At 60.4% G+C, this 47120-nt stretch carries 40 protein-coding genes, 4 tRNA genes and 2 pseudogenes; 29 read left to right on the forward strand and 17 right to left on the reverse strand.

Annotation, left to right across the window (positions count from 1 at the left end; all coding sequences use genetic code 11):
- The first annotated feature begins 140 nt into the window (after window positions 1-140).
- Window positions 141-881, forward strand: coding sequence for a DUF599 domain-containing protein (locus CER19_RS18845; protein ID WP_116667535.1), 741 nt, complete (start codon window positions 141-143; stop codon window positions 879-881).
- An 85-nt stretch (window positions 882-966) separates the two neighbouring features.
- On the opposite strand, the gene CER19_RS18850 is transcribed toward CER19_RS18845, so the two are convergent.
- The gene (locus tag CER19_RS18850; protein ID WP_116667536.1) at window positions 967-1233 is read right to left on the reverse strand and encodes a hypothetical protein; all 267 of its coding nucleotides are present in this window, start codon (window positions 1231-1233) and stop codon (window positions 967-969) included.
- A gap of 156 nt (window positions 1234-1389) precedes the next feature.
- On the opposite strand from CER19_RS18850, the gene CER19_RS18855 reads away from it, so the two are divergent.
- The 4 genes from CER19_RS18855 (at window position 1390) to CER19_RS18870 (ending at window position 5238) form a co-directional block, all read left to right on the forward strand.
- Window positions 1390-1866: a PaaI family thioesterase gene (locus CER19_RS18855; protein ID WP_116667537.1), complete on the forward strand. Its 477-nt coding sequence runs from the start codon at window positions 1390-1392 to the stop codon at window positions 1864-1866.
- Window positions 1863-2315 (forward strand): PaaI family thioesterase, encoded by a 453-nt coding sequence (locus CER19_RS18860; RefSeq protein WP_116667538.1) that lies wholly within the window; start codon window positions 1863-1865, stop codon window positions 2313-2315. The genes CER19_RS18855 and CER19_RS18860 overlap by 4 nt, the downstream gene beginning before the upstream one ends.
- Window positions 2316-2404: 89 nt before the next feature.
- The gene (htpG, locus tag CER19_RS18865; RefSeq protein ID WP_014717738.1) at window positions 2405-4309 is read left to right on the forward strand and encodes a molecular chaperone HtpG; all 1905 of its coding nucleotides are present in this window, start codon (window positions 2405-2407) and stop codon (window positions 4307-4309) included.
- Between the two features lie 200 nt (window positions 4310-4509).
- Window positions 4510-5238, forward strand: coding sequence for a dienelactone hydrolase family protein (locus CER19_RS18870; protein WP_057711597.1), 729 nt, complete (start codon window positions 4510-4512; stop codon window positions 5236-5238).
- A 99-nt stretch (window positions 5239-5337) separates the two neighbouring features.
- On the opposite strand, the gene CER19_RS18875 is transcribed toward CER19_RS18870, so the two are convergent.
- Both CER19_RS18875 and CER19_RS18880 read right to left on the reverse strand, forming a co-directional pair.
- Window positions 5338-6204, reverse strand: coding sequence for a pirin family protein (locus CER19_RS18875; protein WP_116667539.1), 867 nt, complete (start codon window positions 6202-6204; stop codon window positions 5338-5340).
- Window positions 6205-6266: 62 nt separating this feature from the next.
- Window positions 6267-6683 carry an OsmC family protein gene (locus CER19_RS18880; RefSeq protein WP_116667540.1) on the reverse strand — a complete coding sequence of 139 codons (417 nt, stop codon included), beginning with the start codon at window positions 6681-6683 and terminating at the stop codon, window positions 6267-6269.
- 139 nt (window positions 6684-6822) lie between these two features.
- Between CER19_RS18880 and CER19_RS18885 the strand changes: the two genes are divergently transcribed.
- Both CER19_RS18885 and CER19_RS18890 read left to right on the forward strand, forming a co-directional pair.
- Entirely contained in the window at window positions 6823-7845 is a 1023-nt protein-coding gene (locus CER19_RS18885) for an amidohydrolase family protein (RefSeq protein ID WP_116667541.1), read from the forward strand.
- A 96-nt stretch (window positions 7846-7941) separates the two neighbouring features.
- Window positions 7942-9567: a methyl-accepting chemotaxis protein gene (locus CER19_RS18890; RefSeq protein ID WP_116667542.1), complete on the forward strand. Its 1626-nt coding sequence runs from the start codon at window positions 7942-7944 to the stop codon at window positions 9565-9567.
- 175 nt (window positions 9568-9742) lie between these two features.
- Here CER19_RS18890 and fabB read toward each other — a convergent pair whose 3' ends face one another.
- From fabB to CER19_RS18915, 5 genes are all read right to left on the reverse strand, one after another.
- Window positions 9743-10963 (reverse strand): beta-ketoacyl-ACP synthase I, encoded by a 1221-nt coding sequence (fabB, locus tag CER19_RS18895; protein WP_003190033.1) that lies wholly within the window; start codon window positions 10961-10963, stop codon window positions 9743-9745.
- Between the two features lie 11 nt (window positions 10964-10974).
- Window positions 10975-11490 (reverse strand): 3-hydroxyacyl-[acyl-carrier-protein] dehydratase FabA, encoded by a 516-nt coding sequence (gene fabA / locus CER19_RS18900; protein WP_003210552.1) that lies wholly within the window; start codon window positions 11488-11490, stop codon window positions 10975-10977.
- 249 nt (window positions 11491-11739) lie between these two features.
- Window positions 11740-13641 carry an ATP-binding protein gene (locus tag CER19_RS18905; protein WP_116667543.1) on the reverse strand — a complete coding sequence of 634 codons (1902 nt, stop codon included), beginning with the start codon at window positions 13639-13641 and terminating at the stop codon, window positions 11740-11742.
- A complete protein-coding gene (locus tag CER19_RS18910) occupies window positions 13638-14567 on the reverse strand; it encodes an ABC transporter substrate-binding protein (protein ID WP_116667544.1) in 930 nt (309 codons plus the stop codon). The genes CER19_RS18905 and CER19_RS18910 overlap by 4 nt, the downstream gene beginning before the upstream one ends.
- Before the next feature lies 1 nt (window position 14568).
- Entirely contained in the window at window positions 14569-16689 is a 2121-nt protein-coding gene (locus tag CER19_RS18915; RefSeq protein WP_371921553.1) for a TonB-dependent receptor plug domain-containing protein, read from the reverse strand.
- A gap of 195 nt (window positions 16690-16884) precedes the next feature.
- On the opposite strand from CER19_RS18915, the gene CER19_RS18920 reads away from it, so the two are divergent.
- The 9 genes from CER19_RS18920 to CER19_RS18965 all read left to right on the forward strand — a co-directional run bounded on the left by CER19_RS18920 (window position 16885) and on the right by CER19_RS18965 (window position 25049).
- Window positions 16885-17910 carry an NAD(P)H-dependent glycerol-3-phosphate dehydrogenase gene (locus CER19_RS18920; protein WP_116667546.1) on the forward strand — a complete coding sequence of 342 codons (1026 nt, stop codon included), beginning with the start codon at window positions 16885-16887 and terminating at the stop codon, window positions 17908-17910.
- A gap of 10 nt (window positions 17911-17920) precedes the next feature.
- Window positions 17921-18268, forward strand: coding sequence for a DUF4389 domain-containing protein (locus CER19_RS18925; RefSeq protein ID WP_116667547.1), 348 nt, complete (start codon window positions 17921-17923; stop codon window positions 18266-18268).
- Window positions 18265-18714, forward strand: a complete 450-nt coding sequence (gene sixA, locus CER19_RS18930; protein ID WP_116667548.1) for a phosphohistidine phosphatase SixA — start codon at window positions 18265-18267, stop codon at window positions 18712-18714. The genes CER19_RS18925 and sixA overlap by 4 nt, the downstream gene beginning before the upstream one ends.
- 401 nt (window positions 18715-19115) lie before the next feature.
- Entirely contained in the window at window positions 19116-20765 is a 1650-nt protein-coding gene (locus tag CER19_RS18940) for an AMP-binding protein (protein ID WP_116667550.1), read from the forward strand.
- 30 nt (window positions 20766-20795) lie between these two features.
- Window positions 20796-21239 (forward strand): hotdog fold thioesterase, encoded by a 444-nt coding sequence (locus CER19_RS18945; protein WP_116667551.1) that lies wholly within the window; start codon window positions 20796-20798, stop codon window positions 21237-21239.
- A gap of 97 nt (window positions 21240-21336) precedes the next feature.
- Window positions 21337-22140 (forward strand): alpha/beta fold hydrolase, encoded by an 804-nt coding sequence (locus CER19_RS18950; protein WP_116667552.1) that lies wholly within the window; start codon window positions 21337-21339, stop codon window positions 22138-22140.
- A complete protein-coding gene (locus CER19_RS18955; RefSeq protein ID WP_116667553.1) occupies window positions 22137-22991 on the forward strand; it encodes an alpha/beta hydrolase in 855 nt (284 codons plus the stop codon). Before CER19_RS18950 ends, CER19_RS18955 begins: the two co-directional genes overlap by 4 nt.
- Window positions 22992-23093: 102 nt before the next feature.
- Window positions 23094-23912, forward strand: a complete 819-nt coding sequence (locus CER19_RS18960; protein ID WP_116667554.1) for a DUF4892 domain-containing protein — start codon at window positions 23094-23096, stop codon at window positions 23910-23912.
- Between the two features lie 72 nt (window positions 23913-23984).
- Window positions 23985-25049, forward strand: coding sequence for an AI-2E family transporter (locus tag CER19_RS18965; RefSeq protein ID WP_003190063.1), 1065 nt, complete (start codon window positions 23985-23987; stop codon window positions 25047-25049).
- A gap of 155 nt (window positions 25050-25204) precedes the next feature.
- Here the strand turns inward: CER19_RS18965 and CER19_RS18970 are convergent, their stop codons facing one another.
- Window positions 25205-26236 carry a HAMP domain-containing sensor histidine kinase gene (locus CER19_RS18970; protein ID WP_116667555.1) on the reverse strand — a complete coding sequence of 344 codons (1032 nt, stop codon included), beginning with the start codon at window positions 26234-26236 and terminating at the stop codon, window positions 25205-25207.
- On the reverse strand, window positions 26236-27000 hold the full coding sequence (locus CER19_RS18975; RefSeq protein ID WP_034127268.1) for a response regulator: 765 nt from the start codon (window positions 26998-27000) through the stop codon (window positions 26236-26238). The genes CER19_RS18970 and CER19_RS18975 overlap by 1 nt, the downstream gene beginning before the upstream one ends.
- Before the next feature lie 259 nt (window positions 27001-27259).
- Between CER19_RS18975 and pyrF the strand changes: the two genes are divergently transcribed.
- Window positions 27260-27958 (forward strand): orotidine-5'-phosphate decarboxylase, encoded by a 699-nt coding sequence (pyrF, locus tag CER19_RS18980; RefSeq protein WP_116667556.1) that lies wholly within the window; start codon window positions 27260-27262, stop codon window positions 27956-27958.
- 294 nt (window positions 27959-28252) lie between these two features.
- Here pyrF and CER19_RS18985 read toward each other — a convergent pair whose 3' ends face one another.
- Complete coding sequence (locus CER19_RS18985; protein WP_032892611.1) at window positions 28253-29260, reverse strand: NADP-dependent oxidoreductase; 1008 nt, start codon at window positions 29258-29260, stop codon at window positions 28253-28255.
- 228 nt (window positions 29261-29488) lie between these two features.
- On the opposite strand from CER19_RS18985, the gene CER19_RS18990 reads away from it, so the two are divergent.
- The 4 genes and pseudogenes from CER19_RS18990 to CER19_RS29465 all read left to right on the forward strand — a co-directional run bounded on the left by CER19_RS18990 (window position 29489) and on the right by CER19_RS29465 (window position 33899).
- Window positions 29489-30250, forward strand: a complete 762-nt coding sequence (locus CER19_RS18990) for an SDR family oxidoreductase (protein WP_116667557.1) — start codon at window positions 29489-29491, stop codon at window positions 30248-30250.
- 200 nt (window positions 30251-30450) lie between these two features.
- The gene (locus tag CER19_RS18995; RefSeq protein WP_116667558.1) at window positions 30451-31863 is read left to right on the forward strand and encodes a PLP-dependent aminotransferase family protein; all 1413 of its coding nucleotides are present in this window, start codon (window positions 30451-30453) and stop codon (window positions 31861-31863) included.
- A gap of 995 nt (window positions 31864-32858) precedes the next feature.
- Window positions 32859-33086 (forward strand): annotated as a pseudogene (locus tag CER19_RS29460) (HAMP domain-containing protein); the annotation flags it as partial.
- Window positions 33087-33101: 15 nt separating this feature from the next.
- On the forward strand, window positions 33102-33899 hold the full coding sequence (locus CER19_RS29465) for a methyl-accepting chemotaxis protein (RefSeq protein ID WP_371921554.1): 798 nt from the start codon (window positions 33102-33104) through the stop codon (window positions 33897-33899).
- An 81-nt stretch (window positions 33900-33980) separates the two neighbouring features.
- Here the strand turns inward: CER19_RS29465 and CER19_RS19005 are convergent, their stop codons facing one another.
- Both CER19_RS19005 and CER19_RS19010 read right to left on the reverse strand, forming a co-directional pair.
- Complete coding sequence (locus tag CER19_RS19005; protein ID WP_116667560.1) at window positions 33981-34793, reverse strand: alpha/beta fold hydrolase; 813 nt, start codon at window positions 34791-34793, stop codon at window positions 33981-33983.
- Window positions 34794-35163: 370 nt separating this feature from the next.
- A complete protein-coding gene (locus CER19_RS19010; RefSeq protein ID WP_073521738.1) occupies window positions 35164-35934 on the reverse strand; it encodes a hypothetical protein in 771 nt (256 codons plus the stop codon).
- A gap of 359 nt (window positions 35935-36293) precedes the next feature.
- On the opposite strand from CER19_RS19010, the gene CER19_RS19015 reads away from it, so the two are divergent.
- The 4 genes from CER19_RS19015 (at window position 36294) to CER19_RS19030 (ending at window position 36708) form a co-directional block, all read left to right on the forward strand.
- Window positions 36294-36369, forward strand: a tRNA-Glu gene (locus CER19_RS19015).
- Between the two features lie 3 nt (window positions 36370-36372).
- Window positions 36373-36448: transfer RNA gene (locus tag CER19_RS19020), tRNA-Gly, on the forward strand.
- 105 nt (window positions 36449-36553) lie between these two features.
- A tRNA-Glu gene (locus CER19_RS19025) sits at window positions 36554-36629 on the forward strand.
- A 3-nt stretch (window positions 36630-36632) separates the two neighbouring features.
- Window positions 36633-36708: transfer RNA gene (locus tag CER19_RS19030), tRNA-Gly, on the forward strand.
- 79 nt (window positions 36709-36787) lie between these two features.
- On the opposite strand, the gene CER19_RS19035 is transcribed toward CER19_RS19030, so the two are convergent.
- Window positions 36788-37579, reverse strand: coding sequence for a LuxR C-terminal-related transcriptional regulator (locus tag CER19_RS19035; protein WP_116667561.1), 792 nt, complete (start codon window positions 37577-37579; stop codon window positions 36788-36790).
- Window positions 37580-37716: 137 nt separating this feature from the next.
- Between CER19_RS19035 and CER19_RS19040 the strand changes: the two genes are divergently transcribed.
- From CER19_RS19040 to gltS, 3 genes and pseudogenes are all read left to right on the forward strand, one after another.
- Window positions 37717-38820 (forward strand): polyamine ABC transporter substrate-binding protein, encoded by a 1104-nt coding sequence (locus tag CER19_RS19040; RefSeq protein ID WP_116667562.1) that lies wholly within the window; start codon window positions 37717-37719, stop codon window positions 38818-38820.
- A gap of 28 nt (window positions 38821-38848) precedes the next feature.
- Window positions 38849-39136, forward strand: a complete 288-nt coding sequence (locus CER19_RS19045) for a hypothetical protein (protein ID WP_014717765.1) — start codon at window positions 38849-38851, stop codon at window positions 39134-39136.
- 164 nt (window positions 39137-39300) lie between these two features.
- Window positions 39301-40174: pseudogene (gltS, locus tag CER19_RS19050) on the forward strand (sodium/glutamate symporter).
- 6 nt (window positions 40175-40180) lie between these two features.
- Here gltS and CER19_RS19055 read toward each other — a convergent pair.
- The 3 genes from CER19_RS19055 to CER19_RS19065 all read right to left on the reverse strand — a co-directional run bounded on the left by CER19_RS19055 (window position 40181) and on the right by CER19_RS19065 (window position 44956).
- Window positions 40181-41185, reverse strand: a complete 1005-nt coding sequence (locus CER19_RS19055) for an NAD(P)/FAD-dependent oxidoreductase (RefSeq protein ID WP_116667563.1) — start codon at window positions 41183-41185, stop codon at window positions 40181-40183.
- Window positions 41172-43352, reverse strand: a complete 2181-nt coding sequence (locus CER19_RS19060) for a hypothetical protein (protein ID WP_116667564.1) — start codon at window positions 43350-43352, stop codon at window positions 41172-41174. Before CER19_RS19060 ends, CER19_RS19055 begins: the two co-directional genes overlap by 14 nt.
- A 113-nt stretch (window positions 43353-43465) precedes the next feature.
- Window positions 43466-44956 carry a PLP-dependent aminotransferase family protein gene (locus CER19_RS19065; protein WP_116667565.1) on the reverse strand — a complete coding sequence of 497 codons (1491 nt, stop codon included), beginning with the start codon at window positions 44954-44956 and terminating at the stop codon, window positions 43466-43468.
- Window positions 44957-45033: 77 nt separating this feature from the next.
- On the opposite strand from CER19_RS19065, the gene CER19_RS19070 reads away from it, so the two are divergent.
- A complete protein-coding gene (locus CER19_RS19070; protein ID WP_116667566.1) occupies window positions 45034-46695 on the forward strand; it encodes a M24 family metallopeptidase in 1662 nt (553 codons plus the stop codon).
- Window positions 46696-47120: the final 425 nt, after the last annotated feature.

Genomic DNA, 47120 nt, shown 5'->3' on the forward strand with positions numbered 1-47120 from the left:
AGTTAGCGCGTATCGCCTTTTCGCTCATGAAAAATCAAAGCGAGTACCAATCAAAAGCGTTTTTTGGGGCTTCCCCCCAACCATAGAATCTCCCACATTTGGACCGTGTCGGCCTTATCATCCTGTGTACAAGGACCCGCATGTCGTTCGTTGAAGCCAATTGGATCCACCTGCTTGCCGCACTCTGGTTTGTTATCTGCTGGGGCGGCTACACCCGTTACGCAACGTGGAAAGCCCGGGACACGGCGTGCCTGGCCAGCGTATTGCACCTGTACCGTGAAGACTGGATGCGCCGCATGCTGTTGCGCGACAACCGTATCGCCGACGCCAGTGTGATCGGTAACCTGGAGCGCAATGCCTCGTTCTTTGCCTCCAGCACCTTGATCATCCTCGCCGGTATTCTCACCGTGCTGGGGGCTTCGGAACGCGCAGTGTCACTGCTGGCGGACATTCCCATGGTGCAGCAGGCATCCCAGGGCATGTCGGAGATCAAATTACTGTGCCTGGCACTGGTGTTCGTCTACGCCTTTTTTACCTTCAGTTGGTGCATGCGCCAGTACAACTTCGCGGCGGTGCTGGTGGGCTCGGCGCCCATGATCGGTGAGCGGCATGTGTCGGAGCAGGAGCGCAAGGCATTTGCTTTGCGGGCGGCACGAGTGATTTCGATGGCGGCCAACCAGTTCAACTTTGGCCTGCGCGCGTATTACTTCGGCATGACCATGCTGGCCTGGTTTGTCAGCCCCTGGTTGTTCATGTTGATGAGCAGCGGGGTGGTGTTGGTGCTGTACCGCCGCGAGTTCCATTCCGATGTATTGCAGGTGATGGTGTACACCCCGACCGATATGCCGGCAGTCGACGTTGTAAAAGAGGGCGCACAGTAGCGCTGCAAGCAAATCGCAGACAAAGAAAAGCCCGCTTTAATCAGCGGGCTTTCTTTTTGCTGCAATCCAGCTTTAAACCCTGCGATTACTGCTTGGCAGGGTCTGCAGGTGCGGCAGGTGCAGCAGGTGCAGCTTCTTTTACAGCAGCTTCGTTCGATTCGGTCTGAGCTTTGGCAGCTTCGGCGTTTTCTTTCGCAGCGTCGTTCACTTTATCCTGTGCTTTAGCCATATCTTGCTGAGCTTGCTCAGCATGTGCAGCAGCGTCTTGGGCTTTGTCTTCGGATTTCTTGTCGCAGGCAGCCAGACCGAGAGCAGCGGCCAGCATCATGGAAATAGCTAATGTCTTACGCATGGGGTGTTTCTCCTTATTGAAGATATCTACTGGCCTTTCGAACCCAAGGGGCCAGCATTAGTTCCTTATGTCTCACAGATATATAGCATGTTTCGTACAGGAACTTTACCCAGTCATTCCAATCCGCCGAATTCACACTAATAAGAGTCTAAAACAATGACCGAAAACCCGTTGTTAGAGCGTGCCATGCGCTTCGTTTCGGCCCTGCGCCATTGCCAGGTGCTGGGTGTGACGGTGCATGAAGCCAGCGAGGAGGGCATGACCCTCGTACTGCCTTATGGGCCGCATATCGTCGGTGACCCCCTGAGCGAGGTGATCCACGGCGGCGCGCTGACCTCATTGATGGACACCGCGTGCGGCATGGCGACCCTGTGCGTACTGCCCGAGTTCGAAGTGTGCCCCACCCTGGACCTGCGTATCGACTACATGCATCCCGCCGAACCCCATAAGCCGGTGTATGGCTTCGCGCAATGCTACCGGGTGACCACTGATGTGATCTTTACCCGTGGCGTTGCCTATCAGGATGACCCGCAACAACCTATCGCCCATGTGGTGGGCACGTTCATGCGCATGGGCAAGCGCCTCAAAGGCACGCAAGGGCTGGGCACTGTCATCAAGGGAGAGCAGGCATGACGCATCGGTTCAAGACCCGCCTGGAGCAAGCCCTTGATTGCGGCAACTACGACGCGCTGCTCGACCTTGTGCCCTATGCCAAGCTGATCGGCATCGAATGCACCCGCCTGGGGGATGAGTTGCTGTTTCGGCTGCCGGCCAACAAGGACAACATTGGTAACCCCATATTGCCGGCGCTGCATGGCGGAGTGATCGCCGGCTTCATGGAGCTGGCAGCCGCCATGCACCTGCTGGTGTTCACTGGCGCTCCGGGCCTGCCGAAAATCATCGACTTTTCCCTGGATTACCTGCGCGCCGGCCAGTTTCGGGACACCTATGCCAAGTGCCAGGTATGGCGCCAGGGCCGGCGCGTGGCCAACGTGGCGATTACCGCCTGGCAGAGCACCCCGGCCGAACCGATTGCCACTGGCCGGGCACATTTCAAAATTGAGGAATTGGCCTGCCCTTGAAATCCTGGTCTGAGCCCCCAACTTTGATGACAACCCGCCGCCAACCCTCAAGGGCGCGGCCACTGCCATCCAATTGGAGTTTGATGACCATGAGTGTGGAAACTCAAAAGGAAACCCTGGGCTTCCAGACCGAGGTGAAGCAACTGCTGCACCTCATGATCCATTCGCTGTATTCCAACAAGGAAATTTTCCTTCGCGAATTGATCTCGAACGCCTCTGACGCTGTCGATAAATTACGTTTCGAAGCCCTGTCCAAGCCTGAGTTGCTGGAAGGCGGCGCGGAACTGAAGATCCGTGTGAGCTACGACAAAGACGCCAAGACCGTCACCCTCGAAGACAACGGTATCGGCATGAGCCGTGACGATGCGATCACCCACCTGGGGACCATCGCCAAATCCGGCACCGCAGATTTCATGAAGAACCTGTCGGGCGACCAGAAAAAAGACTCTCACCTGATCGGCCAATTCGGCGTGGGCTTCTATTCGGCCTTCATCGTCGCCGACAAGGTTGAAGTATTCAGCCGCCGCGCCGGCCTTGACGCCAGCGAAGGCGTGCACTGGGCTTCCAAGGGCGAGGGCGAATTTGAAATCGCCACTATCGACAAGGCTGACCGTGGCACGCGCATCGTGCTGCACCTGAAAGCCGGTGAAGACGAATTCGCCGATGGCTGGCGCCTGCGCAACATCATCAAGAAGTACTCCGACCACATCGCGTTGCCGATCGAGTTGCCCAAGGAACAGACCGTTGCCGAAGGCGAAGAAGCCCCGGCGGTGGAGTGGGAAACCGTCAACCGCGCAAGCGCCCTGTGGACCCGTCCGCGTACCGAGATCAAGGACGAGGAATACCAGGAGTTCTACAAGCACATCGGCCACGACTACGAGAACCCGCTGAGCTGGAGCCACAACAAGGTTGAAGGCAAGCTCGAATACAGCTCGCTGCTCTACGTACCGGCCCGTGCTCCGTTCGACCTGTACCAGCGTGAAGCGCCAAAAGGCCTGAAGCTGTACGTGCAGCGTGTGTTCGTGATGGACCAGGCGGAATCCTTCCTGCCGCTGTACCTGCGCTTTATCAAAGGTGTGGTCGACTCCAACGACCTGTCGCTGAACGTGTCGCGGGAAATCCTGCAGAAAGATCCGATCATCGACTCCATGAAGTCGGCGCTGACCAAGCGCGTGCTCGACATGCTGGAAAAACTGGCGAAGAACGAGCCTGAGCAATACAAGAGCTTCTGGAAAAACTTCGGCCAGGTCATGAAAGAAGGCCCGGCAGAAGATTTTGCCAACAAGGAAAAAATCGCCGGTTTGCTGCGTTTTGCCTCGACTCAAGGCGAAGACGGCGAGCAGGTTGTATCCCTGGCTGACTACCTGGCACGTGCCAAGGAAGGTCAGGACAAGATCTACTACCTGACCGGCGAAACCTACGCTCAGGTCAAGAACAGCCCGCACCTGGAAGTCTTCCGCAAGAAAGGCATCGAAGTGCTGCTGCTGACCGACCGTATCGATGAGTGGCTGATGAGCTACCTCACCGAGTTCGACGGCAAAACCTTTGTCGACGTGGCCCGTGGTGACCTGGACCTGGGGAACCTGGACTCCGAAGAAGAGAAGAAAGAAGCCGAAGAAGTCGCCAAGTCCAAAGAGGGCCTGGTTGAGCGCATCAAGGCTTCCTTGGGCGAAGCGGTCAGTGAGGTGCGGGTATCCCATCGCCTGACCGATTCCCCGGCGATCCTGGCCATCGGCGAGCAAGACCTGGGCATGCAGATGCGCCAGATCCTCGAAGCCAGCGGCCAGAAAGTGCCGGATTCCAAGCCGATCTTCGAATTCAACCCGTCTCACCCGCTGATCGAGAAACTCGATGGCGAGCAGAGCGAAGAGCGGTTTGGCGACCTGTCGCACATCCTCTTCGACCAGGCCGCCCTGGCAGCCGGCGACAGCTTGAAGGACCCGGCCGCGTATGTGCGCCGACTGAACAAGCTGTTGGTTGAATTGTCGGTTTAACACCGTTGTAGAAAAACCCGCTTCGGCGGGTTTTTTCGTTCTGGCTCTATTGTAGGAGCGAGCTTGCTCGCGAAGAACGTCAACGATAACGCGCAAATGCTGAATGAACGCGGTGATCTCACGTTTTTCGCGAGCAAGAACTAGGCGTCCCCCTCGCTCCTACAGGGAGCATCGTCAATCCATCTAAATTGGGGAAAATGATGAGCCAAGTCACTGTACGTTCCGTGGTCTATCAGATTGATGGCCAGTCTTATGAAAGCCGTCTGGCGTTCGATGCCAGCCACAAGGGCCCGTTGCCGGGACTGCTGATGGCGCCGAACTGGATGGGCGTGAGTGCGGGGGCTGAAGAGATCGCGAAGGCCGTTGCCGGCAAAGGCTACGTGGTGTTGATTGCCGACCTCTACGGGCAAAACGTACGTCCTTCAAATGGCGATGAAGCGGGCGCGGCGATGATGCCGTTGAAGAATGATCGCCCACTGCTGAACAAGCGTATGCAAGCCGCCTTCGAGCAACTGCAAGGCCAGACTGAAGCAGCTGTGGACACGTCGAAACTGGCCACCTTTGGCTTCTGCTTTGGCGGTTGCTGTTCCCTGGAACTGGCCCGTACCGGCGCGCCGCTGAAGGCTGCCGTGTCGTTCCACGGCACCCTGGATACGCCGAACCCTGCAGACGCGAAGAACATCAAGGGGTCAGTGCTGGTGCTGCATGGCGCCTCTGACCCGTTGGTGCCCAAAGAGCAACTGCCGGCATTCGAAGATGAAATGAACGCGGCGGGTGTGGATTGGCAGTTGCTCAGCTACGGCGGCGCGGTGCATTCCTTCACCGACCCCCATGCCAATGTGCCAGGCAAGATGATGTACGACGCCAAGACCGCTGCACGGGCTTTCCAGTCGATGCATAACTTGTTGGATGAAGTGTTCAAGGGCTGATTTCTCAGCGCCTGATCGGACGCCATCGCAGGCAAGCCAGCTCCTACATTCTAAAATGTGTATACCCATCAAATGTGGGAGCTGGCTTGCCTGCGATAGCTATTTCACCGGCAACTCGATTCTTTCTGACTCCCCCGGCACAGTGGGCCAATCCCCAGCCGCCCAACGCTGTCTCGCCTGCTCGATCACCGCCGGATCGCTCGCCACAAAATTCCAGTTGATCCGCCGTGGCCCATCCAGCGGCGCCCCGCCAAACACCATCAGGTGGCAATCACTCTCGGCATACAGGGTCAGCTCCTGCCCAGTCGGCAATACCACCAAGCTGTTGACCTCCAGGGCTTCACCGTCCAATTGCGCCTCACCCTCCAGCACATACACCGCACGTTCCTCATGTTCATCCGGAATCAGCAGGGTAGTGGCGGTTTGCATCTGTACCTCGGCATACAGCGTCGGCGATAGCACCGGCACCGGTGATCTGAGGCAAAAACCATCACCGGCGATCAAACGCACCTGCACGCCGAGGTTATCGCTTATCGGCAAGCTCGCCGCGGGGTGATGGCTGTAGTGTCCCGGCCCGGTCTCGTGGTCCTTGGGCGAGGCCAGCCACACCTGCAGGCCATGCAGGTTGAAACCCCTGGCCTTGACCGCTTCAGGTGTGCGCTCGACGTGGGCAATCGCACTGCCGGCGGTCATCCAGCTGACATCGCCGGCTTGCACAACCTGGTCCGAGCCAAGGCTGTCCTTATGCTGCAAGACGCCTTCAAACAGGTAGGTGAGGGTGGAGAGGCCGATGTGGGGATGCTGGCGGATATTCATGCCGGTACCCGGTGCGTAGCGGGTCGCCAACATATGGTCGAAAAACACAAAGGGCCCGACGCTGCGGCATTCACGCGAGGGCAGGGGCCGCAGGATAGGCTGGCCTTCTACATCTTCGGGGCGAGGGCGAATCACGGTGAGAGTGGTCATGGGCATCCCAGTCTGAGCGGGTTAGATGCTATGAAGCATAACCCGCTCGATGGGAGGTTGGGCTATTGGCTGAAGGCGCCTTCCGACAATTTCGTTTCGATAGTGACTTCGGCGGTGGTCATCAGCTTGTGTACCGGGCACTTATCAGCGACGCGGTGCAGTTCATCGCGCTGGGCGTCGGTGAGCACGCCCTTGAGGGTCAGCTCGACATTGAGCTTGTATTTACCCTTTTGCTCCTCGGCGCTGTCGTGGGTGACCTCCACGGTCACGCCGGTCAGCGGGATATCTTTTTTCTGCGCGTAGAGCCTCACGGTCAAGGCTTTGCAAGACGCCAGCGCAGCATCGAAATAATCGTGGGGGGAGGGCGCTGAATCGTCACCGCCCAGGCTCTTGGGCAGGTCGGTAAACAGCTCGTGATTATTGATATTCACACTGTGACGGAAGTTTTCAGCGTTCAGCGTATTAACGGTAACAGGCATGGCAAACCTCGTAAGGGCGCAGGATGAAGGTCATGCAGTTATAGAGCATGCTGGCACTCCAGTGTTCCGGTTTTTTCCGTGCTGAACCCTGAAGGCTGGCGCAAGGTCTACCCGTATCAGTCCTTATTGAGGTTTTACCGTGTCTGGAGCCCGCCTGAGTCTTGCCTTGTTGCTCGCCGCCAGCAGCCTTGCCGTGCAGGCTCGTGACTATGCCTACAGCGACGCGCACCTGCATTACGTGGATTTTTTCCAGGAAACCGCCGGCATGGACAAGCTGCTCAAGGCCATGGCGGACAACCGTATTGAGCACGTCATGATTTCCGGGATTCCCGTGGCCAAGAAATGGCACGAAGACGAGCCCAAGCGCCCGCGCTATTACGCCGGTGACGACGCTGATGCCTATTGGTACAGCGCCACGGATGTGATCGTCGCGGCGGCGGTCAATAAACTGTCCCCCGAGCAACGCCAGCACTTTCATCCGTTCCTCGCCGGTTTCAATCCCAACGACAAGAACTCCGCCGCCCACATCCAGCGCATGCTCGACCTCAACCCAGGGCTGTGGCAGGGCATCGGTGAAGTGTTTACCCGCCACGATGACCTCACCGCCCTGACCTCCGGCGACACGCCCCGTGCCAATAACGAAGCCATGACGCGCATCTACCACCTGGCGGCCGAAAACGACCTGCCGGTGATGCTGCATTCCAACATCACCTCTAAACGTGAGCGCAACCCACTGTACCTGGCGGAAGTCGAGCAGCCGTTACGCAACCACCCGCACACGCGTTTTATCTGGGCCCATGCCGGTACCAGTAAGGAAATCCACCGTCATCAGGTGCAAATGGATTTTTTGCTGCCCACCTTGGCGCGCCTGCTTGAGGCTTACCCCAACCTGTATATCGACCTGTCCTGGAGCATGCTCACGCCGTATCTGCTGGACGACGCCGGCAAGCCACGGCCGCAATGGGTGGCGTTGGTGGAGCGCTTCCCGGATCGCTTCATGCTGGGTTCCGATGTTGTGGGACGCTTTAATAAGTTGGGCAAAGAGATGCGCCGTTTCGATCCTTTCCTCGATGCGTTGCCCGAAGACGTTGCCCACAAGGTCGCGCGCGACAATTTCCTGGCCATCCTGCCCAAGCCGCCTCGCGATGGCGACGCGCGTTGATATCGCGTTTTGGTCTTATGCCAATGACCTGAGGTGCCGATAACGTCCAAGAGACCCGCTGCAGGTGGATGCAGTACTTTTGGAAGGAACCCTGGCATGAATATCCGCAGTTTGAATATCGCCCCTCGCGCCGGTCTGGGCTTTGGTGTGCTGGCGTTGATGGTGTTCGTCTTGGGCGGCTTTGCCCTGTTGCAGATGGCCAATATGCGCCAGCAGTCGGACCAGGTGGAGACCAACTGGCTGCCCAGCGTGATGGCGGTGGGAGAGATGAACCAGGACGTGTTGCGTATTCGGGCGCTGACGTTGCGCTTGCTGGTCAATCGCGACCCCCAGGCGGTGGCGCAGAACGAGCAGAAAATCGCCGAGATCAAAACCGGTTTGCACCACGCTGAAGGCGTGTACGAGGCGTTGATCGTCTTGCCTGAAGAGCGCGTGCTGTTTGATCGCTTCAAGGTCGAGGAGCAACAGTACCTGCAACGCCAGGAGCAGGTGGTGGGCTTATCCAAGGCCAATCGGCTGGAGGAGGCCATTGCGGTGGTCAATGGCGAAATGAATCAGATGGCCGACCAGATGGCCGTGACGTTGCGTGAGTTGGTCAATCTGAACAAGTCCAGCGCCAACGAGGCCGCCCGGCTGGCACAACACGTGTTCAGCCAGTCGCGGGTCTGGGTGATGGTCATGATTGGCGTCACGGCGTTGATCACGATCGGCCTGGCCGTGTGGCTGACGCGTAGCATCGTGCTACCGCTGGCGCAATCGTTGAAAGTAGCCCAGGGCGTTGCCAGCGGCGATTTAACTGGCGAGATCAAGCTCAGTGGCAGCGACGAGCCGGCGCGCTTGCAGCAGGCGCTCAAGCGCATGCAGGAGAGCTTGCGCGACACTATCCGGCGCATATCAGAATCGTCGAACCAATTGGCGTCGGCTTCCGAAGAGCTCAGTTGCGTCACCGAGGATGCGACCCGTGGTTTGCACCAGCAGAACCAGGAAATCGAACAGGCGGCCACGGCGGTCAATCAAATGACGGTGGCGGTGGAGGAGGTGGCGAGCAATGCTGTGGCCACTTCCCAGGCGTCTCGCGAATCCGACCGCATTGCCCAGCAAGGGCGTGAACAGGTGCAGCAGACGGTGCTGTCGATTGAAGCCCTGGCACCCGATGTGACCGCCAATGCGACCCAGGTCGAGGAGCTGGCGCAAAAGGTCTATGGCATCAGCACGGTGCTGGATGTGATTCGCTCGATTGCCGAGCAAACCAACCTGCTGGCACTGAACGCGGCGATTGAGGCGGCGCGAGCGGGGGATGCCGGGCGCGGGTTTGCGGTGGTAGCCGATGAGGTGCGGGCCTTGGCCCATCGCACGCAACAGTCCACCCAGGAAATCGAGCAGATGATCAGCGGGATTCAACAGGGCACCGACCAGGCTGTCAGTTCGATGCAGCAGAGCAATACGCGGGCGCGCTCCACACTGGATATCGCCAAATCGGCGGGCATGGCCCTGGAAGAGATTGCCTCGGCATTCACCTTGATCAACGAACGCAATTTGGTCATTGCCAGTGCCTCGGAGCAGCAGGCGGCGGTGGCTCGGGAGGTGGATCGTAACCTGATGAATATCCGCGACCTGGCGCACCAGACATCGACCGGGGCCAACCAGACCAGTGCAGCGAGCCAGGAGTTGTCGCGGTTGGCGGTGGATTTGAATTCGATGGTGGCGCGGTTTTCGGTGTAGGGCGGGGGGCCGAGTTGGCCCATTCGCAGGCAAGCCAGCTCCCACCTTTGACTGTATTCACAATTCAAAGGTGGGAGCTGGCTTGCCTGCGATGAAGGCGGCGCGGTTTCAAATCAAAGCGCAAAAAAAAGCCCCGAACCAGTCGGGGCTTTTTCATGTGATCAACCTGCGGGGCTTACTTGCCCTGCCAGCGCTTCAGTACCAGGGTGGCATTGGTGCCACCGAAGCCAAAGCTGTTGCTCATCACGGTATCGATCTTGGCGTTTTCAACGGTCTTGGTCAGGATCGGCATATCAGCCACAACCGGATCAATCTCGTCGATGTTGGCCGAGCCGGCCATGAAGTTGCCTTCCATCATCAGCAGGCAGTAGATCGCTTCGTGAACGCCAGCGGCGCCCAGGGAGTGACCCGACAGGCTCTTGGTGGAGCTGATCTTCGGAGCCTTGTCGCCGAATACCGCACGCACACCTTCCATTTCCTTGGCATCGCCGACCGGGGTCGAGGTGCCGTGGGTGTTCAGGTAGTCGATTGGGGTGTCGACGGTGGACATTGCCATCTGCATGCAGCGGATGGCGCCTTCACCGCTTGGCGCAACCATGTCGTAGCCGTCGGACGTGGCGCCGTAGCCAACGATTTCCGCGTAGATCTTGGCGCCACGGGCCAGAGCGTGTTCCAGCTCTTCAACCACGACCATGCCGCCACCGCCGGCGATGACGAAACCGTCACGCTTGGCGTCGTAGGCGCGGGAGGCTTTTTCCGGGGTTTCGTTGTACTGGGTGGACAACGCACCCATGGCGTCGAACAGGAACGACTGGCTCCAATGCTCTTCTTCACCGCCGCCGGCGAATACGATGTCCTGCTTGCCCAGCTGGATCTGCTCAACGGCAGTCCCGATGCAGTGGGCGCTGGTGGCGCACGCGGAGGAGATCGAGTAGTTCACGCCCTTGATCTGGAATGGCGTAGCCAGGCAGGCGGAAACGGTGCTGCCCATGGTCCGCGTGACACGGTACGGGCCAACGCGCTTCACGCCTTTTTCGCGCAGGATGTCCAGCGCTTCCATCTGGTTGAGGGTCGATGCGCCGCCGGAGCCGGCGATCAGGCCGGTGCGTACGTTCGAAACCTGGTCTTCGCTCAGGCCGGAGTCGGCGATCGCGTCTTTCATGGCCAGGTAGGCGTAGGCAGCAGCGTGGCCGACGAAGCGATAGATCTTGCGATCGATCAGTTCTTCGAGGGGCAGGTCAATGGAGCCGGAAACCTGGCTACGCAGACCCATTTCGGCATATTCCGGGTTGAAGCGGATGCCAGGGCGACTTGCACGCAGGTTAGCGGTGACGGTCTCTTTGTCATTGCCCAGGCAAGAAACGATGCCCAGACCAGTGATAACGACGCGGCGCATGCGGATAACCCTTAAAAGTTGTCAGTGGAAGTGAATACGCCGACCCGAAGGCCTTCGGCAGTATAGATCTCGCGACCGTCGACAGTCACCGAACCGTCGGCGATGGCCAGGTTCAGCTTGCCCTTGAGGACGCGCTTGATTTGAATGTTGTAGGTGACTTTCTTGGCGGTCGGCAGGACTTGGCCAAAAAACTTCACTTCGCCCGAACCCAGAGCGCGACCGCGGCCCGGCAGGCCTTGCCAGCCCAGGTAGAAACCGACCAACTGCCACATGGCATCAAGGCCCAGGCAGCCTGGCATCACAGGGTCACCTTCGAAGTGGCAAGCGAAGAACCACAGGTCAGGGGTGATATCCAGCTCGGCGACCAATTCACCTTTGCCGTACTTGCCACCTTCTTCGCTGATATGGGTGATGCGATCCACCATCAGCATGTTCGGGGCGGGCAGTTGCGCGTTACCTGGGCCGAACAGCTCACCGCGACTGCAGCGCAGCAGGTCTTCCCGAGTAAAGGCGTTTTGTTTGGTCATGCGAGCTCCTCAATAATCCCATGCGGCTGGGTTGGGCAAATCTTCCCGAACCGAATGAAGCGTTCATGCCTCATAGCGGCAGCCTACACATAGACTATTGCGTTGTAGTGAAAGTCACAGCGGCAAGGCACTGAATGTACACTTGTTCACTGAAATTTTAAACCGGGCCTGTTTATCGGCCCGTTCGGGTGCCTAAGACTGCCGCACTTTCGTCTTTCACGCCAGTCGCAGTTGGCTGATGGCGCGGCGCTACTGCACCCAGCGTTGCAGGATTTGCTGCAAATCCGTGCGTTTGAACGGCTTGGCCAGGTAATCGTTCATTCCGGCTGCCAGGCACGCTTCGCGGTCGCCCTGCAAGGCGTTGGCCGTCAGGGCGATGATCGGCAGATCGGCGCAGCCGGGCAGTTGGCGAATCTGTCGCGTGGCTTCGTAGCCGTCAATCAAGGGCAGCCGGCAATCCATCAGGATGGCGGTGAAAATCAAGCTCTCGGCGCTTCGGATCGCCTCGGCGCCGTCCGTGGCCAGGCTGACTTCGAAGCCCAGGCTGCGCAGCATCGCTTCGACCACGGTGCGGTTAACCGGGTTGTCTTCCACCAGCAGCACATGGCGGCCATCGCCGGCGCTGGCTTTGCCAGGCGCGTCGGGAGCGGCGGCCGCCATCTGTTGTTGGTCGATGGCCAGCGGAATCTCCATGGTGAACACCGAGCCTCGACCTTCTTCGCTCTGGGCGCGCAAGGTGCCCCCCATGCGTTCGGCCAGGGTGCGCGCAATCGGCAGGCCCAGCCCCGTGCCACCGTAACGCCTGGAAATGGAGCTGTCGGCCTGCTGGAAGGCATCGAACATCAAATCCAGGCGTTCGGCGGAAATACCGATACCGCTGTCGCGCACGGTGCAGGTGAACCACACCAACTCATGGTCCAGGGTTTGCCAGTGGGGCTCGACGGTCACGCTGCCATGTTCGGTAAATTTCAATGCATTGCCGATCAGGTTCACCAGAATCTGGCGGATCCGCGTCGGGTCGCCGCGCACCCGCAGGGCCTCCAGGCCCATGGGGATGGGCAACTCCAGGCTCAGCCCGCGCTGCTGGGCACTGTGCTGGAACGCCTGGGCGCAGCTGTTGATCAGGTCCGCCAGGTTGAACGGAATATGTTCCAGTTCCAGTGCGGCGCGTTCAATGCGTGAGAAGTCGAGGATGTCATTGATCACCTTGAGCAAGTGCTCGGTAGACTCCGAAGCCAGCGCCGCATACTCGGTCTGCTCCTCGGTCATCTCGGTGGTTTCCAGCAGTTGCAGCATGCCCAGCACGCCATTCATGGGTGTGCGCAGTTCATGGCTCATCATCGCCAGGAAATCCGACTTGGCATTGTTCGCCCGCTCGGCTTCTTCACGGGTCTGGATCAACTGGGCTATGGCTTGTTGCTGTTCGCGACTGGCCTGGTGAAGGCCCTCGGCCAGGTTGTTGATATGCCGCGAGAGGTCACCCAGTTCCGAGTCATCGACGATCGGCAGTGGCGTCTTGTAATCGCCTTGCTGGATGGCCTTGACCGCATGCCCCATGGCGCTGATCGGCTTTGACAGGCTCGCCGACAAGCGCCGCGCCAGCAGGAAGGTAAACAGCAGGGCGAACAACGCCAGGATCCCGGCCTTGAACAGGATCTCCTGCTGGCGCTGGCTGAACGCATCATTGGACATGCCCACGATCACCCGCCCCAGGTAGTCCGCGCGGGGGGCCTTGGGTTCGTTGAGGTTGTCCTGGAAAAAGTCATTGTTGAGCTGGATGTGTTGCAGGCGGATCGGTGCCTGGAACACCTTCACTGACAGCGAGCGATCATGTCGCTCGGACGGCTGCTCCACGTACACCAGGATGTTCTCGGCGCTGTCCTGGATCTCGAGGAAGCGTACATGGGGCGTGGCCAGGGTTGCACGCAGCAGGGATTCAAGCACGTCGTTGTTGCCGGAAATCACGCCGTACTCAGTGGCGGGCGCCAGCTGGTTGGCGATCAATTGACCGGTGTGGTCCAGTTCCTGGCGCAAATCCTGGATGCGCACGAAGGTGAAGAAGGTGATGAGCAGCAGGGTCAACAGCAGCGCGGGGCCCAGGGTAATGAGCTGGGTGCGGGTGTTGATATCCCAACGACGACGCAAGGTCATGGGCGTTGTTCTCCTTCGGCCAAGCGGGCGGCAACGGCGACTTCATCGACCTGTTCGATGCCCAGTGAGCGTGCGACTTGCGGGTTGCCCACGACTTTGAAGTGTTCAGGGTAGAGCGTGTGCGGCCAATTGGCCGGCGGCTGGTCCAGCAGGTGGCCCAGCACGGCGAGCCAGTCGGCCTGATCGCTGTAGGTGCTGGCCAGGCTGCCGGCCCGCACAAAACCCGCATTGGGCCCCACCAACGGCAGTTGTTGGGCGTAACTGCTCAGCAACAGGTTTTTTACGGTCTTGGGGTTGTACAGGTTCGGGTCGTCCAGGCCCAGTAGCACGTCGCTGTTCTTGAACAGGTTTTGCAGCGGGCGGCTGTCACTGGTGTTGTCCCAGAGCTGGGGCACGATTTCCAGGCCGATGGGCTTGGCGGCCTGCATCAGTTCGCGCAGCAGGAACTCACTGCCGGCATCGTAAAGCACGCCAACGCGCTGGGCCTGGGGCAGGATATGGGCGATCAGGCGCAACTGACGTTCCAGCGGCGGGTCGCTCCAGAGCAGGCTGATTTTCGCCGGGTGCGTGTTGCCCAGGCGTTGCCGGGCCTGGAGACGGCTGATGCGCAGCACCAGAGCGGGCGGCCCCTGGGCATCCTGCAGGCGCCAGTCGAGGCCGGGCAGGTCGAGGAGGATCAAACGGGTGCTGGCGGGCAAGTCCCTTGGCGCCGGCAACTCGTTGAGGGGGGTAAAGCTGACCTGGTCGTTGGGGCGCTGTTGGGCAAGGGCCTGGGTAAAGGCGCGCACACCGGCACCGTCCTCGGCGGCCGTGAGCAGGATGCTGGCACTCCAGGCCGGCGCTGCCAGCAGCAGGCACGCCAGCAGCAGGCCGCGGCGCCACAATCGTGAAACCAGCAAGCGTGTCATCCGTGACTGATCGGCCATGTCAGAAGTCCAGCTCGGCGCTGAAGTAGAGAGCGTGGCGATGGTCGTAGTTGTTGTCCGCCCAGGTGGTGGGTTGGTTATCCAGGCGTTGTTGCAACATGCCCGCCAGCTCCACATTGGTTTTGCCTACGGCAATGCGCTTGGCCACCCGCAGGTCGACCCGCTGGAAGCGATATTGGTTGAGTGCGTCGTCGCCATAGTAGAACAAGGCGCTGGACCAACCCTGGCCCCATTCACGCAGCCAACCGGCCGAGCCGCTGTTACGCGCGGTTTGCGCTTTGTCCAGCGGGTTGCTGGAGGTGGCGTCTACATAAGCATAGGTCAGGCGCAGGCGGTCGGCGTTACTCACGCGCCAGTCGAACTGTGACTCTGCACCGGTGAAGCGCGAGCTGTTGGCGTTGCTGGCGATGTATTGGTTGTTGCGCAGCGGCGAACTGATCATGTCGGTGATTTCGTCATAGAACAGCTTCACGTCGACATTCAGCCCCAGCTCGGCAAAGAAGCCGTTGTAGCCCAGCTCGCGTGAGCGCATCAACTCTTTGTCGAGGTTGCCGGGGCCGCGCGTCACGACAAAATATTGCCCGGCGTTTTGCCCGTAGGTGGGGGAGCTGAGATTGGTGACACGGTAGCTCCAATTGACGTTGTTCTCGAACATGTCCGGCGAGCGGATCGCCTCGGAGTAAATCGCGCGCAAGCCGTGGCGTGGGTTGATCAGGTAATTGACCGCCACACGCGGCGTCAGCGAGTTGCCGCTCAGGTGCGTGTCTTCGTACATGGCGCCACCTTGCAGTAGCCAGTGTTCGCTGGCGCGCCATTCCAGATGCCCGAACAGACGCCACGTGGTGTCGTCCAGGGTGCCATTGAAGTAGGTCTCGGAGTCGGCGCGGTCGTAGCGGTAATTCATGCCGCTGACCAGGCGCAGGCTGTCGGAGAGGCTGAGCGTGTCCTGAATCTCCACGTCGTAGCGGCTTTCACGGGCGCTCTGGTCGATATCACCGCAAACGCTCTGGTTGGCGCCGTTGCGCCACTGGCCCAGCACCTGATTGGCCAAGGCCTGTTCGGCGGCGCTGCCGGGTGGTGCGGAGCCTTGGCTGTAGATGTCCATGTGCCGCGCCAGCAGTTCGGCATAGTTGGGGTTGAGCTGCCATAGCTGGGTCAGCTCCGGGCTGAACGAGACCTTGGCGTCACAGGCTTTCCAGATTTGCTTGCGGTCCCATTGCTGTGCCGAGCCCTGGATATACAGGCTGTGGTCGGGGTTGAAGTCGAAGTTCCAGCGCAGGGAGCCCGCATAGTCTTTGGCGGTGGCGTCGGAATTGCTACCGCCTTCGGTAATCCCGGCAAACACCGGGGTGTAGGTATAAGGGCGCTGGTTCGTGCCTTCCTTGACGTTCAGTTGCCAATCGAGGCTTTGTTGCGCATTCAAGGTCTGGCTCACCGCCAGGCTGAAACGGTTGAGACGGCGCCCGTCACGGCGGTCGGCGCCGGCCGCGTCGCTGTCAAAACCATCGTCCTGTTGCCCGGACAGGGACAAGCGCAAATCGCCGGTCTCCCAGCCCACACCCTGGCTGGCATAGAAGTCATTGATGCCGCGTTCGCCACGGATGACCTTCATCCGTGAGCCCTGGCTGTTGGCCGGTGAGCGGGTGAGGATATTCACCACCGCCATCAATGCATTGGCACCGTAGCTGACGGTGTTGGGGCCGCGAAAGACCTCGATGCGCTCGATATCCTCCATGGCCACCGGGATATCGCTCCAGTCCACCGTGGCCAGGCCGGCGCGGTAGACCGAGCGCCCGTCGATCAACACCTGCATGCGCCGGGCATCACTGGCGCTGGTGCCGTGGTAGTTCACCGAGGCCTGGTTGCCGCTGGTGTAGCCGACCATCATCCCGGGAACCAGCCGCAGCAGTTCCGAGATGTCCCGGGCGCCACTGGCCTTGATCAGCTCGCTGTCGATTACCGTCATGCTGCCGGGCACGGCGGCGGCCGATTGCTTGAGGCGCGTGGCGGTCAAGACCTGGGGCAGCGGCTGGCTGTCGAGGAACAGGTCGTCGGCCTGTGCGCAGGTAGCGCACACCAGCATCAATAACAGTGATGAGCGAGGAGGAGGGCCCAGATACACGGCACGGCCTTGTTAATTGCGGATAGCCGACCATGTTAACCGAGGCGCGGCTATTTGCCAGTCGTCGGACTTGCATTTACTTCGCACACCCGTTGCATTTTCTGACAAGCCCGCGAATTGATAGGGGGGCTGGCCGCAAGCCGGGCGCCCCGTATAATGCCGCCATCGCCACTGGTATGGATTAACGGATTGCATATGACTGAACAGCGCCCTATTGCGGTCCTGGGAGGCGGAAGTTTTGGTACCGCCGTGGCTAACCTGCTGGCCGAGAACGGCCACGCGGTGCGTCAGTGGATGCGCGACCCCGAGCAGGCCGAAGCCATTCGCGTGCATCGCGAAAACCCCCGTTACCTTAAAGGTATCAAGATTCATCCTGCCGTCGAACCGGTGACCGACCTGCTGGAAACCCTCACGGCTTGCGACCTGTGCTTCGTCGCGCTGCCTTCCAGCGCCTTGCGCTCGGTATTGGCGCCCCACGCCGAACGCCTGGCTGGCAAGTTGTTGGTCAGCCTGACCAAGGGCATCGAAGCCCACACCTTCAAGTTGATGAGTGAAATCCTCACCGAAATCGCCCCCCAGGCGCGCATTGGCGTGCTGTCCGGGCCGAACCTGGCGCGGGAAGTCGCCGAGCACGCGTTGACCGCCACCGTCGTCGCCAGTGAAGACGAGGCCTTGTGCGAGCGCGTCCAGGCGGTGCTGCATGGCCGTACCTTCCGGGTCTACGCCAGCGCCGATCGCTTCGGCGTCGAATTGGGCGGGGCCTTGAAAAACGTCTACGCGATCATCGCCGGCATGGCCGTGGCACTGGGCATGGGCGAAAACACCAAGAGCATGCTGATCACCCGTGCCCTGGCCGAGATGACGCGTTTTGCGGTGAACCAGGGCGCCAACCCCATGACCTTCCTCGGCCTGGCGGGCGTGGGTGACTTGATCGTCACCTGCTCATCGCCTAAAAGCCGCAACTATCAGGTCGGATTTGCCTTGGGCCAAGGGCTGAGCCTGGAGGAGGCGGTGACGCGCCTGGGTGAAGTGGCCGAAGGGGTCAACACCCTCAAGGTCTTGAAAGCCAAGGCCCAGGAAGTGGGCGTGTACATGCCGCTGGTCGCCGGGTTGCACGCGATCCTGTTCGAAGGGCGCACCTTGAACCAGGTCATCGAGTTACTGATGCGGGCTGAGCCCAAGACCGATGTCGACTTTATTTCCACCAGTGGTTTCAACTGAGGAACGCGTCATGAACGATCCCAAAGCTGCCCCTCCATACGAGTCGATTGTCTTGCGCATCTTGTGGATGCTGGTGTTTGCGCTGGTGTGGCAGGGGGCGCAATTGCTGCTCGGTGCGCTGGTGGTGGTGCAATTGATTTACCGGCTGATCTACGGTGCGCCGAACCTGGGCCTGATGAATTTTGGCGACCGCCTCAGCCAGTTCCTGGCGCAGATCGGCCGCTTCGGCAGCTTCCACACCGAACAAAAGCCCTGGCCGTTCGCCGATTGGCCAACCCCACGCGCTCCCGAAGGCGAAGCGGCCCACAGCGTACCGCCGGCACCGCACCCGGTGCGTGATGAAGAGCCGAAGCTATGAAGGTATGGATTCTGCGTCACGGTGAGGCCCAAGCGCACGCCCCCACGGACGCCGAGCGCAACCTCACCGAGCACGGGCGCGCCGAAGTGGTGCGCAGTGCTGCGCACCTGATTGGCCAGCCCTTGGGCGCCATCATTGCCAGCCCTTATGTACGAGCGCAGCAGACGGCGCAGCTGGTGCGCGATGTGCTGGGGTTCCAGCCCGAAATCCGTACGGTGCCGTGGCTGACGCCTGATGGGGATGTTCAGCGAGTGCTGGAGAAACTCGACACCGATGACGATGTGCTGTTGGTCAGCCACCAACCGTTGGTGGGCAGCCTGATCAGTTTTTTGCAGCATGGGCATCAGCGCCAGCCAGAGCCGATGTACACGGCCAGTTTGGCGCAACTTGAAGGTGACTTTCCGTTGGCGGGCTTGATGAGCCTGGTGGATGTGAAGAATCCCTAGGCATCGTGCGACGCTGAACGTGCTCCCGCGACGGCCGCCAACCTATGCCGCGCCGCGATCCAACAGTGGGAGCTGGCTTGCCTGCGATGGCGGCCTGCCAGCCGATGCTTATCTACCTGACACCCCACGATCCCACTGTGTGCGGGCTTGCTCGCGAAGGCGGCCTCACAGTCGAAACCGTTATACCGAGTACATATCCATTCCTGCGGTAACGGCCACTTAGGGTTCCGGCCAGCGTGGTTTGATGGGGCGCCTGAGATCAAGATCAAAAGCAGATCAAGATCAAGAGCGGCTCGCTTCGCATCGTGGTTAGCGGCAGGCCGTTTCCTTCTCCTGTGCTATACAGTCAACCAAGCAAGTGCTTGGTTGGCTGTATCTCGGATCACAAAGGAGCGCGTCCCATGCCTGTCGCTTTTCGTTTGCCGTTGCAGGTCTTCTTCGAGCGTGAGGCGCGGCACCCGCGCAAAGTCTTCCTCGTTCAGCCCATCGGCGGCGGTGAGGTGCAGGCCCTCACCTGGGGCGAGGTCGGCCACCAGGCTCGTTGCGCCGCGCACTGGCTGCGCGCGCGGGAGTTGCCCCAGGGTTCGCACATTGCGTTGATTTCAAAAAACTGCGCCCACTGGATCATCGCCGACCTGGCTATCTGGATGGCCGGGCATGTGTCGGTGCCGCTTTATCCCAACCTCACCGCCGAGTCCGTCGCCCATGTGCTGACCCATTCGCAGGCGGCATTGGCGCTGATCGGCAAGCTCGATGACTGGTCGGCGATGGCGCCTGGCATTCCTGCGGGCGTGCCGACTATCAGCCTGCCGCTGTGTCCTGACGGGGCTTTCGATTTCAGTTGGGCAAACCTGCAAGCCTGCTCGCCGATCCAGGACAACCCGCTACCGGCTGCCGACAGCCTGGCTACCATCATCTACACCTCCGGCACGACCGGCCTGCCCAAGGGGGTGATGCACAGTTTCGGCGCTTTGGGGTTTGCTGCCACGCGCGGTACTGAGTTGTTTGGCCTGGGGGAGGATGACCGGTTGCTGTCGTACCTGCCGCTGTGCCATGTGGCAGAGCGAATGTTTGTGGAAATGGCTTCGATCTATACCGGGCAAACCGTTTTTTTTGCTGAGAGCCTGGAGACCTTCCTGACCGATTTGCGCAGGGCGCGGCCGACGGCCTTGTTTGGCGTGCCGCGCATCTGGACCAAATTCCAACTGGGCGTCTACGCCAAAATGCCGGAAAAAAGGCTCGATATGCTGTTAAGCCTGCCGTTTATCGGCAAGCGCGTCGGCCATAAAGTCCTCGCCGGTCTGGGGCTGGATGCGTTGCGCATCGCCCTGTCCGGCGCTGCGCCGGTGCCCGAGGCGTTGCTGCGTTGGTATCGGCGCCTGGGCCTGGATGTGCTGGAGGTGTATGGCATGACCGAAAACTGCGGCTATTCCCATGTGTGTCGCCCAGGCGGGCAAACGCTCGGTTGGATCGGTCAGCCCTGCCCAGGTGTGCAGGTGCGTATCGATCCGTCAGGCGAAGTGCAGGTACACAGTGGCGCGACCATGTTGGGCTACTTCAAGGATCCGCAGAAAACCGCGGATACGCTCACCGCGGATGGCTTCCTGCGTACCGGTGACAAGGGTGAGCAGGACGCTGACGGTCGCCTGCGCCTGACCGGGCGCCTCAAGGAAATCTTCAAGACCAGCAAAGGCAAATACGTGGCCCCGGCACCGATTGAAAACCGCCTGGCCGAACATGCACGTATTGAACAGGTGTGTGTGGTCGGCGAGGGGCTCAGCGCGCCGATAGGGCTGTGCGTATTGTCGGCGCCGGGCGAGGACCGCCACGCCCTTGGCAGTGGCCTTGAGCGCTGGCTGGCACAGGTGAATGCTGACCTGGACAAGCATGAGCGCATGGGGCAATTGGTGGTGGTGAAAGACCACTGGGCGGTGGAAAACGGCTTTCTCACGCCGACCTTGAAGATCAAGCGCAACGTGATCGAGTCGACGTACGGGTCACAATTGCAAGCATGGAGCGCGCGCGCCGAAACCGTTCTGTGGCAGGATTAGGGCCGTAATAAAACCAACAAGGACAACCGTATGAGCCTGTGGCGTACCCAACCGAATATCGAACATCTCAACGCGATCCAGAAAAACACCATCGGTGAAATGCTGGATATTCGTTTCGAAAGCTTCGACGACGAAACCCTTACCGCCAGTATGGCGGTCGACCACCGCACCCATCAGCCCTACGGCCTGCTGCACGGCGGCGCCTCGGTGGTGCTGGCCGAAAGTGTCGGCTCCATGGCCGCCTATTTGTGCATTGATGCAAGCAAGTTCTATTGCGTGGGCCTGGAGGTCAACGCCAACCATCTGCGCGGTGTGCGCAGCGGTCGGGTGACGGCGGTGGCCAAGGCTATCCATATCGGGCGCACCACCCAGGTGTGGGACATCCGCCTGAGCAGCGACGAGGGCAAGGCCAGTTGTGTCTCGCGCCTGACCATGGCCGTGGTGCCGCTGGGTGAACAACCGCCGGCGCGATAGGCGTGGCGTGAGTGTCATCATTCCTGGCAGTTACAGTCATTGCTGTAGGGGCCGGGCATGGTGACAATCCCCCTCTGTTTTTGTTGATGGAACCTGTATGCCGCAGCATGTTTTTTTTACCCACGCCAATGGCTTCCCTTCGGCCACCTACGGCAAGCTGTTTGCCGCCCTGGCCCCGGAATATGCGGTGGCACATCTGCCGCAGCACGGTCACGACCCCAGGTTCCCCGTAGATGACAACTGGCAGAACCTGGTGGACGAGCTGATCCACCATCTGGAGCAGCAGCCAGAACCGGTGTGGGGCGTGGGCCATTCCCTGGGAGGCGTGCTGCATTTGCACGCCGCCATGCGCTGCCCGCACCTGTACCGGGGCGTGGTGATGCTGGATTCGCCGGTGCTCACCCGCGCAGACCGCTGGGTGATCCGCGCTGCCAAGCGCTTTGGTTTTATCGACCGCCTCACCCCGGCTGGGCGCACGCTTGGCCGGCGCGAAGAATTCACCGACCTGGACAGCGCGCGCAGCTATTTCGCCGGCAAGACCCTGTTCCGTGGCTTCGACCCCGATTGCTTTGACGCGTACCTGCAACATGGCCTGCAGCAAGTGGGCGATCGCCTGCGCCTGCGGTTCGACCCAGCCACCGAAATCAGCATCTATCGCGGCGTGCCCCACACCAGCCCGGGCCAGGTGCGCCAGTTGAAGGTGCCGCTGGCTGTGGTGCGTGGTCGCCAGAGCCGGGTGGTGATGCGTCACCATGCCAGCGGTGTCGACCGCTTGCCCATGGGCGAAATGCTCACCATGCCCGGCGGCCATATGTTCCCCCTTGAGCGCCCCCAGGACACCGCTGCCTTGATCAAAAACCTGTTCGCCCGCTGGCAGGCCCGTGAGCGCAGTTGCGCATGAGTGCGCCTGTCGAGGAGGTGCGCCTGAGCCTGCCGCATATCGAACTGGCTGCGCATCTGTTCGGGCCCGAGGATGGGCTGCCGGTGATTGCTTTGCATGGCTGGCTGGACAACGCCAACAGCTTTGCGCGCCTGGCGCCCAAGTTGCGCGGGTTGCGCATCGTCGCCCTGGACATGGCGGGGCATGGGCATTCGGCGCACCGCCCGGCTGGCGCCGGTTATGCCTTGTGGGATTACGTCTACGACGTGCTGCAGGTGGCCGAGCAACTGGGCTGGAAACGTTTTGCATTACTTGGCCACTCCCTGGGCGCCATAGTCTCTCTGGTGTTGGCCGGGGCCTTGCCGGAGCGGGTGACACACCTGGGCCTGATTGACGGCGTAATCCCACCGACCGCCAGCGGCGAGAACGCGGCCGAGCGCCTGGGCATGGCGTTGCAGGCGCAATTGAGCCTGCAGGACAAGCGCAAACCCGTCTACAACAGCCTTGATCGGGCGGTCGAGGCGCGGATGAAAGGCGTGGTGGCAGTCAGTCGTGAGGCGGCGCAACTCCTGGCCCAGCGCGGTTTGATGCCGGTACCGGGCGGTTACACCTGGCGCAGCGATAGCCGCTTGACCCTGGCGTCGCCGATGCGCCTGACCGATGAACAGGCCATGGCGTTCGTGCGAAGGGTCGAATGCCCTACGCAGTTGGTGGTCGCGGCTGACGGCATGCTGGCGAAACATTCCGAATTGCTTTCTCAGCTACCCTTCACGGTTACCACGCTGCCAGGCGGCCATCATTTACACCTGAATGACGAGCCCGGCGCGGCTCTTGTTGCAGACTGTTTCAATCGGTTCTTCTCCACGCCTTGACTTGGCGGGGTCAACTGCCGAGGCTGGGCGGATTGAAAGGGAGTCAACCATGAACACACTCAATATCGCTGTGACCACCATTGGCCAGGGCTCACTGATCCGATGAGCCTGGGTAAAGGATGTATCCGTGCCCTTGGCCTTTGCTGTTTCAGCCCCCTGGTATTTGCCGCCGATCTGCCCGGCAGCCAGGATTTACCGGCGGTAGCCCGCCAGGTTGATGCGCAAATCGTTGATTACCGCCCCGCTGAAGACAAGGAACGCATCTACCCCATGGGCGCGATCCGCAAGATCAGCGGCCAGTTGCGCTACGAAGGCCAGGCCATCGCACGCGGCCCAGCCACTGCAATCACCTATGAACTGCCCGCCGAACACAGCTCCAGCGCCGCCTTTACCGCAACGCGCGAAGCCTTGCAGGCCAAGGGCGCGCAGTTGTTGTTCTGGTGCAAGGCCCGGGATTGTGGCGAAAGCAGCCTGTGGGCCAACGAGGTGTTTGGTAACGCCAAGCTAGTGGGCGCCGATGGCCAACAGGAATACCTGTTGCTTCGCCTGGCCGCCCCGCAGGACAACTCACTGGTCGCGCTGTACGGCATTACCCGCGGTAACCGTCGCGCCTACCTGCATGTGGAGCAACTCGACGCCAGCGCGCCTTTGGGCAACCTGCTGCCCACCTCGGCCACCTTGCTGCGTGAGCTCAAAAGCACTGGCGAGCTGGATTTTCCCGCGCTGGGCGCCGAGCCTGACGACACCTGGCTGACCTTGATATCCCGTGCCTTGAACCTCGACACCACCCTGCGCGTCAGCCTGAGCGGGCCGCACACCGAGGCTTGGCGCCAAGCGCTGGTGGAGAAGGGCGTGCGCACCGCCCGTCTGGAAACCGGCACCGGTGAAACCCAAGGACTGCATCTGCATCTGATACGCTAAGCACCACAGGGCGAACGGACCCGCGCCGTTCGCCTAAGCTCTCTTCCTACAGCCTTCTTCTCGAGATACCCGATGCTCAATAACGATCGCCTGCTGGTGCAAATCCTGCTGCTGGTGCTGTTTGGTGCCAGCTTCTGGGTCATGGCGCCGTTCTGGTCGGCGCTGTTCTGGGGCGCGGTGCTGGCATTTGCCAGCTGGCCGCTGATGCGTTTGCTCACCCGTTGGCTCGGCGGCCGGGAATCCCTGGCCGCTGGCATCCTGACGTTGGGCTGGATGTTGCTGGTGGCGGTGCCATTGGTATGGCTGGGGTTCAACCTGGCGGACCATGTGCGTGATGCGGTGGCGCTGATCAAGGACATCCAGGTCGACGGCTTGCCCGAGGCGCCGACCTGGTTGGGGTCGATCCCCTTCGTAGGCGAGCGCCTGGTGGCGACATGGGACAGCATTGATCAACAAGGCGCGGCGCTGATGGTGAGCATCAAGCCGTACCTGGGCCAGGTCGGCAATTGGTTGTTGGCGCGCAGTGCGCAAATCGGCGGCGGCATTCTTGAGCTGACCCTGAGCCTGGTCTTCGTGTTCTTTTTCTACCGTGACGGGCCGCGCCTGGCGATGTTTGTGCACCGCCTGTTGGAGCGCCTGATCGGCGAACGCGCCGGCTATTACATCGAACTGGTGGCTGGCACGGTGCAGCGAGTGGTCAATGGTGTGATCGGCACCGCAGCGGCCCAGGCGCTGCTGGCGCTGATCGGCTTTCTGATCGCCGGCGTACCGGGCGCGCTGGTGCTGGGTATCGTGACTTTCCTGCTCAGCCTTATTCCCATGGGGCCGCCGCTGGTGTGGATCCCGGCCACGGCGTGGCTGGCGTGGAAGGGCGATTACACCTACGCGGTATTCCTGGGCGTGTGGGGCACGTTCGTGATCAGCGGCGTGGATAACGTGCTCAAGCCCTACCTGATCAGCCGTGGCGGCAACCTGCCGTTGGTGATCGTGTTGTTGGGCGTGTTTGGTGGGTTGATAGCGTTCGGCTTTATCGGCCTGTTTATTGGTCCGACGTTGCTGGCGGTGGCCTACAGCCTGTTGACAGACTGGAGCGCGAGCCAAGCGCAGGTGCGCCGTGAGGACAAACCGTGTAACTGATCGGTGTACTTAACGGTGGTGCGCCGCGGTACTTGTGGGAGCTGGCTTGCCGCGATAGCGGTGGGCCAGCCAACACTTCATCGACTGACACTGCGCAATCGCAGGCAAGCCAGCTCCCACATTTGGATCGCGGCGCGTCAGGTAAATGGGAGTTCTTAAACCCTCGGCAACCACATCACCGCCGTCAAACCACCGCCCGGTGTGTCCTCCAGGCTCAGGTGGCCGCCGAGTCGCTCGACGGCCTCCCTGGCAATGGTCATCCCCAAACCGACCCCTCCAGAATTGCGGTTGCGCGACCCTTCCAGGCGAAAGAACGGCTCGAACACCGCTTCGCGCTTATCGGCGGCGATTCCCGGGCCGTGGTCGATCACCCGGATCACCAACGCGCCGCGGCTGTCGGCCAGTTCCACCCGGGCGGTGCCGGCATAGCGCAGGGCGTTATCGATCAAATTATTCAGGCATGAACGCAGGGCCATCGGCTGTACCTGCAACGGCGCACAGGTTCCGGAAAACTGCACGTCGCGGCCTTGGTCCTGGGCGTTTTCACTCAGGGACTCCACCAATGCCTGTACGTCGAGCCAATGCCGTGTCTCGCTGGTGCGCTGTTCGTGCAGGTAGCTCAAGGTGGCATCGAGCATACCGATCATGTCGTCCAGGTCCTGGCGCATCTGGCCTTGCAGCTTGGGGTCTTCGATTTTTTCCAGGCGCAGCTTGAGGCGCGAGAGCGGGGTACGCAGGTCGTGGGAGACTGCGCCGAGCATGCGTGCGCGCTGGCTGACTTGTTCGCGGATGCGCTTTTGCATCAGGTTGAAGGTTGAGGCCGCCTGGCGTGCTTCGCGAGGGCCAGATTCCACCAAGGGCGGGCTGTCGAGGTCGACGCTCAGGCGCTCGGCCGCTGCGCTCAGGCGCTGGATTGGCCGGCTCAGCAGTTTGGCGCCGTACCAGGCAGCGATGATCAGCGAGATAAATTGAAATGTCAGGGGCACCACCGGGCCGCCGAACCAGGGGCGAGGCGCTTTGCGCAAGGGCGTGAGGCTGCCGTCCGGTTGTTCGACGAAGGCCGCGCGGGGCGGTGGCGGCGGGCCGTAGTGGTGGAACCAGAAGAACGCCAGCACATGGGCCAGCACAATCGCCACCAGCAATAGGCCGAACAGTCGCCCGAACAGCGTATTGAAGGGGGCGCGCATTAACCGATATCCCGGGCGTCGAACAGGTAGCCTTCGCCGCGTACGGTCTTGATCAATTGCGGAGCCTTGGGGTCATCCCCCAGCTTCTGGCGCAGGCGCGACACCAGCAAGTCGATGCTGCGATCAAAGGCCTCGATGGAACGCCCACGGGCCGCGTCCAGCAGCTGTTCGCGGCTCAGCACACGGCGCGGGCGTTCGATGAACACCCACAACAAACGAAACTCGGCGTTGGACAACGGCACCACCAGGCCGTCATCGGCCACTAACTGGCGCAGCACGCTGTTCAGGCGCCAATTGTCGAAACGGATATTGGCCCGCTGTTCGGTGCGGTCATCACGCACCCGGCGCAGGATGGTCTGGATACGCGCGACCAACTCCCGCGGCTCGAACGGCTTGGACATATAGTCATCGGCGCCCAGTTCCAGGCCGATGATGCGGTCGGTAGGTTCGCAGCGGGCGGTGAGCATCAAAATCGGAATATCCGACTCGGCGCGCAGCCAGCGGCACAATGTCAGCCCGTCTTCGCCCGGCAGCATCAGGTCGAGCACCACCACATCGAAAGTCTCGGCTTGCATGGCTTGGCGCATGGCGGTGCCATCGGTGACGCCCGAGGCGAGAATATTGAAGCGTGCCAGGTAGTCGATCAGCAGTTCGCGGATCGGCACGTCGTCGTCGACAATCAGAGCGCGAGTATTCCAGCGCTTATCTTCGGCGATCACCGCGTCTTTTGGCGCTTCGTTTACAGGGTCGCAAGGGGTATGCATAGCGAGGTCATCTGCCTGAGTGTGGCTGTCAGCATAGGCGCCCAGTTCCAGGGCTGGAAGTGCTGGGCGGGCGGTCATGTGCGCGAGGCTAGCCGGGCGGCGTATTGGGGGCGTGTCGTGAATGTATCGGGGTTGAAACAATTGCCCTGAATCGCCGGTATTGGGCGCTTGATCAGTATTTACCGATCATCGGATCCCGCAACGGCGCTGCTTGCGCTACAATCCGCGCCGATTTCGACTTGCCTGAGAGCCCATTCCAATGTCCGTCTGCCAGACTCCTATCATCGTCGCCCTGGATTACCCCACCCGTGACGCCGCACTGAAGCTGGCTGACCAGTTGGACCCCAAGCTTTGCCGGGTCAAGGTCGGCAAGGAACTGTTCACCAGTTGCGCAGCGGAAATCGTCGGCACCCTGCGGGACAAAGGCTTTGAAGTGTTCCTGGACCTGAAATTCCATGACATCCCCAACACCACGGCGATGGCCGTCAAAGCCGCGGCCGAGATGGGCGTGTGGATGGTCAATGTGCACTGCTCCGGTGGCCTGCGCATGATGAGTGCCTGCCGCGAAGTGCTGGAACAGCGCAGCGGCCCTAAACCGTTGTTGATCGGTGTGACCGTGCTCACCAGCATGGAGCGCGAAGACCTGGCGGGCATTGGCCTGGATATCGAGCCGCAGGTGCAAGTGTTGCGCCTGGCAGCCCTGGCAGAGAAAGCTGGCCTCGACGGCCTGGTGTGTTCGGCCCTGGAAGCCCAGGCCCTGAAGAACACTCACCCGTCGTTGCAACTGGTGACACCGGGGATTCGCCCCTCCGGCAGCGCCCAGGATGACCAGCGCCGCATCCTGACCCCGCGCCAGGCCCTGGATGCGGGCTCGGATTACCTGGTGATTGGCCGTCCGATCAGCCAGGCGGCGGATCCTGCCAAGGCGTTGGCAGCCGTGGTTGCCGAGATCGCCTGATTTTTAGAGTGGGCAAAATGTAGGTTGCCCGCAGAATCAGCGCCGGGCATAGATCCCTGTGGGAGCGGGCTTGCCCGCGATGGCGGTGTGTCAGTTACTGAATCTGCAACTGAACCAGCGCTTTCGCAGGCAAGCCAGCTCCCACACTGATTGTGGGTTGCCCACAGAGTCAGCGCCGGGCACAGATCCCTGTGGGAGCCGGGCTTGCCCGCGATGGCGGTGTGTCATGTACTGAGTCTGCAACTGAACCAGCGCTTTCGCAGGCAAGCCAGCTCCCACACTGGTTGTGTTGTGTCAGCTGACTTTGAGCACCAACTTCCCGAAGTTCTCGCCATTGAACAGCTTCATCAGTGTTTCCGGGAATGTCTCCAGCCCTTCGACAATATCTTCCTTGCTCTTGAGCTTGCCCTGGGCCATCCAACCGGCCATTTCCTGACCCGCCGCCGCGAAGTTCGCCGCGTGGTCCATCACCACAAAGCCTTCCATGCGCGCGCGATTGACCAGCAATGACAGGTAGTTCGCCGGGCCTTTGACCGCTTCCTTGTTGTTGTACTGGCTGATTGCACCGCAAATCACCACGCGGGCTTTGAGCGCCAGACGACTGAGCACCGCGTCGAGAATATCGCCGCCGACGTTATCGAAATACACGTCCACGCCTTTGGGGCACTCGCGCTTGAGGGCGGCGGGAACGTCTTCGCTTTTGTAGTCGATGGCGGCATCGAAGCCCAGCTCATCTACCAGGAACTTGCACTTCTCGGCGCCACCGGCGATCCCTACCACGCGACAGCCTTTGAGCTTGGCGATCTGCCCGGCGATGCTGCCCACGGCACCGGCGGCACCAGAGATCACCACGGTGTCACCGGCTTTCGGTGCGCCGGTTTCCAGCAGGGCGAAATACGCCGTCATGCCGGTCATGCCCAGGGCCGACAGGTAGCGGGGCAGGGGCGCCAGCTTGGGGTCCACCTTATAGAAACCACGGGGCTCGCCGAGGAAGTAGTCCTGCACGCCCAGCGCACCGTTCACGTAGTCCCCCACCGCAAAGTTCGGATGCTTCGAGGCAAGTACCTTGCCTACGCCCAAGGCGCGCATCACTTCGCCGATGCCTACCGGTGGGATGTAGGACTTGCCTTCATTCATCCAGCCACGCATGGCCGGGTCGAGGGAAAGGTATTCGTTGCGCACCAGCACCTGGCCGTCCTGGGGTTCGCCCACCGGCACTTCCTGGTAAGTGAAGGTCTCGCGCGTGGCGGCACCGACCGGGCGTTTGGCGAGCAGAAATTGGCGGTTGGTCTGGGCGGTCATGGCAAGGACTCTTTAGAAATGGAACATGAGTGATAGACCCTCAGTAGCAGAAGGGCAAGGGTGTGCGGCGCAGGCGAATGCCCGGTAATAGGCCTCATTGATAATCAGCCGGGCAGCTTTATCACTGCGACTCATGCAGCGCCAACCGGCCTTCTGATAGTGCTGACGCGCAGCTCCCGGCGTTGGCTAGACTCGCTCCACCGCAATTAACCTCACAGGACAGTTCCCATGAGCATGACGTTTTCCGGCCATGTGGCCTTGGTGACCGGCGCCGCCGCTGGTATTGGCCGCGCCACCGCGTTGGCATTCGCCGCCGAAGGCTTGAAGGTGGTGGTCGCTGACCTTGATGTGGCGGGAGGTGAGGGCACTGTGGCATTGATCCACCAGGCCGGTGGCGAAGGGATATTTGTGCGCTGCAACGTCACGCTCGACACGGACGTGCAGCAATTGATGGCACAGACCGTTGCCACCTATGGTCGCCTGGACTACGCCTTCAACAACGCCGGCATTGAGATCGAAAAGGGCAAGCTGGCCGACGGCAGTCTCGATGAATTCGATGCCATCATGGGGGTTAACGTCAAAGGCGTGTGGCTGTGCATGAAGTATCAGTTGCCTTTGCTATTGGCCCAGGGCGGCGGGGCCATCGTCAACACCGCATCGGTGGCGGGGTTGGGGGCGGCGCCGAAGATGAGCATTTATGCGGCGTCCAAGCATGCGGTGATCGGCCTGACCAAATCAGCGGCTATCGAGTACGCGAAGAAGAAAATCCGCGTGAATGCCGTCTGCCCGGCCGTGATTGATACCGACATGTTTCGCCGCGCCTATGAGGCCGACCCACGCAAGGCTGAGTTTGCCGCAGCCATGCACCCGGTTGGACGTATTGGCAAGGTTGAGGAAATCGCCAGCGCCGTGTTGTACCTGTGCAGTGATGGCGCAGCGTTTACCACCGGTCAGGCCCTGGCGGTGGACGGTGGCGCGACGGCGATCTAGGACGGCAGGTCGCGGGGCATTCGAAAACAGAGCCAGGTGCTGTGGGGCGTTTCCATGGCGGGCAGTGGGCTGTGCTCGAATATGTTTCACTAGGTAAATAACTCAATAAAATCAATACTTTAATAAAAGTTGGCGACCGGTTTTACCGGGCTTCTGTGCTTAACTGTTTTGGGTTAACAGACAGTTGAAGTGAGTGGCTCATGGATTTAGGGATCGATCGACAAGCCCTGGTACCGGTTGTTCAGCAGATCGTCAGCGCGGTGGCAGAATGGATTCGCAAGGAGGGGGTGAGCCCTGGCACACGCTTGCCGTCCATTCGCCAATTGGCCCTCGATAACCTGCTGAGTCAGGCCAGCGTGATCGAGGCATTCGAACGGTTGGTGGCCCAGGGGTTGCTGGCCCCCCGGCATGGCTCGGGGTTTGTGGTGGCGCCTCCCACAACGGTCCACGAAAACCATTGGTATGAAGGGGCCGAACAGGGCTGGGGGGCATTCACCGATGGCCCGCTGGGCGAGCTGAAGCTGGGCTGCGGCTGGCTGCCCGACACCTGGCGCGAAAGCGATGACATCAACTACGCGATCCGTGAACTGAGCCGTACCGACACCGGCGGCCTGTTCAACTACAGCACACCCTTGGGGTTGCCTGCGTTGCGCGAACAACTGCTCAAGCGCCTGACCCAGATACACGTGCCCACCAGCCTGGACCGTATCCTCACCACCCACGGCGCCAGCCATGCCCAGGACCTGCTGATACGCACGCTGCTCAAGCCCGGTGATGAGGTGGTGGTCGAGACACCCGGCTATGGCAATCTCTATCGCCAACTGGCCTTTCAGGGGGTTACGCTGCTGCAAGTACCGCGCACCCGTGGCGGCCCGGATATTCCGGCATTGGAAGCGCTGCTGCACACCCACCGGCCCAAATGCCTGTTCATCAACAGCCTGTATCACAACCCCACGGGGACCAGTTTGAGCCGTCCGGTGGCAGAGCGCTTGTTGGAGTTGGCACGCGAGCGCGACTTCCTGATTATCGAAGAGGACGTTTACGGCGACCTGCAACATGCCAGTTGCACACGCTTGTCAGCGCTGGCCCATGATGACCGGGTGATCTATGTGTCGAGCTTTTCCAAGACATTGAGCAGTGCCCTGCGCGTGGGTTACCTGTGTGCCAATGCCACGATCATCACGCAATTGGCCCAGCTCAAGACCCTGACAGGCATCGGCACCTCACGTTTTGCCGAAGCCATGGTGGCGACGTTGTTGAGTAACGGCACTTACCGTAAGTGGGTGCAGCGCCTGCGCAAGCGCTTGAATGCGCAGATGGCCGCGACGTTGCAGGTGCTGGAGGATGAAGAGTGGCAGGTATTTGCCGCACCCGCGGGCGGTATGTTCCTGTGGGCACGACCAGGCTTGGCCGACCCCTTGCGATTGCAAGCCTGCGCCCAACGGCTGGGTGTGTTGCTGTCGCCGGGTGCGTTGTTCAGCCCCACGGGTGAGCGCAGCGAATGGCTGCGCATCAATGTGGCCTACGCCGCTGATCAACGCGCATTGACGCTGTTCCGCGCCATGGGCGCGGCAAGATCGACCTCGACCATTCTGAAAACGACGAACATGTAGCTTTTTGCCATTATTCCGACGCCAGCGGGTTGTGCTCAGTGCCTCGGGGTTGCGAATCTCGCTGCTTGTAAACCTGGCTTATGGCATTTGCCATTGCAAGAGGATCAAGTGCAATGATTTTGGGCGTTCAACGACGTTTCGCCAACCTCGGTATGGCAAAAAAACTCGGCTTGGGGTTTGCCCTGGTCCTGCTGCTGACGGCCCTGGTAGCGGCCATCGGTGTGTGGTCCCTGCAGACCATCGGCCAGCGCTTCGAAGGCCTCACGTCGATGTCGACGCTCAACAGCGACCTGCTCAAGGTGCGCTTGATCGAGCAGGATTATGCATTGCACGCCGACCCCAAGGCCGTTGACACCCTGCATGCCAGTGTCGATGCGCTGTTGGCCCAGGCCACGCGTCTCAAGGCCCGCTCCGCCAGCAACGAGCGAGTGATGGGCGACGTTGAGCAAGCCTTGGTCGCCTATCGTCAGGCATTCGATGAGTTCGTCGAATTGACCCAGGCCAAGGACCTGGCGCTGGAAATGGCCAGTTGGTCGGTCTCCAGCGTGGCCAATAACCTGGATGTGCTGCAAGCCGGGCTGGCGGACGACGGCGCCTATGGCCTCAAGGAAAGCCAAGGCAAGGAGGGCGCGGAGTTTATCGAGCAGGCAGGGCAGGTCAGCCAGGTGTCGCGGCTGATGTTGCAGGCCATGAACGAAGCGCGGGTGCGCCTGGATCAGAGCCGCAGGGCGGACGCAGACGACGCCGGGCAGGGCAAGATCGAGCAAGCCGACCAGGCCCTGGCTGAAGTCGAGAAACTCAAAACCACGGTCAAGGACCCCGGCTACCAGACCGTGCTCAATGAAGTCGCCGGGCATATCGCTTCGTTCAGTGAAAAGCTCGGCGAATACACCGGGCTGCTGGCCCAGGAAAAAGTGGTCTACACGCAATTGCATGACCGCGCCGAGCAAGTGGTCAGCCGGGTCAACCAGGCGTATGCCGCCGAAGACCAGTCCATGCAAACACAGTTGCAACACAGCACGCTGCTGATCATCGGCTCATCCGCCCTGGCGCTGCTGGTGGGCTTGATCGCTGCATGGGTGATCACTCGCTTGATTGTTGCGCCGTTGCGCGCGGTGATCGCCGTGGCCCAGCAGATCGCCTCGGGTGACTTGAGTGGGCGCATGGAGGTCAGCCGTCGTGATGAAATCGGCCAGTTGATGCAGGCGATGCAGCAGATGGGCAACAGCTTGAGCCAGATGGTCAGCGGGTTGCAGGCGGGGAGCGAACAGCTCGCCAGCTCCGCGCATTCATTGTCCAGCGTCACCGAGCAAACCACTGCCGAAGTCAGCAACCAGAAGGACGAAACCGAGCAAGTGGCCACGGCGATGAACCAGATGACCGCCACGGTGCACGATGTGGCACGCAACGCCGAGCAGGCGGCCCAAGCCGCGCAGACCGCGGATGCCAAAGTCGATAGCGGCCAGCAGGTGGTACGCATGAGCCTGCAGCGTATCGAATTGCTGGCCACGTCCAGCAACAGTGCTAGCGCCAGCATCGAAAGCCTCAGCGCGCAAATCCAGAATATCGGTACCGTCTTGAGTGTGATCCAGAGCGTGGCCGAACAGACCAATCTGCTGGCCTTGAACGCTGCGATTGAGGCAGCGCGTGCCGGTGAGCAGGGGCGTGGATTTGCGGTGGTGGCCGATGAGGTGCGAGCACTGGCCAAGCGCACCCAGCAATCGACCGAGGAAATCGAACGACTGGTCAGCACGCTGCGCAGTGCGGCGCAGTCCTCGGTACAACAGATCCAGCAGAGCGGTGAGTTGGTCAAACTGGCGGTCAGTGATGCGCTGGAAACCGAAGGGGCCTTGGGCAGCATTGCGGCGGCTGTTTCATTGATCCAGCAGATGAACCAACAGATCGCCGCCGCCGCCGAGGAGCAAAGTTCGGTGGCCGAAGAGATCAACCGCAGCGTCACCAGTATTCGGGCGAGTGCCGATCATTCTGCTTTGAGCATGCAAGGCAATGCCGCCTCGAGCATCCAGTTGGCGTAGTTGGGCGCGCAACTCAAGGGGATGGTGGGGCACTTCCGCCTTTGATCGCAGCGTAGGCGCTGCGATCTGAGGGCAGGGCGATCAGGCGTGGTTGGCGAGGAAGGTCAGCAGCGCCTCGTTGACGAAATCCGGGTTCTCGCGGCTGGAGATATGCCCGGCTTCAGGGATCAGGATCAGGCTGCAACCGATCAGGCCGGCCATTTCCTCCGACTCTGCCGGTGGCCGGGGTTTGTCCTGCTCGCCGCACATCACCAGGGTGGTGTCGGAGTCCAAGGCAGGTAATTGCTTCAGGATGTCCTCGCGGCTGAAGATCAGGCGGCCCAGCGGCACGATACTGTCCAGTAAGCGTTCTCTGGGGAAGTCTTGCAGTGACTGGCGAAAATCCCGGTACAGCGCGGATTCGCGGTCGATGCCCGGGCGGAAGAAGATTGGTGCGATCACATCCAGCAACGGTTCGGGGATCGCCCCGGCGTCTTCAATCATCTTGAACAGCGAGAAGTAGTACTGGCGCGTTGCTTCGGGTTCGGCCCCGAGGTAAGTGTCCATCAGCACCACGCTGTTGATGCGCTCGGGAGCCTGCAATGCCAGGCGTGCGCCCCACATGCCGCCGACTGAGAGGCCCACGAGATTGGCTTGCTCGATGCTCAGGTGATCCAGCAGCGCCAGGGCCTGGCGGGCGAGGTCATCCAGGGAATGGGTGGGTGCCGGCAACGGGCCGGACTCACCGTGGCCCCACAACTCGGGGACGATCACGCGGTATTGCTGCGACAGCGCTTCAATCTGCGGCGCCCACATGTCGCTGGCCCACAGGTAACTCGAACCCAGTAGCACGACGGGGCCGCAGCCTTGGTCGATATAGTGTAGCGGTTGTCCATCAATCACGGCGACAGGCATAACAGGCCTCTAATTTCACGGAGTGAGGGGCACTTTTTTACGCTAGTCGGGGGCGGGGGGATAGGTGCACATTGATGGCATGTGATGATTTGGGCGCTGTGGCAAGCAAGCTTACTCCCGCGACGGCCCGCCAGCCGCCGCTTATCTTCCGAACACCCCCTCACTTCAAATGTGGGAGCTGGCTTGCCTGCGATGACGGCCTGCCAGCCGATGCTTGCCTACCTGGCACCCCACAATCGAACTGTGGGAGCGGGCTTGCTCGCGAAAGCGGTGGGTCAGTAACATCAATGTTGCTGGGCCGACGTCTTCGCAGGCTAGCCAGCTCCCACCTTTGATCTTCGTTACTTTGAGCATTGCGTTCGCGTTGCCATCAATCGTAGATAGCTTTCTTCTTCCACTCGGCATCGGCGTCGACGACTTTCAAGCCCTCGGTCAGCTCGTTGACTTCGTCCTCAGCAGGCTTGCTGTTGGTCAGCACTGTGGAGTTGGCGCGCGCCAGTTGGGACTCCAGCAGTTGCAACTGGGCGCTGTAGAGCACCGGTTCCGGTTGTTTGCGCAGGTACTGCACGCCGCGCTCGAACGCCAGGCGTGCCTGGCCGGGTTGGCCTTGCAGCAGGGCGTGCTGGCCGAGGTTGTTGAAAAACTCGATGTGCAGCAGCACCAGGATATGACGGATTTCCTTGATCCAGTGCTTGGCCTCGTTGGTCGGCAGGAAGCCGTCCTGGGCGGCGCGGGTGACTTGGCCGTGCAGGGCTTCGAGCAAGAAGCGCACGTCCTTGGCCTTGGCTTCGGTCTGGATCGGTGCCGGAGGGTTGGCCACCGGAATCGATTCACCTTGGGCGATCAGCGCATTCAGTTCGGTGATGCGCGCCTTGAGCGGTGTGCTGGACTTGTTCAGGTTCAACAGGCGCTGGTTGACGTTCAGTTCAAGGCGAGCCAGCAACAGCTTGAGCGCTGGGGTCATCAGTTGGCCGGGGAAGGTCTCGGTGATTTCACCGCAGCGACGCAGCCGATCGTTAAGCTCGATCTCGGTACGCTTCTTTTCCAGCTTGTTGTTTTCCACCACGTGGTTCATGTAGCCAATGGCGATCAGTATTACGATCCCGGCTATTACCAGCAGGGTGATCATGAGTGGTGTCACCGGTGTGACCTCTTTAATAGGGTTTGCTGTGGAGTGTAGTGACTGGGTCATCCGGCGGATAGGACCGATCGACCAGTTGCCCAGGTGATTTCTTCTATATAGGTAGGCGTTCCCTGAATGGATGCACATTGCCATCATTTGCCTGGGTGAACTATAGCGCCTTGTCGAACGCCAGAATATAGGCGCCAAGGCTCGGACGGTGCCAATGCCCGCGAAGGCCGTGAAACCATGTCGAAGTCATTGATTTAAATAAATTTATCCTTGGGGGTTGACGACCTTTCAATCCATCCATAGAATGCGCGCCACTTACAGCGTAAAGCACACAGCGAAACGCGGTAGGGAGTGAATGTTGTACGTGTGTCCCCTTCGTCTAGTGGCCTAGGACACCGCCCTTTCACGGCGGTAACAGGGGTTCGAGTCCCCTAGGGGACGCCATATGCGGGAATAGCTCAGTTGGTAGAGCACGACCTTGCCAAGGTCGGGGTCGCGAGTTCGAGTCTCGTTTCCCGCTCCAATTTACAAGCAATGTGGCCTTAGGGCGGCATTGAGTGAAACCAGGACCAAGTCTTCGGACGAGGCCTCTGGGCACTGGAACACACACCATGTGTTTCAGTAGCGTGTCCCCTTCGTCTAGTGGCCTAGGACACCGCCCTTTCACGGCGGTAACAGGGGTTCGAGTCCCCTAGGGGACGCCATTTGCGGGAATAGCTCAGTTGGTAGAGCACGACCTTGCCAAGGTCGGGGTCGCGAGTTCGAGTCTCGTTTCCCGCTCCATATTTAACGAAAACGCCGATCAGTGATGATCGGCGTTTTTGTTTGTGCGTAATTTACCTCGCCAGCGCACCGCCCCCGTTCAAAGCGTCGATGGGATCTCTTGCCGTGGCATGAAAAAACGCGCAAACAGTTCTGACTGAGATTTGATATTCAGCTTGCTGTAGATATTGCGGCGGTGAACCTTGATGGTTTCTGTCGACAGCGACAGCTTGCCGGCGATCTCTTTGTTGGAGAACCCACTGAGCAGTAACTTGAGCACGTCCTTTTCACGTGCCGTTACTTGTGTTTCCAACTGAGTAAGTGCCTCGGCCCATGGAGCCGGCTCGGCGAGGTTTTTTGCCGGGTCAGTTTCAAAGCACATGCGTTGATGCATCATTGCCGTTACCCACGGCTTGATCATGTCCAATACCGTTATCTGCGCCTGGGTGAATCGCAGGTTGCTGCCAAACGACATGCACAGCGTTGCGCCAGCATCGAGCCGTACATTGTATTGCGCCTCATCGACCGAGATGTATTGCGCAAAATATTGTTGGTAGTACTCGGTTTCCCGGAAGTGTTCCGGTGCAATATCAAGCAGATGGAAGAACCCACTCTGCGGGTTTTCTCGGTCAGCAATATAGAACGGGTCCAGCAGATACAGGCCTTTCACATAGCGGTGAATAAAGGCGTCGATTTCTTCGCTGTCTGCCACCTCGGGCAGGCTGATCACGCGCACCGCGTGGTCGCCAAAAACCAGCACCACCCAATTGTCTATTTGCACATATTCATTCAATACGCGAATCAACGAACTCCAGAACTCAGGGCGATTGAGCTGCATGATCAGTTTTCCGACCGATCGGTGCCAAGCCAGGCTATGAAGGTCAAGCGACATGTTCTACCCCTTTAGGGTTAGGGCTTTGCAGGCCAGAGCTAAGTACTTGTAGGTATTTACTATTCGTCGAGGCTCGGTATATTCACCCCGAGCTTACGATAGCCATGAAGGCGCGTCGTGTGGACAGGGATAGTCATATGAGTCGAGCACACTTACGAGCTATTTTTTTAGCTTCGTTTATGGGCGCTGCAATCAGCACGCCCGCAGCCGCCGCTGAAAATTCGGTGTATCTGTATAACTGGTTCGGGTTTCTTGAACCGCAGACGCCCAAGCAATTTCAGCAGGAGACCGGCATCAAGCTGCATATGGACGCCTTCGACAGCGCCGAAATCATGCAGAGCAAGGTTATGGCTGGGCGTACCGGCTATGACTTGGTGGTGGCCACCTCCAATGTCTTGCCCGGCTTGATCAAAGCCGGGGTGCTGCAGCCGCTGGATCGCGCGCAGTTGAGTAACCTATCGCACATCGACCCTGACATCCTTTCCCTACTGGCGGTCAATGACCCCGGTAACCGCTACGCCGTGCCCTATGTCTGGGGCACCACCGGCATTGGCTACGATGTGGATAAAGTCAAGGCGGCGCTGGGCGATGACGCCCCGGTGGACAGCTGGGACCTGATCTTCAAAGAAGAAAACATCAGCAAGCTCAAGTCTTGTGGCGTGGCCATGCTCGACTCCCCCAGCGAGATCATTTCCATTGCCCTGCACTACCTGGGGCTGCCCAGCAACAGCACTGATCCCGAGGATTACCAGAAGGCCCAGGCGCTGCTGTTGAAAATCCGTCCCTATGTGCTCTATTTCGACTCGTCCAGAATCGACACCGACCTGGCGGACGGCAATATCTGTGCAGTCGTCGGCTGGGCCAATGGTGCCCTGGCGGCGCAGGCGATTAATGAAAAGTCCAACAGCGGCCGCAAGATTGCCTACAGCCTGCCGCGCGAAGGGGCGTTGGTCTGGTCTGAAAACTGGGTGTTGCTCAAGGATGCTCGTCACCCAAAGGCCGCTCTGGCGTTCATCAACTACATGCTGCGGCCACAGGTGATAGCCAAGACGTCCAACTACATGCTCTATCCCAACGCCAACAAAGACGCCACCGAGTTCGTCGAGCAAAAGTTGCGGGATAACCCTTGGATCTATCCCGATAAAAAGACCATGGCCACCCTGGTTCCGCTTGAGCCTTTGCCGCTGAAGGCGGAGCGCATTCGCACACGGGTCTGGACCAAGGTCAAAAGCGGTACGTGACGGGGACGGGGTCGGGGAGGGAGACAGCATGCGCCAGGGTGGTGATCAGCGCTATTTAGAGTCGGACGACTACAAGGCCTACAAAGAGATTGAAGAGCAGATCGGTCTGTGTACGCCAGAGCAAGCCTGGGCCATGTATTACGTTTCGACGGGCATGGTGCGTGAAAACATTACCTTGGCCGTGATGGAGCACATTGGCCGGGGCAATCGTGCCTTGTTGCTTGAGTTTCCAGACCTGGTGCGAGTCGCAGGGCGTGACGCTGAGCCGGGTGAAATCGCCTCCAACTGGCCTCTGCTGCGAAGGCGTCGTCGATAAGTCTACTGTGCGTATCTCTGGATGGGCGAGGTGCAGGCGGTTGTAAGTTATTATTGTGAAGCTTGTAGGTAAAGTCTGTGTTTTTTGTAGGGCGGATGCCTTTTCGCCCTGTGCTCTCTACTCTGGCCACCCATTCTCCTTGTCCACTTCAGAGAACTGACCGGATGCTTCAGCTCGATTTCTATTCAACCCTCGTTGCCGCTTCACTGGTGCTATTGCTGGGGCGCGGGCTTGTGGCCCGTATCGGCTTTCTGCGTACTTACAATATTCCGGAACCGGTATGGCGTGGCGTCTGCGTCTGAATTGGCGATTGCCTCGGCGACCTTTGGCCTGGTGCTTGGTGGCCTGATCGGCGGGCCCGTAGCGCGCTTTCTGATCAAGCGGGTCGAGGTGCCAGGTATTGGGCAACCGCAATCGAGCCTGGCCAAGGGGTTCGAGCAACCGAACGAAGAGCGCCTGATCACCGCGTTTTCGTTTATCGAGACCCTGGCACTGGTGGCGATCAGCTTGCAGGGCGGCAACTTGTTGAATGCCGCCATCCAGGGCACCGCTTTCGAATTGCCGACGTTCGTGTGCGTATTGTTCGTCGGTGTGGTGCTGCGCAATGGGCTGTCGATGCTCGGCTGGCATCAGGTGTTCGAGCGCGAAGTCTCGGTGCTGGGCAATGTCAGTTTGTCGCTGTTCCTGGCGATGGCGCTGATGTCACTCAAGCTCTGGGACCTGGCGGCACTGGCCTTGCCGATCGTCATTCTGCTGGCCGCTCAGGCATTGCTGATGGCGCTGTTCGCGATTTTCGTGACGTTCCGGGTGATGGGCCGCAACTACGATGCGGCGGTGCTGGCGGCAGGCCATTGCGGCTTCGGGCTCGGCGCCACGCCCACGGCGATTGCCAACATGCAGGCGGTAACGCAGCGCTTCGGGCCGTCGCAGATCGCGTTTCTAGTTGTGCCGATGGTGGGCGCGTTCTTCATCGATATCGCCAATGCGGTGGTGATCAAGTTGTACCTGGCGCTGCCTTTCCTGGGTGCGGCAGGTTGAGGGGGCTTACAGCCACGCCGGTGGATAGGGGTGGGCTCGATAGAAGCTGCGTAGGGCGAGCACATCTCGTTCTACGGCGGTTTGTACCCAAGCCTGATATGCCGCCTGTACGGTCTTTTCGCCCGTAGGCCAGGACAGGCAATCGACAATCGCCGACGCTGCTTGCATGCCGGATAGCAATGCCTTGATAACGCCGTGAGAAGCACAGGGATCCAGCGTTGCAGCGGCGTCACCGACTAGAAAGTAACCGCTCCCGGCTGTCGTGCGGCACAGTCGCCACGAGACATCTGCACCGCGAACCCGGCCAATCATCCTGAGTGGCTCCAACGCCTCGGGTGTCAGGCGGTGCGGCACGTCTTGAGCAAACGCCAGTTGGGTCCAGTGCAGGCATGTTTGGCTGATACGGGCAATCCAGTGCCAGCCGTCTGGGTGCGCAAACAGACCGAGTTTTTTATCTTGTAGGCTACTGTCCTCGCAGTAGCCGTACCGTGCGACCAAGCGGGGTGAGAAACGACGCCAGGGTATCTGTAATTGACGTTGCAGCCAGGCGTGATGTCCGGTGGCATCTACCACGAATTGTCCGGTCCATTGCGTTGCGTTCGCCTGGACGCCTTGAACACGACTTTGCTCCAGTAACACCTGGCTCGGATGCCCGGGTTGGACGATATGCACGCCCAGAGTGCGTGCCTGTTCAAGTAATTGCTGGTCGAGTAACACTCGCGGAATCTGGAAACCCTTCCATTGCTCATCGCGACTTGTGCTGAATGCCTGGAAGCGAGACGGGCCATCCCAGTGCACCCAGTGGCCCGGGTGGCGGCGGTGATCCTGGAGGGTTATCCCCAGTTGGCGCAGCAGCGGCTCAACGCCAGGATGTAGTGTTTCTCCCGGCCTGTCTCTGGGGAAGCGGGCCTTCTCCAGCAGAACTACCCGCAACCCTTTCTGCGCGCAGTGAATCGCTGTAGCGCAGCCGGCCGGGCCGCCGCCAACAACAACAACGTCAAAGTGACTCATCGAGGTGTCGCCAAGGTGCCCCGTCCTGGCGGATAAGCAGCGTGTCCTGGCTCATATACAGTTCGATCTCTTGCTCTATTTCCACATGGCGAAGTTTGAAGTCGTGCGCAGGTGTGCTGATCGCGCCATGTTTATAAAGTCTGTAGTACGCCACCTCGCCTTCCAGTCGCACACCGGCCTCTTGCTGCGCGAGTTCGAAAGCTTCGTCCGGTAATTGCACCTGAAAAAACGACAGCAGAGGCCAGCGTTTTCGCTGTTCTTTGTCTGAGCCCGCACCGACTGCCTGATAAGCACGCCGCATACCCAGTACTCGCTGGTGGTACTGCTGAGTACTGGTCTGCCCGGTCACGGCCAGCGACAACCGGCCATCCAGCGCTGCCTGGGTATAGTCGCTGTACTCATAGGCTTGGTATTGCACCAGCGTGCGCTCTTGCAGTTCGATCAATGTGGGGCCGGTGCGCCCATCCCAGGCAGGATGGCCTCTCAGACCGATCTCGTTGTCTGTCAGCGGAATGACCGTAGCGGAAACGTTGCGCGGCTCGAACGTGCGGGTCGAATCAGGCGCCACCCCCGGCCAGTACGAACCCAGCGCAGCACAGATGCGTGCATCTTCAGTGAACGGGCTGGCTAACTGATAACCACACAGCATGTTGGTAAATGGAGCATCTACCAAGCCTCGGCCGACTTCCCAGCCAGGCCCAAAGACACCGCTGGCGAAATCTGGCAGCCAGGATTGTCGCTGGGCATAGCCCGCCAGGTGGGCTGTGCTTGGGGCCGTGGACGCCTGGGGGTGCGAGATGATCGCCGTGACCCCGCGGTCTTCAGGGGAAAAATAACTGCCCTTAAGCGATTGATTGATAAAAAAACGCACATCGGACAGTGGGTTGACCCGTGCGTGCCATACCTGCGGACAGGGTGGTGTCGGGCAAGGAAAAATCTGCGGGTCGCTGGACCATTGTTTAAGTTCCCGTTGCCCGCACAACGGGTAAAAATCCGGCGCTCCGATAATCGAGTAGGCGGCGATGCTCTGCAGTTCCAGTGCGGGACAGAGTGCGCGCACCCATCCATCGGCCATTGCGTCCTGATAGTGCAGGGCTCGGTAGCCACCGGCCTTGACGATGGCATCGACATCTTCGCGTTCATTGAGGTCTTCAACCGAGCCGTCATCACGCACATGATGACGCCCATGTACCAGGCCGCCGGTGCCAGGGGGCATCATGAAAGACAGCGGGCGGCCTTGGTAATGAGCCAGCTCTACCAACCGTTCCTTGGCGTTGGGCACCAGCAAGCCAGGCGCAAAGCTATCTATATCCGCCCAATGACATAACCCTTCTGTAATGACGAAGGGTGCATGGAGAATGTCTGGCTCTTGCCAACCGGTATCGCGAAAGCGTCTGTGGATTTGAGCGATCTTTTCATTGACCTGGTGATTATCCAACTGGACGCTCAGGTCCATTCCCGCCACACATTCATCGCCATCAAAAATTTTGTGCAGGGGCACCCAGAACTCGAGATCGCGGTCGATGGGTTGATCGTTCATCGGGCCGAATCGTACTGGCTGGCCGACATACTTTGCCGCTATGAACGCGCCGTAGCGCGCTGGGATAACGCGTATTTGATTGGGCTGGCCCTCGACAAAGGGCAAAAAGCCCCTGCGTTGCGGGTCATAAAGCTCTGGTGCCGTACCGACCCGAGCGACCCCGGTGCGGGAAAAGCACAGGTCTGCCTGGCGCCCATGCACGGTCTCAGGTCGGGGGCGGTATTCATAGGCGAACACGGCAATCGCCAGCTCCGCATCATCGGCAGCCAGCCGCAAAGCCTTCAGGCTGGGAGGGTTGGCGCCGTAGACATAGTTAAGGATGTGTTCGATTTCAGCTGCGGTGGGGAAGGCTGTGAGCGCATTGCCGTTGATTCCGATGATCACATTTGGCGAGGCGAACGCATGAAACAGCAGGCTGGCGGCCGGGTGTCCGGGCTCGACGCCACGTATGCCCTCGTTCGAAAAGTCTTCAAAGCCCGGCTGTGTCCGATCGACGCGCAGAGGGTTGGCGAGTTCCTCGCGCAGGGTCGTCGAGGTTATGTCCAAGCCATGGTGTAGCAGCAGATCACGCCAGCCGGCGGGAGCCAGGCGTGTGCACGCGCGTTCGACAGCGTTGATCAAAGACATCCCGAATGCTCCGGCAGGTTCGGAGCCCAGGGTACTTAAAAGAGGGCGGTGCGGTAACTGACCGAACGGCTAGGTGAGCGGGGACGGAACCGTCGCACCGAGTGATCATGTATTCAACGCGCCGCCATCGTTTTTATCGCCTGGGCCAAGCGCTGCGTGGCTTGCTGAATTTCATCCCGGTCCAGGGAAGCAAAGCCCAGGCGCAGCGCGTTTACCGGCTGGTCGTTGGGTGAAAACTGACGACCACTGCGCACAACGACGCCGTGGTCCAGCGCGGTGCTTACCAACTTATCGACGTCTATTTCTTCCTCGAAACGTACCCATAGCGCCAAGCCCCCCTCGGGTTCGCGCACCTGTATGCGAGCGCCAAACGCCTGGTCCAGGCAGTCGCGCAATACCGTGCGGCGCGCCCGATATTCTTTCGACACGCGGCGCAAATGCTTCTTCAACTCCCCGTCGTTGATCAGGTCTGCCAGCATGGCTTGAGCGACCGCGTCGGCATCGCCCAGCATCAGCGCGGCATTGCGCTGCAGGGCTTCGATCACAGAGGTGGGCGCGACGATATAGCTGCAACGGAACGTCGAGCCCAGCACTTTGGACAACGAGCCGATGTAAAGCACATGGCGTTGGGCGCGGTCACTGGCCAGCGGCAGGTAAGGGCGGCCACTGAAATGATATTCGTGGTCGTAGTCCTCTTCGATAATGCAGAAGTCATGCAGCGCGGCCAACGTCAGCAAGTGCTGCCGGCGTGCAGCGTGCAAGCTCACGGTGGTGGGAAACTGGTGATGGGGTGTGAGGTAAATCATGCGCACCTTGTGCTCACGGCATAAGCGCTCGACCTGATCGGTGCGGCAACCTTCATCGTCGATGTCGACCGTGACCAACTGCGCGCCGAGCTTGCGGAAAATTTCCCACGCTGGCGGGTAGCTCAGGCGCTCCACCAGTACCACGTCGCCAGGCTTGAGCAGTAGGCTGGCACTCAGGTACAGGGACATCTGGGTGCCCTGGGTCAGGCAGATATTTTCGGCAGTGACCGTCAGCCCACGGTTGTTGCGCAGCATCTCGGCCAGGGCGCAGCGCAAATGATAGCCGGTGCCCTCACTGCCGTAGCGCACGGTATTGGAGGCGAAACTGTTGCGCAGTGCGTGGCGATAGTAACGGTGCAAAACGGCCTGGGGCAGCAGGCGGTGGTCGCTGGTGCCGTTGTCGAAAAACAGCGCGCCGTGTCGATGCTCAAGCGCGACCACTTGGGCGTTATGGGTGAAATAGGGTACCCGTGGTTGCTCCAGCAACGGCGGCGCGAAAGACGGTTGGGTAACGCCGGGCAGTTGCTTGGGTGTCAGCTGCGCATTGACGAAGGTGCCACGGCGCGGCTCGCTGACCAGCCAGCCCTTGGTCATGGCTTCTTCGTAAGCCAGGATCACCGTCTTGCGGTTGACGTCGAGCAACTGCGCCATTTCCCGCGTGCCTGGCAGCAATGTTCCAGGTGGCAGGCGGCCCTCGAGGATGGCATTGACCAAGCCTTCGGCAATCTTGCGGTAGGACGCCTGGCCGGTGCCTTCTTCAAGCCGCAGCAAGGGGCGCCATTTACGCATCTGGACCATCTGAAGTATCCAAATCTGGAGGTTTTAATGGGCCTAGTCTAGCGCAACAATCAGGTCTCACTCATCCCGAGGTCTTTATGAATACACGTCATGTCATCGAACTCTCTCCCTCGGGGAAAACCTTTGAAGCGGGCGACGAACTCTTGCTCGACGCCATGCTCGCCAGTGGCCTGGCCGTGCCGTTCTCTTGTCGCCGTGGCGCCTGCGGTTCGTGCAAGGTAGTGGTCGCTGAAGGTGCGTACCGGGCCAAGCGCCTGGCGCCGGGCGCGCCGCAGCCTTCTTATCCTTTGGCAGCCAATGAGATGTTGTTATGCCAGAGCCACGCCTGTGGCGACATGCGCCTGCATATTCCCGGCTGGTCGCTGGATACGCCCGCGCTGGTAGTGGCGGCGCAAGTGCATAGCAAGCGTGCGCTGGGGCCCGATGTGATCGAGTTGATATTGACGCCCGAAACCCCAGTGGCGGTGCGGGCTGGCCAATACCTCAAGTTCCGCCTGGCGGACGGTGACACGCGCTGCTTTTCGGTTGCCAACCTGCCCGCCGATGATGAAGGGCGGTTGGTCTTCCAGATTCGAAGGGTGAGTGGCGGGTACTTTTCCGAGGGTATCCTGAGTGGTCTTGGCGTGGGTGAGCGTCTGCATGTGGAAGGGCCGTTTGGTGCCTGTACCTGGCAGGACGATGAGGCGGCGCCCGTGGTCTTATTTGCCACGGGCACTGGTTACGCGGGCATCAAGCCGATCCTGCTGACCGCGTTAAAGCGCGATGTCGAAGTGACGTTGTATTGGGGCGGCGCGCAATCGGCGGACTTTTATGACAGCGCCTTCCTCGACCACGCGATGCTTGAGCATCCCCGTTTTCGCTGGCATCCCGTGCGGTCATCCGAGGGCAGGGTGCAGGAGGTTGCATCCGGTCACGGGCATCACTGGGAGCAGGTCCAGGTGTATGCGTGCGGTAACGGTGCAATGCTCAGCCAGGTGCGCACCCATTGCCTTGAAGCGGGGTTGCCGAGCCACCGGTTTATCGCGGAGGCGTTTGTTGCCAGTGGTCGGTCAAGTGCTGGAACAGCCTCCCTGTCGTTTGACCCGGTCTGGGAGAAAGTCGGCCCGCGTTATTCCTTGGACGGCATGCTGGCTGCGCGGGAAAAATCCATACGTGCCCTGGCGGCGATTGCCAGCCAGTTGAAGGTCGGCATGACCACCGGCGAAGCCCTTGAGATGGCTGCCCGGCAACTGCAGGCCATGGGCGCTTCGCACACCTGGCATCCGACCTACATTCGTTTTGGCGCCGACACTGTGCGCCCGCCGCGCGAGGGTATTGATCGTCAGCGCAGGCTGCGCGCTAATGACATTGCCGTGGTCGATCTTGGCCCGGTGTGGGATGGCTATGAAGGGGACTATGGCGATACGTTTGTGTTTGGCGATGGGCAGTTGCACCGGGCCTGTAGAACTGCCCTGCATGAAGTCTTCGATGAAACACGCCAAGCGTGGCTGCGTGGCCTGACCGGGCGTGAACTTTACGACTTCGCCGAGCAGAGCGCTGCGTCAAAGGGTTGGAGGCTGGCGCGCAACCTGGCGGGGCATCGCCTTGCGGATTTTCCCCATGCATTGTTCGAGAGCAAAGAGTTGGCTGACCTGGAGATCTCGCCGAGTGAAATGGCCTGGGTATTGGAAATCCAGCTGTGCCATCCCACTGAGCCGGTGGGTGGGTTCTTTGAAGACATGCTGATGTTGCAAGGCTGAAGATCCTGCCATTGCTGCCGAGAATTGCGCTTGGCGCGATAGCCCAGTGAACCGAGATCAACCCAGCACCACCAATCCCCTGTGGGAGCTGTCGAGGTTCAGCGAGGCTGCGATAGCGGTGGTTCAGGCGCTGAAAATGTTGCCTGTGCCGCCGCCATCGCAGCCTCGCCTGGGCTCGACAGCTCCCACATTTGGGCGGTGTTGCTGCCGAGAATTGCGCTTGGCGCGATAGCCCAGTGAACCGAGATCAACCCAGCACCACCAATCCCCTGTGGGAGCTGTCGAGCTTCAGCGAGGCTGCGATAGCGGTGGTTCAGGCGCTGAAGATGTTGCCTGTGCCGCCGCCATCGCAGCCTCGCCTGGGCTCGACAGCTCCCACATTTGGGCGGTGTTGTTGTCGGGAGTTGTGTTTGGCGCGATAGCCC

The sequence above is a fragment of the Pseudomonas sp. GL93 genome (assembly GCF_003408955.1).
GTDB classification, from domain to species: domain Bacteria; phylum Pseudomonadota; class Gammaproteobacteria; order Pseudomonadales; family Pseudomonadaceae; genus Aquipseudomonas; species Aquipseudomonas paracarnis.

Excerpts from the sequence above, each read along its gene's own strand:
- CER19_RS19040 (WP_116667562.1), top strand. The coding sequence starts at position 37,717 with ATGAGTCGAGCACACTTACGAGCTATTTTTTTAGCTTCGTTTATGGGC.
- CER19_RS19005 (WP_116667560.1), bottom strand. The coding sequence starts at position 34,793 with ATGCCTGTCGCCGTGATTGATGGACAACCGCTACACTATATCGACCAA.
- CER19_RS29465 (WP_371921554.1), top strand. The coding sequence starts at position 33,102 with ATGGTCAGCGGGTTGCAGGCGGGGAGCGAACAGCTCGCCAGCTCCGCG.
- CER19_RS18985 (WP_032892611.1), bottom strand. The coding sequence starts at position 29,260 with ATGACCGCCCAGACCAACCGCCAATTTCTGCTCGCCAAACGCCCGGTC.
- CER19_RS18970 (WP_116667555.1), bottom strand. The coding sequence starts at position 26,236 with ATGCGCGCCCCCTTCAATACGCTGTTCGGGCGACTGTTCGGCCTATTG.
- CER19_RS18850 (WP_116667536.1), bottom strand. The coding sequence starts at position 1,233 with ATGCGTAAGACATTAGCTATTTCCATGATGCTGGCCGCTGCTCTCGGT.
- CER19_RS18845 (WP_116667535.1), top strand. The coding sequence starts at position 141 with ATGTCGTTCGTTGAAGCCAATTGGATCCACCTGCTTGCCGCACTCTGG.
- CER19_RS18940 (WP_116667550.1), top strand. The coding sequence starts at position 19,116 with ATGCCTGTCGCTTTTCGTTTGCCGTTGCAGGTCTTCTTCGAGCGTGAG.
- pyrF (WP_116667556.1), top strand. The coding sequence starts at position 27,260 with ATGTCCGTCTGCCAGACTCCTATCATCGTCGCCCTGGATTACCCCACC.
- CER19_RS19045 (WP_014717765.1), top strand. The coding sequence starts at position 38,849 with ATGCGCCAGGGTGGTGATCAGCGCTATTTAGAGTCGGACGACTACAAG.
- CER19_RS18975 (WP_034127268.1), bottom strand. The coding sequence starts at position 27,000 with ATGCATACCCCTTGCGACCCTGTAAACGAAGCGCCAAAAGACGCGGTG.
- CER19_RS18905 (WP_116667543.1), bottom strand. The coding sequence starts at position 13,641 with ATGACCTTGCGTCGTCGTTGGGATATCAACACCCGCACCCAGCTCATT.
- fabA (WP_003210552.1), bottom strand. The coding sequence starts at position 11,490 with ATGACCAAACAAAACGCCTTTACTCGGGAAGACCTGCTGCGCTGCAGT.
- CER19_RS18960 (WP_116667554.1), top strand. The coding sequence starts at position 23,094 with ATGAGCCTGGGTAAAGGATGTATCCGTGCCCTTGGCCTTTGCTGTTTC.
- CER19_RS18875 (WP_116667539.1), bottom strand. The coding sequence starts at position 6,204 with ATGACCACTCTCACCGTGATTCGCCCTCGCCCCGAAGATGTAGAAGGC.
- CER19_RS18955 (WP_116667553.1), top strand. The coding sequence starts at position 22,137 with ATGAGTGCGCCTGTCGAGGAGGTGCGCCTGAGCCTGCCGCATATCGAA.
- CER19_RS18910 (WP_116667544.1), bottom strand. The coding sequence starts at position 14,567 with ATGGCCGATCAGTCACGGATGACACGCTTGCTGGTTTCACGATTGTGG.
- CER19_RS18945 (WP_116667551.1), top strand. The coding sequence starts at position 20,796 with ATGAGCCTGTGGCGTACCCAACCGAATATCGAACATCTCAACGCGATC.
- CER19_RS18870 (WP_057711597.1), top strand. The coding sequence starts at position 4,510 with ATGAGCCAAGTCACTGTACGTTCCGTGGTCTATCAGATTGATGGCCAG.
- CER19_RS18920 (WP_116667546.1), top strand. The coding sequence starts at position 16,885 with ATGACTGAACAGCGCCCTATTGCGGTCCTGGGAGGCGGAAGTTTTGGT.
- htpG (WP_014717738.1), top strand. The coding sequence starts at position 2,405 with ATGAGTGTGGAAACTCAAAAGGAAACCCTGGGCTTCCAGACCGAGGTG.
- CER19_RS18890 (WP_116667542.1), top strand. The coding sequence starts at position 7,942 with ATGAATATCCGCAGTTTGAATATCGCCCCTCGCGCCGGTCTGGGCTTT.
- CER19_RS18990 (WP_116667557.1), top strand. The coding sequence starts at position 29,489 with ATGAGCATGACGTTTTCCGGCCATGTGGCCTTGGTGACCGGCGCCGCC.
- CER19_RS19055 (WP_116667563.1), bottom strand. The coding sequence starts at position 41,185 with ATGAGTCACTTTGACGTTGTTGTTGTTGGCGGCGGCCCGGCCGGCTGC.
- CER19_RS18855 (WP_116667537.1), top strand. The coding sequence starts at position 1,390 with ATGACCGAAAACCCGTTGTTAGAGCGTGCCATGCGCTTCGTTTCGGCC.
- CER19_RS18950 (WP_116667552.1), top strand. The coding sequence starts at position 21,337 with ATGCCGCAGCATGTTTTTTTTACCCACGCCAATGGCTTCCCTTCGGCC.
- sixA (WP_116667548.1), top strand. The coding sequence starts at position 18,265 with ATGAAGGTATGGATTCTGCGTCACGGTGAGGCCCAAGCGCACGCCCCC.
- CER19_RS19065 (WP_116667565.1), bottom strand. The coding sequence starts at position 44,956 with ATGGTCCAGATGCGTAAATGGCGCCCCTTGCTGCGGCTTGAAGAAGGC.
- CER19_RS19035 (WP_116667561.1), bottom strand. The coding sequence starts at position 37,579 with ATGTCGCTTGACCTTCATAGCCTGGCTTGGCACCGATCGGTCGGAAAA.
- fabB (WP_003190033.1), bottom strand. The coding sequence starts at position 10,963 with ATGCGCCGCGTCGTTATCACTGGTCTGGGCATCGTTTCTTGCCTGGGC.
- CER19_RS18925 (WP_116667547.1), top strand. The coding sequence starts at position 17,921 with ATGAACGATCCCAAAGCTGCCCCTCCATACGAGTCGATTGTCTTGCGC.
- CER19_RS19060 (WP_116667564.1), bottom strand. The coding sequence starts at position 43,352 with ATGTCTTTGATCAACGCTGTCGAACGCGCGTGCACACGCCTGGCTCCC.
- CER19_RS18880 (WP_116667540.1), bottom strand. The coding sequence starts at position 6,683 with ATGCCTGTTACCGTTAATACGCTGAACGCTGAAAACTTCCGTCACAGT.
- CER19_RS19070 (WP_116667566.1), top strand. The coding sequence starts at position 45,034 with ATGAATACACGTCATGTCATCGAACTCTCTCCCTCGGGGAAAACCTTT.
- CER19_RS18965 (WP_003190063.1), top strand. The coding sequence starts at position 23,985 with ATGCTCAATAACGATCGCCTGCTGGTGCAAATCCTGCTGCTGGTGCTG.
- CER19_RS18995 (WP_116667558.1), top strand. The coding sequence starts at position 30,451 with ATGGATTTAGGGATCGATCGACAAGCCCTGGTACCGGTTGTTCAGCAG.
- CER19_RS18860 (WP_116667538.1), top strand. The coding sequence starts at position 1,863 with ATGACGCATCGGTTCAAGACCCGCCTGGAGCAAGCCCTTGATTGCGGC.